Origin of the sequence: Micromonospora sp. NPDC048170 (assembly GCF_040652795.1) — a bacterium.
In the GTDB taxonomy this organism is placed as follows: Bacteria; Actinomycetota; Actinomycetes; order Mycobacteriales; family Micromonosporaceae; genus Micromonospora.
Genome location: NZ_JBEZMR010000005.1, coordinates 1 through 57,671, shown reverse-complemented (window position 1 = coordinate 57,671; position 57,671 = coordinate 1). Strand labels below are relative to the sequence as shown.

Here is a 57,671-nt window from a genome sequence, read left to right as displayed (position 1 = left end):
CCCGAACACGCTCTCCAGGTAGTCGGCCACCTCCACCGTGCCGGCGATCGACCGGTCCGCCGCGCCCTCCGGCAGGTCGGTGGTGACCGCGTGGAACACCGGCCGCCCCTTGTGCGCGCCCTCGGTGATCCGGAACCTCCCGATGACCACGGTGCTCAGGTAGCTCGCCATCGGGCTGCGCTCGGCCCACTTCCAGGTGGTCCAGCCGCCGGCCGTGCTCTTCCCCTCGGGCACGCCGTTGCTGACCGCCGTCAGCCCCTCCGGCACGGTGATCTCGAAGTCGTAGGTGGCCTTGTCCGAGGGGTGGTCGTTGACCGGGAACCAGGTGCTCGCCGACTCGGGCTGGCCGAGCGCGATCGCCCCGTCGTCGGTGTGCAGGAAGCCCCCGGAACCGAGGCTCTCGTTGCGCAGCGCCTCGGGCTTCCCCTCGTACGTGATCTCGGCGGCGAAGCCGTTGCCCGCGATCAGGCCGCTGGCCGGCGTGATCGTCAGCTCGTCGCCCTTGCGGCGGTGCTTCGCCGGGGTGCCGTCGACCGTCACCGACCGCACGGTCAGCCCGGCCAGGTCCAGGTTGAACGCGGACAGGTCGGTGGTGGCCGCCGCCCGCACGGTCGTGGTGCCGGTGAGCCGGTCCTTCGCCGGGTCGTACCGCACCTTGACGGCGTAGCCGATGACGTCGTACCCGCCGTTGCCGTAGGTCGGGAAGTACGCGTCGCCGGCACCGGCCGCCCCGAGGAGGAACTGGCGCGGCGCGTCCGGCGAGGCGGTGGCCGGAGTCGTGGCCGGGGTTGCTTCCTCGGCGGACCCGCATCCGGCCAGCCCGAGCGTCCCGGCCAGCAGCAGGCCGGTGCCCGCGCACAGCGTCCGCCGCGACAGCGTCATCGCCTCGTCCCTCCCCTGCGCCCCAGGTCGCCGCACCGTCGGCCCGTAGCGGATCCGCACCCGGTCGGTGCCCTCGCTCCCGACCGGCCGGGTGTGGCGCGGCCGGACCGGGCCGGTGGTGCGGCGCCGGGGTCCGGCGGCAGCCTACCGAGCGCCGCGGGAAGCCCGCGTCAGGGCAGGGCGGGGGCCGTCCCGCCGACGAGCCAGGCGTCGAAGAGCGGGCGCAGGGGCTTCCCGGCGACCCGTTCGGCCAGCACGACCAGGTCCTCCGTGGTGGCGTTGCCGTCGCGCCGCTCGGCGGTCCAGGTCCGCAGGATACGGAAGAACGTGTCGTCGCCGACCGTGCGGCGCAGCGCGTGCACGGCGAGCGCGCCGCGCTTGTAGACGGCCGTACCGAACAACCCGGACCGTCCGGGGTCGACGGACGGCCGGGACCAGTCGACGGCGGCGTACCCGATCTCGAAGTTGCGCTGCGCGGTGCGACCGCCGTCGTGCTCCTCCCACAGCCACTCCGCGTAGCTGGCGAAGCCCTCGTTGAGCCAGATGTCGCTCCACCGGCTCAGCGTCACGCTGTTGCCGAACCACTGGTGGGCCAGCTCGTGCGCGACCACGCCCGGGTTGGGTCGCCCGCCCCGGAAGAAGTCCGGCCCGTACACCGGCCGGGACTGGGTCTCCAGCGCGTAGCCGATCCGCGCGTCGGTCACCACGACGCCCCCGTAGGAGTCGAACGGGTACGGCCCGAACCGGCTGGCCAGGAAGTCGGCGATCTCGCCGGTACGGGCCAGCGAGGCGGCCTCCGGCCCGGTCGCCGGCAGGCTCGCCGGCACCGCCGTGACCATCGGCCTGCCGGCGTGCGTGCCGCTCTCCACCCGGTAGTCGCCGATCACGAGGGTGGTCAGGTAACTGGCCATCGGCGCCCGCTCGGCCCACCGCCAGGTGGTCCAGCCGTCGGCGCTGGTCCTCTCCCCCGGCACCCCGTTGCTCAGCGCGGCCAGCCCGTCCGGGACGGTCACCTCGACGTCGTACGTGGCCTTGTCGGACGGGTGGTCGTTCACCGGGAACCAGGTGGCCGCCGACCAGGGCTGCCCGAGCGCGATCGCGCCGTCGTCGGTGTGCAGGAAGCCGCCGCTGCCGAGTTGCCCGTCGGTCTTCGCCGCCGGCACGCCGGAGTAGTCCACCTCGACGGTGAACCGGGCGCCCCGGGGCAGGCCGTCGCGTGGGGTGACCACCAGTTCGTCGCCGTCGCGGGCGGCCCCGGCCGGCCGGCCGTCGACGGTCACCCGCGACACGTCCAGCCCGGCGAGGTCCAGGTTGAACCGGGACAGGCCGATGGTCGCGGTGGCCGTGAGCGCGGCCCGCCCGGAGAGCCGGTCGGTCGCCGGGTCGTAGCGGACGGCGAGCCGGTAGCCCGCGACGTCGTACCCGCCGTTGCCGGCCCCCGGGACGTACGGGTCGGCGAGGTCGGCCGCTCCCGGCCGGAGGCCGGGCCGCTCGTCCCCGTCGGTGCAGGCCGTGAACCCCAGGGCCGCCACGACGGCGACGGCGAGCGCGGGGCGGAACCGGCGGTGGGTACGACGCACCGGCCGAGCCTATCGGCGCGGCCGGTGCGGGTGGCGCTGCTTGCGCAGGTCAGCGGTCGAGGACCAGGCCGACCTTCTGGAACTCCTTGAGGTCGCGGTAGCCGCACTTGGCCATCGCGCGGCGCAGCCCGCCGAAGAGGTTCAGCTGGCCGTCCGGCTCGTCAGCCGGGCCGAAGAGCAACTGGTCCATCGAGCCGAGCGGCTCGCCGGCGGCCTCGAACGCGCCCCGGGGCAGCGACGGGTGGCTGGCGGCCGAGTGCCACCAGGCGCCACCGGCCGGTGCCTCCGCGCAGAGCGACAGCGGCTCGCCGAGCATCACCGCGTCCGCGCCGCAGCCGAGGGCCTTGGCGATGTCGCCCGAGGTCTGGATGTCGCCGTCGGCGATCAGGTGCACGTACCGGCCACCGGTCTCGTCGAGGTAGTCCCGGCGGGCCGCCGCCGCGTCGGCGATCGCGGTCGCCATCGGCACCCGGATGCCCAGCACCGACTCGGTGGTGGACCACTCGTCGCCGCCGATGCCGACGATCACGCCGGCCGCGCCGGTACGCATCAGGTGCAGCGCCGTCTTGTAGTCGGTGCAGCCGCCGACCACGACCGGGAGATCCAGGTCGGCGATGAACTCCTTGAGGTTGAGCGGCTCGTCGGTGGTCGACACGTGCTCGGCGGAGACGATGGTGCCCTGGATGACCAGGATGTCCACGCCGGCGTCGAGGATCACCGGGGCCAGCGCCAGGGTGTGCTGCGGGGAGACCCGCACCGCCACCGTGCCGCCGCCGGCACGCAGCTCGCGGACCCGCTCGGCGATCAGGTCGGGGCGGATCGGCTCCGCGTACACCTCCTGGAGGCGCTTGGTGGTGCGGGCGTCCTCGTCGAGCCCGGACAGCTCCTCCAGGACCTTGGCCGGGTTCTCGTAGCGGGTCCACAGGCCCTCGACGTTGAGCACGCCGAGACCGCCGAGCTGGCCGAGCCGGACGGCGGAGGCCGGGCTCATCGTCGCGTCGGAGGGGTGCCCGACGCAGGGGATGCCGAACGGGTACGCGTCGAGCTGCCAGGCGGTGGAGACGTCGTCGACGTCCCTGGTCCGGCGGCTCGGCACGATCGCGATGTCGTCCAGGTGGTAGCCGCGCTGCGCGGTCTTGCCCAGCCCGATCTCGACCACGTCACGCATGGGGGACTCCAGTTGTCGCAGGGGATGATCAGCGGGAGTGGTAGTTGGGTGCCTCGACCGTCATCTGAATGTCGTGCGGGTGGCTCTCCTTGAGCCCGGCCGCCGTGATCCGGATGAGCTGACCGCGGCGGTGCAGCTCGGGGATGCTCTCCGCGCCGACGTACCCCATCGCCGCGCGCAGCCCGCCGGTGAGCTGGTGGGCGACCGCGGACAGCGGGCCCCGGTAGGGCACCTGTCCCTCCACGCCCTCGGGGACCAGCTTGTCCTCGGCGAGCACGTCCTGCTGGAAGTAGCGGTCCTTGGAGTAGGACCTGCCCTGGCCCCGGGACTGCATCGCGCCGAGCGAGCCCATGCCCCGGTAGGCCTTGTACTGCTTGCCGTTGATGAAGATCAGCTCGCCGGGGCTCTCCTCGCAGCCGGCCAGCAGGCTGCCGAGCATCACCGTGTCGGCGCCCGCGACCAGCGCCTTGGCGATGTCGCCCGAGTACTGGATGCCGCCGTCGCCGATCACCGGGACACCGGCCGGCCGCGCGGCGCGCGAGGCCTCCATGATCGCGGTGATCTGCGGTACGCCGACCCCGGCGACGATCCGGGTGGTGCAGATCGCGCCCGGGCCGACGCCGACCTTCACGCCGTCGGCGCCCGCCTCGACGAGCGCCCTGGCGCCGGCGTAGGTGGCGACGTTGCCGCCGACGATGTCGATCGTCACGTCCTTCTTGAGCTGGCGGACCATGTCCAGCACCGCCCGCTGGTGGCCGTGCGCGGTGTCCACGATCAGCACGTCGACGCCCGCGTCGACCAGTGCCCGGGCCCGCTTGTACGCGTCGTCGCCCACCCCGACGGCGGCGGCGACCCGCAGCCGGCCGGCGTCGTCCTTGGTGGCGTTCGGGTACTGCTCGCTCTTGGTGAAGTCCTTGACCGTGATCAGCCCGCGCAGCCGGCCCGAGTCGTCGACGATCGGCAGCTTCTCGACCTTGTGCTGGCGCAGCAGGTCGAGCGCGTCGTCCTTGCTCACCCCGACCGGGGCGGTGATCAGCGGGGTGCGGGTCATGATCTCGTGGACCGGGGTGGCCGGGTCGGAGACGAAGCGCATGTCGCGGTTGGTGACGATGCCGACCAACTGGCCGTCGCCGTCCACGACCGGCACGCCGGAGATGCGGTAACGCCCGCAGAGGGCGTCGACGTCGCGCAGGGTGTCTCTGGGGCTGGCGGTCACCGGGTTGGTGATCATGCCGGACTCGGAACGCTTCACCAGGTCGACCTGGAGGGCCTGGTCCTCCAGGGAGAGGTTGCGGTGCAGCACGCCGATGCCGCCCTGGCGGGCCATGGCGATCGCCATCCGGGCCTCGGTCACCGTGTCCATCGCGCTGGAGAGCAGCGGGATGGACAGGCTGACGTTGCGGGTCAGCTTCGTCACCGTGTTGACCCGGCTGGGCACCACGTCCGACTCGCCCGGCTGGAGCAGGACGTCGTCGAAGGTCAACCCGAGCGGGACCACCCGGGCGGAGCCGGCGGGCAGCTCGGGCAGGTGGCCGCCCAGTTCGCCGCTGTCAGCGCCAGCCGGTAGATCGGTGCTGGGCGAAAATTCCACGATTGCTCCCCTGAGCTGCTCGGACGGGCTTCAGCGAGGTGGCGCGGGCGGGCACCGGCACACGCCGGGTGACGGGCGCGTCGTCCCATCGTACCCACCGACCTGGGCCGACTCCGGCCGGTGGCGGCGCAGGTCACCGGTGGCCGGGGGCGGACGCGGCCCTGGCGTTGGGTCTACGGTGAGGGGGTGCACGACGAGCCCATCGACCCCTTCAACGGCGACCCGGCTGATCCGGCCGCCGGCCTGCACGATCCGGGCGACGACGCCCCGCTCGACCCGCTGACGGACGTCGAGCGACAGGACGTGCTGGAGGATCTCGCCGACCTGGAGATCTACCAGGCGCTGCTGGCGCCGATCGGGGTGCGCGGGCTGGTCATCGAGTGTGAGGACTGCCGGGAGCCGCACTACTTCGACTGGGACCTGCTGCGGGGCAACCTGCGCCATCTGCTCAGCTCGGGGCGCCCCCGGGTGCACGAGCCGGCCTACGACCCCGACCCGGACCACTACGTCACCTGGGACTACGCCCGTGGCTACGCCGACGGGGTGCACGACACCCTGACCGAGGGCGGCGACGAGGAGCCCGGCTCCGAGGGCTGAGGCCTGTCGCCGCCCGGGTCGGGGGCCACCGGCCGCTGCGGCCACCGAGGCGGGCACGGAGTGCCTCACGTCGGTTGCGCGCTCAGGCCACCAGGCCGGCGCGGAAACCGGCCGCCACGGCGTGCGCGCGGTCCCGGGCACCGAGCTTGCGGAACAGCCGCCGGGCGTGGGTCTTCACCGTGTCCTCCGAGACGAACAACTCCCGGCCGATCTCGGCGTTGCTCTTGCCCTCCGCCATGCCCAGCAGCACCTGGAGTTCGCGTTCGGTCAGCCCGATCTGGGACCGGCCGCCGCGCCCGCCGGATCCGCCCCGCCGTCCCGTGGGGGCGGCCTCCACCGGCTCGTCGCCGGCCTCGGCCGGGTCGTCGCCGCGCTGCGACGGTACGACCGTCGGGGCGCCGCCCGGGCCGTCGGGAGCCGTCGCCGACCAGGTGGCACCCGGCTCGGCCGGCGGCCTGCCGGCCGGCGTGGTGCGGACGGGGCCGCCGACCGCCGCCGTGTCCCGGGCGGGGTCGGTGATCCGGCGCCGCGTCGCCCGGCCGGGTGCGGAGAGCAGCAGCAGCGCCTTGGCCACCGCGCTGGTCAGGTCGTGGTCGACGCCCTGGATGAGGCCCCGGGCACCCGCGCTGATGGTGGCGGCGGCGGCCTCCGACTCCTCCGTGCCGAGCAGCAGCACCGAGGCCTGCGGCGCGCGGGCGAGCACCCGACGGACGAAGCCCGCGCTGTCCGGCCGGGTGAGGGCGGTGTCCGCGAGCACCACGTCCGCCGGGCGCTCGGCCAGCCGCAACATCACCTCGGGATCGGAGACGGCCGTCCGCACCACGGCGGACAATCCGAGCCGTGCCGCCGCGGACGCCAGATGCTGCGCCGCGAGCGGTGTCCGAACGCACACGAGAACCGTACGCACAGTGGTCTCCTCTCCGCACAAGAGCAGACCATGAGCGGGTCGGGTCGCGAGGGGGTTCGGGCAATCCTCCGAACTTTTCCGACAACTAGGACATATGCCGCCACTTGCCGGAAGTTTTCGATCAACAGGTGTGTGAGCCGACGACAGCCCGGGTACGGAGGTCCCAGGCCGGAAACGGCGCGCCTGCGCGGACCGTCGCCCGGACGCCGATTCACCAGGATCTGCGCGGTGCCGCGCGGGAGGAGGGGTGCTGATGTCGAACGTACGCAGACTGCCCGGACCCATCGTCGACCTCTGGGACTGGCAGCGGCTCGGTGCCTGCCGGGGCCGGGACAGTGCGCAGTTCTTCCACCCGGACGGCGAGCGCGGCTCGTCCCGCCTACGCCGGGAGTCCGGCGCCAAGGCTGTCTGCCGCGCCTGCCCGGTCCGGGCCGAGTGCGCCGCGCACGCCCTCGCCGTCCGCGAGCCGTACGGCGTGTGGGGCGGGTTCAGCGAGTCGGAGCGGCTGCGGCTGCTCGCCGTCGGCTGGGAGGATCTGGCCGACCGCCGCCAGAGCCGGGTCGACGTCTCCCGGCTGGAGGCCCGCCTGGGCCAGTCGCACCGGTCGACCGTCCCCGCCCAACGCAAGATCGCCTGACTCGGCGGTCCACGAGACCACACCGACGCCGCGTCCCCGCCCGGGGACGCGGCGTCGCGGCGTTTCTACCGCCGGCTGGTCCGGTGCGGCGGGTTCCCCACCGGGTGCCTCCGACGGCCCGACCGGCCGGTGGTCCAGCTTAAAGGCGTCGGGGCGCACCGTCACGCGGACGGTGCACCCCGACGAGGCGTACGGCGAGGGTCAGAAGCCCGGGCCGTGCTGGTGGCCGTGACCGTGGCCGTGGCCGTGCCCACCGGCGGCCGGCTCGGCCTTCTCCGGCTTCTCCACCACGAGGCTCTCCGTGGTGAGCAGCAGCCCGGCGATCGACGCGGCGTTGGTGACCGCGTTGCGGGTCACCTTCACCGGGTCGACGATGCCGGACTTCGCCAGGTCGACGTACTGGCCGGCGGCGGCGTCGAGGCCGTGGCCCCACTCCTTGCCGGCGACCTTCTGCACCACGACGTAGCCGTCGTGGCCGGCGTTCTGCGCGATCCAGCGCAGCGGCTCGACCAGCGCCTTGCGCACGATCGAGACGCCCACCTTCTCGTCACCGGTGAAGCCGAGGTCGTCGTCGAGCACCGGGAGGATCTGCGCCAGGGCGGCGCCACCGCCGGGAACGGTGCCCTCCTCGACCGCGGCCTTGGTCGCCGCGATGGCGTCCTCGATGCGGTGCTTGCGCTCCTTCATCTCGACCTCGGTCGCGGCACCGACCTTGATGACCGCGATGCCGCCGGACAGCTTGGCCAGCCGCTCGGCGAGCTTCTCCCGGTCCCAGTCGGAGTCCGAGGCCTCGATCTCCTTGCGGATCTGCGCGACCCGGTCGGCGACCTCGCTCGCCTGGCCGCCGCCGTCGACGACCGTGGTGTTCTCCTTGTCGACCACCACGCGCCGGGCGGTGCCGAGCACCTCCAGGCCCACCTGGTCGAGCTTGTAGCCCAGCTCAGGGGCGACCAGCTCGGCGCCGGTGAGGATCGCCATGTCCTGGAGCATCGCCTTGCGGCGGTCGCCGAAGCCGGGGGCCTTGACCGCGCAGACCTTGAGGGTCTTGCGGATCGAGTTGACCACCAGCGTCGACAGCGCCTGGCCCTCGACGTCCTCGGCGATGATCAGCAGCGGCTTGCTGTTCTGGAGGACCTTCTCCAGCAGCGGCAGCAGCTCCTCGATCGCCGAGATCTTCTGCGTCGTGATCAGGATGTACGGGTCCTCCAGGACCGACTCCTGCGACTCCGCGTCGGTGACGAAGTTCGGCGAGATGAAGCCCTTGTCGAACTGGAGACCCTCGGTCACGTCCAGCTCGGTGTGCAGGGCGGAGCCCTCCTCGACGGTGATGACACCGTCGCGGCCGACCCGCTCCATCGCCTCGGCGATCAGCTCGCCGATCGTGGCGTCCTGCGCGGAGATCGTCGCGACGTGCGCGATCGACTCCTTGTCGGCGACCTCGACCGCGCGGCCGAGCAGCGCCTCGGAGACCTTGGTGGCCGCCGCGTCGATGCCCCGCTTGAGGCCGGCCGGGTTGGCGCCGGCCGTGACGTTGCGCAGGCCCTCGCGGACCATCGCCTGGGCCAGCACGGTGGCGGTGGTGGTCCCGTCGCCGGCGACGTCGTTGGTCTTGGTCGCCACCTCCTTGACCAGCTGCGCACCGAGGTTCTCGTAGGGGTTGGTGAGCTCGATCTCCTTGGCGATGGTCACGCCGTCGTTGGTGATCGTGGGCGCACCGAATTTCTTGTCCAGGACGACGTTGCGCCCGCGCGGGCCGAGGGTGACCTTGACCGCGTCCGCGAGGGCGTTGACACCGTGCTCGAGCAGGTGCCGGGCGTCATCCGAGAAGCTCAGGATCTTCGCCATGAATGTCCCTTCGAAGCGTCGTCGCCCCGGCCCGGCGAGCCGGACCGGGGCGACGACACTGATCGGTTGCTTACTTCTCGATGACCGCGAGGACGTCGCGGGCGGAGAGCACCAGGTACTCCTCGCCGGCGTACTTGACCTCGGTGCCGCCGTACTTCGAGTAGATGACGGTGTCGCCGACGGAGACGTCAACCGGGATCCGGTTGCCCTTGTCGTCGATCCGGCCCGGGCCGACAGCGAGGACGGTGCCCTCCTGCGGCTTCTCCTTGGCGGTGTCGGGGATCACGATGCCCGACGCCGTGGTGGTCTCAGCCTCGTTCGCCTGGACCAGGATCCGGTCCTCGAGCGGCTTGATCGCAACCTTGGTCGCGGTAGTCACGGGCATACCCTCCTGGGGTACTGGTTTCGTTACTGGCCGGCAAGCCGACCAGCGTCAATCTGCCACATGCCACCGGGCGGGGCCGTCGTCGCGGGTGCCGGTCCGCCTGGCGTTCAGCAACCGGACCACGGGGCCCGGAAGCTGGCACCCTCGGGGTGAGAGTGCTAATCGCAGGTTATTCCTCGGCTAGCACTCCGTCAAGGAGAGTGCCAACCCGCCGGCCGGCGCGTCGGGCCCGCCGACCACAATGACCGGGTGGATCCCGACCAGTTCGCCGCCCTGCGTACGCCCGAGGGGTCGGCCGCGCTCGACGCGGCCACGCGGGTGGCCGGCGGCGATCCGCTGACCGCGGCGGCCGCGCTCCGCTCGGCCGGGCTGCCGGCCGGCCTGGCGGCGGCGGCGCTCACCCAGGCCGAACTGCGGCGCCGGGCGGTCGGCAAGTTCGGGCCGGCGGCGGCGGGGATGTTCCTCACCCGCGCCGGGCTGGAGCAGGCGACCCGGGGCGTCGTCGCGGCACGCCGGGCCGAGCGGTTGCGGGCCGCCGGGGTGCGCACCCTCGCCGACCTCGGCTGCGGCCTCGGCGCGGACGCGCTCGCCGCCGCCCGCGCCGGCATCCGGGTGTACGGCGTGGAGGCCGACCCGGTGACCGCCGCGATGGCCGCCGCGAACGCCGAGGCGGCCGGGCTGGCCGAGGAGTTCACGGTGGAGTGCGGCGACGCCACGGCGTTCGACGTGAGCCGGGTCGACGGGGTGTTCTGCGACCCGGCACGCCGGAAGGCGGGCACCGGGCGGCGGATCTTCGACCCGAACGCCTACTCCCCGCCCTGGGACTTCGTCGTCGGGCTGGCCGGGCGGGTGCCGTACACCGTGGTGAAGGTGGCGCCCGGCATCGACCACGCGCTGATCCCGGCGGGCGCCGAGGCGGAGTGGGTGAGCGTCGACGGCGACCTGGTCGAGGCGGCCCTGTGGTGTGGCCGACTCGCCGAGACCCCCCGCCGAGCCACCCTGCTGCGCGGTAAGGAAGGGCACCTTCCTGACGCCTCTGGTAGAGGAGGGGGCGCTTCCTATGAGTTGACGGGCTCCGGGGACGCCGAGGCGGCCGTCGGACCGACGCGCCGCTTCCTGTACGACCCGGACCCGGCGGTGGTCCGCGCGCACCTGGTCGCGGAGCTGGCCGACACGCTGGGCGCCACGCTGGCCGACCCGAGCATCGCCTACCTCTACGCGGACGCCCCGGCGCCGACCCCGTTCGCCCGCTGCCTGGAGGTCACCGACGTGCTTCCGTTCTCGCTCAAGCGGCTGCGGGCGCTGCTGCGGGAGCGCCGGGTCGGACGGGTGGAGATCCTCAAGCGCGGGTCCGCGCTGGAGCCGGAGAAGCTCCGGCGGGATTTGAGGCTGGCCGGCGACGAGGGGGCCAGCCTGGTGCTGACCCGGGTCGCCGGGGCACCGACGGTGCTGGTCTGCCGGCCGGTCGGGTAGCAGCCCTTTTCGGCTCGCGGGCCGCACCGCCCCGGGTTAGCTTGACGGTCATGGCGGGACAGGGCACTCCGGCGACCGCGTTGCTGACGAAGCGGAAGATCGCCCACAGCACCCATCCGTACGACGTGTCCCCGGACGCGCCGAACTACGGCGCGCTGGTCGCGGCGGCGCTGGGGGTGCCGCCGGAGCGGGTGTTCAAGTCGCTGGTCGCCGAGGTCGACGGCGCGCTGACCGTGGCGGTCGTGCCGGTCACCGGCGAGTTGGACCTCAAGGCGCTCGCCTCGGCCGTCGGCGGCAAGCGGGCCGCCATGGCCGACCGGGCGGTGGCCGAACGGGCCACCGGCTACGTACGCGGCGGGATCAGCCCACTCGGTCAGCGCCGCCGGCTGCCCACGGTGCTCGACTCGTCGGCGCTCCACCATCCGACCGTCTACGTCTCGGCGGGCCGGCGCGGGCTTCAGTTGCAGCTCGCCCCGCAGGACCTGCTCGCTCTCACCGGGGCGACCACCGCCCCGCTGTCCGCCCGCTGAGCTGCGCCGCCCGCACCGTCGACGGGAGAGCGCTCCCGCGCGGGCGGCCGGGCAGGTGACCAGACAGGCGACAGGGACGTTGCTGAATTGTTACTGCCGACAACAAACTCGCCACCTCGGCACTCTTGTGCCCGCAGTGTGACGCGGAATACGTTGCCGGACACAACAAACCAAACGTCTCCCCCCACCCCCGAAAGGACCCTGCACATGCGCAAGGGCTTCCTCACCTTCGCCGCCGTGGGCCTGCTGGCCGCCGGCAGCATGGCCGCCTGTGGCGACGAGTCCGGCAGTGGTGACCAGGCCGGCGGCAGCGACAAGGCCCCGAAGATCGGCGTGATCCTGCCGGACAGCAAGTCCTCCGCCCGCTGGGAGGGCGCGGACCGCAAGTTCCTGGAGGAGGCGTTCAAGGCCGCCGGCGTCGACTACGACATCCAGAACGCCCAGGGCGACAAGACGGCGTTCCAGACCATCGCCGACCAGATGATCACCAACGGCGTGACCGCCCTGATGATCGTCAACCTCGACTCCGGCACCGGCAAGGCCGTGCTCGACAAGGCCAAGTCCCAGGGCGTGGCGACCATCGACTACGACCGGCTCACGCTGGGCGGCTCGGCCACCTACTACGTCAGCTTCGACAACGAGGCCGTCGGCAAGCTCCAGGGCGAGGGCCTGAGCAAGTGCCTGACCGACAAGGGCGCCAAGAACCCGGTCGTGGCCTACCTCAACGGCTCGCCGACCGACAACAACGCCACCCTCTTCAAGAACGGGTACGACTCGGTGCTCAAGCCGAAGTTCGACTCGAAGGAGTACACGAAGGGCCCGGACCAGAACGTGCCGGAGTGGGACAACGCCCAGGCCGCCACCATCTTCGAGCAGATGCTGACCCAGACCGGCGGCAAGATCGACGGCGTGCTCTCCGCCAACGACGGTCTCGGCAACGCGGCCATCTCGGTGCTGAAGAAGAACAAGCTCAACGGCAAGGTCCCGGTGACCGGCCAGGACGCCACTCCGCAGGGGCTGCAGAACATCCTCGCCGGCGACCAGTGCATGACCGTCTACAAGGCGATCAGGGAGGAGGCGAAGGCCGCCTCCGAGCTGGCCATCGCGGTGGCCAAGGGCGACAGGAAGGAGACCGGCCAGACCGTCAAGGACCCGGAGGGTGGCCGGGACGTCCCGGCGGTGCTGCTGACCCCGAAGCCGATCTACAAGGAGAACGTCAAGGACGTCATCGCCGACGGCTTCGTCACCAGGGACGAGGTGTGCGGCGGGGCGTACGCCAAGCTCTGCGCCGACGCCGGCATCAGCTGACCCGTACCCGATCCACGCGCACGCCGCCCGGCACGGACCCTGTGCCGGGCGGCGGCTCGCGCCGGACGGGACCCGAGACCTCCCCTCCACCTGAAGGAGACCCCCGTGTCCGCAACCCCCCTGCTGGAACTACGCGGGATCGACAAGAGCTTCGGTCCCGTCCAGGTCCTGCGCGACGTCGCCTTCTCCGCCCACTCCGGTGAGGTGACCGCGCTGGTCGGCGACAACGGCGCCGGCAAGTCCACCCTCGTCAAGTGCATCAGCGGCATCCACCCCACCGACGCCGGCGAGTTCCACTTCGACGGCCGCCCGGTGAACATCAACAGCCCCCGCGACGCCGCCACGCTCGGCATCGAGGTCGTCTACCAGGACCTCGCGCTCTGCGACAACCTCGACATCGTGCAGAACATGTTCCTCGGCCGGGAGAAGCGCAGCGGCATCGTGCTCGACGAGCCGACCATGGAGCAGATGGCCGCCGACACCCTCGCCGGGCTGAGCGTACGGACCGTGAAGTCGCTGCGGCAGCACGTCTCCAGCCTCTCCGGCGGCCAGCGCCAGACCGTGGCGATCGCCAAGGCGGTGCTCTGGAACAGCAGACTCGTCATCCTCGACGAGCCGACCGCCGCGCTCGGCGTCGCGCAGACCGCCCAGGTGCTCGAACTGGTCCGCCGGCTCGCCGACAACGGCCTGGCCGTCGTGCTCATCTCGCACAACATGAACGACGTCTTCGCCGTCTCCGACCGGATCGCCGCGCTCTACCTCGGCCAGATGGTCGCCCAGGTGAAGACCACCGAAATCACCCACTCGCAGGTGGTCGAGCTGATCACCGCCGGCCGTTCCGGCGGGCTCGGGCTCGCCGCCGAGCCGGCCAACGGCGGCAACGGGCACGGCGCGGAGCCGGCCGACCGCAACCCAGGAGGCGCCCGATGAGCACCACCGTCGTGCACAAGGACGGCCCGGTGGCCGGCACACCGCCGCCCACCCTCGGTGGCCACGTCCGCAACTACGTCAGCCGGGTACGCGGCGGCGACATCGGCGCGCTGCCCGCCGTGCTCGGCCTGGTCGTGCTCTGCACGGTCTTCTCGATCATGCGGCCGTCGTTCCTCACCGCCGGCAACTTCGCCAACCTGTTCACCCAGGGCGCCGCGGTCACCCTGATCGCGATGGGGCTGGTCTTCGTCCTGCTGCTCGGCGAGATCGACCTCTCCGCCGGCTTCGCCAGCGGGGTCTGCGCCGCCATCCTCGCCAACGTCGTCACCGTGCTCGGCCACCCGTGGTACGTGGCCGTGCTCGCCGCGATCGTCACCGGCGTGGCGATCGGCACCACCCTCGGCTTCCTGGTCGCGAAGATCGGCATCCCCTCCTTCGTGGTGACCCTCGCCGGGTTCCTCGCCTTCCAGGGCATCGTGCTGATGCTGATGGAGGAGGGCACCAACATCTCGGTCCGCGACGAGGTGCTGGTGGCCATCGCCAACCGCAACCTCTCCCCCGTCCTCGGCTGGCTGCTGGCCGCCGTGGCGGTCGCCGGCTACGCGGCCGTGCAGTTGCTGCGGCACCGTACGCGGGCCGCCCGGGGGCTGGTCACCGACCCGGTCGCGGTGGTGTTCGCCCGGATCGGCGGGCTGGCACTCATCCTCGGTGCGGCGGTCTTCATCCTCAACCTGGAGCGCAGCCGCAACGTGGTGATCAGCTCGCTCAAGGGCGTGCCGATCGTGGTGCCGATCATCGCGGTGCTGCTGGTCTTCTGGACCTTCGTGCTCCAGCGCACCAGCTACGGCCGGCACGTCTACGCGGTGGGCGGCAACAAGGAGGCGGCCCGCCGGGCGGGCATCAACGTGGACCGGATCCGCATCTCGGTCTTCGTGATCTGCTCCTCGATGGCGGCCGTCGGCGGCATCGTCGCCGCCAGCAGGGCCAACTCGGTGGACCCGAACACGGGTGGCAGTAACGTACTGCTCTACGCGGTCGGCGCGGCGGTCATCGGAGGCACCAGCCTCTTCGGCGGCAAGGGCCGGGTGCTCGACGCCGTCCTCGGTGGCGCGGTGGTCGCGGTGATCGACAACGGGATGGGCCTGATGGGATACAGCTCGGGGGTGAAGTACGTGGTCACCGGCGTGGTGCTGCTGCTCGCCGCGAGCGTCGACGCGTTCTCCCGCCGGCGTTCCACCGCCACCGGCAACCGCTGAGCACCGGCACTGGAAGTGACGACAGCGATGCGCGCGGGACCGAGCCAGGACGACATCCGTCGGCAGAACCTGGGCGCGTTGCTGCGGTACGTGCACGTGCACGGGGCCACGACCCGTGCCGAACTCACCACCGCGCTGGGGCTCAACCGCAGCACCATCGGCGCGCTCACCGCCGACCTGGCCGGCGCAGGGCTGGTCAGCGAGGGGGCACCGAAGGAGACCGGCAGGGCCGGGCGACCGTCGCTGGTCGTCCGGCCCGAGTCGGACCGGGTGCACGCGTACGCGTACAGCATCGAGGTGGACCGGCTGCGGGCCGCGCGGATCGGTCTCGGCGGCGCGGTGCTCGACCGCCGGGAGCTGGACCGGCCCCGGGGCCTGACGGCTGCGGAGGCCGCCCCGATGCTGGCCGGGGCGGTCAAGGAGATGCAGCAGAGCGTGCCGGCGGACGCCGTCTGCGTCGGCGCGGGCGTCGCGGTCTGCGGCATGGTGCGCCGCGACGACGGGCTGGTCCGGCTGGGCCCGACCACCGGGTGGGTGGACGAGCCGATCGGCGCGGCGCTCGGCGCCGAACTGGGCTGCGAGGTGCCCGTCACGGTCGGCAACGTGGCCGACGTGGCGGCCTTCGCCGAACACGCCCGGGGCGCGGCGGCCGGCTGCGACAACGTCATCTACCTGTACGGGGACGTGGGCGTCGGCGCCGGCATCATCGCCGGCGGGCGGCGACTGACCGGGCACGGCGGCTACGGCGGCGAGGTCGGGCACATGGTGGTCGTCCGGGACGGCGCCCCCTGCGAGTGCGGCTCCCGGGGCTGCTGGGAGACCGAGATCGGCGAGCACGCGCTGCTACGCGCGGCCGGCCGCTCCGACGCGCGGGGCCGCGACGCGCTGCTGGCCGTCTTCGACGCCGCCGACCGGGGCGACCTGCGGGCCCAGACGGCGGTACGCCAGGCCGGCGACTGGCTCGGCTTCGGGGTGGCCAACCTGGTGAACATCTTCAACCCTGAGATGGTCATCTTCGGCGGCAACATGCGGGACCTCTACCTCGCGGCGGCGGCCCAGGTGCGCAGCCGGCTCAACTCGGTCGCCCTGCCGGCCTGCCTGGAGCACGTCCGGCTGCGTACCCCGAAACTCGGCGACGACGCGGCCCTCATCGGCGCCGCCGAGCTGGCCTTCGAACGCCTGCTCGCCGACCCCCTAGATGCCGGATGACCCGGCGGCCCCGGGCGCCGTCGCGCTGGCTCCTGACCGCCGAACACGTGCGTGACCCTCGGTAGTCGGCATGGGAGTTTCCCGGCCGCCACCGGCCACCCACCTCGCCCCCTTTGCTCTGCACCCATTGCCGCACCAGCTACCGAGGGTGGCTGGTGCGTCGGTGCATGCAGAGCAAAGGGGCGCAGGGATGAACGGCTGGCCCGGCCGGCGCGACGAAGTAACCCTGGTCAGAAGCATCCGCAGCGGAACAGGCGCCTCTCACGCTCAGAAGCCGGACAGAAGTGACTACCGTCCGTGATGTCGAGGCGCTCGTGCCAGAACCGTCACGGTGGGTATCGGCGGCGGGCATCCGCCGGGTGGCCGGTCCGGGCCCCGGCCCCCCGGGCAGGACGGCCCGCCGCGCTACTCGTTGGTCTCCGGGCCCAGCAGCCGGATCTCCTCGATGTCGAGGACGGCCTGCAACTCCCGCAGGACGATGTCGTCGATCTCGTTCGTGTCCCGCAACCTGGTGATCTCGCGGCGCTTGTGTTCGAGCACGGCGAGCCGCAGCCGACGGTCGAGTTCCCGCTCCTGCTCCGCCGACCGGCCCTCGTCGTCGGAGCGGACGTCGTCGAGGTGCTGCTCGTAGTCCGCCCGGATCCGGTTCACCGCGTCCGGCGCGGCGCCGAGCCGGTCGGCGACATCCGGCAACGCCGCCAGCGCCGCCTCGGCGGCACGCCTCCGGGCCAGCCGCAGCTCGCCGAGTCGCCGGGTGTCGCCGACCAGGCCCGCCCACCCGACGACGGCGGGAAGCGTGGTGCCCTGGATCAGCATCGTCAGCAGGATGACCACGGCGGTGGCGAAGATGATCAGGTCACGCTCGCGCACGGGCGTGCCGGTGGGCGTGGTCACCGGCACCGCGAGGGCGGCCGCGAGGGAGACGGCACCCCGGAACCCCGCCCATCCGGCCGCCGTACGCACCCGCCAGTTGACCCGCTCGTCCTGCTGTGCCGTCCGGCGGTCGACGACCAGGAAGGCGAACGCCGCCAGGTGGATCCACAGCATCCGGACCAGCACGACCACGCCGGTCACCACCACCGCGATGAGCAGCGCCCGCGTCCCCGACAGGCTGGTCACGCTGCGCAGGGCGCGCGGGATCTGCAACCCGAGGAGCACGAACAGGCTCCCGTTGATCAGGAAGGTGGCGAGGTCCCAGAAGCCGAACGCCAGCACGCGGGAGCGGGCCCGGATGACCCGGGGCGCGGCGTACGACAGCAGGAGGCCCACGACCACCACCGCCAGGACGCCGCTGGCGTGCACGAGCTCGGCGAGGAGGAAGGCGACGAAGGGCGTGACGACACTCAGCGCGCCCTCGCGCAGCGGGTCGTCGAGACGTCGCCGGACCAGGATCACCACGCCGCCGACCAGCAGCCCGGCGACGACGCCACCGACCGACGCGACGACGAACCGCTCGGTCAGCCCGAGCAGCCCCGGCTCGGTGCCGCCCACGATCAGGCCCACCCCGACGGAGAAGAGCACCAGCGCGGTGCCGTCGTTGATCAGGCTCTCCGCGTGCAGGGTGGTCAGGATCCGGCGCGGCATCCGCTTGGCCAGGCCGGCGACCGCCGCGGCGTCGGTCGGCGCGAGCACCGCGCCGAGCACCCAGGCAGCGGCCGGATCGACGCCGAACCGCTGCGCGACGAGCGACACCGCGGCCATCGTCGCCACCACCAGACCCACCGCGAGCAGCACGATCGCGAGGAGGTTGGTGCGGATCTCGCGGAGGCTGGTGGTGATGCTCTCCTTGTAGAGGATCGCCGGCAGGAACAGCAGCAGCACCACGTCGGGCTCCAGCACCACGTGGGACAGCGGGGGCAGAAGCGCGAGCAGCGCGCCCATCGTGATGAGCAGGACCGGGGGCGCCACGCTGTACCGCCCGCCGAGGGTGGTGCCGACCAGCACCGTGACGACCAGCACCACGATCAGTTCGAGACCGCCCACGTCGCACCCCCGTCACCGGCCTGCACTCCGCCGGGTGCGCGCCGGTCGCCTGCCGCCCCACCATGGTGGTACGACGCACGAACGCGGTACCGGTGAAACCCGGAAACAGGTGTCGGGCCGGGCCGCGATGCGAGGCGCAGCAAGACGCCCCCGGGCCCTGCCATCTGTGGCGAGGAGCGGGCTCCGGAGATGACCAGGTGCAGATACGACGTCGCCACCACCGACACCAGCGCCTGCTCAGCCCGCGTCAGGGCCTGTGGATAAATGGGCGTGGGCCCTTCTTGCGGATCGCACCCACAATCCGTATCGGCGCAATAACACGATCACAGGGCGCACCGTTTGTGATTCTTCTGTAACCGTCACTCGGGCTTGACCTGCGACCAGTCGGCGCTGTAGCGGGTTCACCTGGACGGGGTTCCGCAAACTCGCCGCGTGTGCTTTGATGGTCCACGCTGCCTCGATGAATCTTCGACTCACACCGGTTTTCCGACCTCACCGCTGGCGGCTCACCTGCCGTTGCGTAACGTGACTCCGATTTATGCGTTGCGTGATCTCGAATTAGATTAGGGGTTTACCACATGGTGGCAAACGGAAAGACGCCTGCCGGTGGAAGCTTTGAAGTCGAGTACCGCATCAATGATCGGAACAATGGTTACCCCGTTCGTCCTGTGCGTGTCGAAGCCACTCCGGACGAGCTGGCCGGATTCCAGAAGGACGGCTATCTGCTGCGCCGGGGCCTGATCCCGCAGGAGTGGATCACGGAGTTCGGGGCAGCCCTGGACCGGATCGCGGCCGAGGAGATCGACCACCCGTCCGCGGAACGGCTCCCGAACAACGGGCTCTACATCCGTTCCCTGCTGGACAAGGACGAGGTCTTCCACCGCCTGATCCGCTACCAGCCGACCCTCTCCGTGGCGCGTTACATGCTCGGCCCCCAGGTCGCCTTCGGCGTGGAGGCCCGGATGGCCCTGGAGGGCGTCGCCAACGCCGGGGTCAACTGGCACATCCACCTGCGGGTGGTCCCCGATCCGATGCCGCCGTACTTCGTCTACCCCCACCAGGTGCACGGCCTCATCTACCTCGACCGGGTCGGCGTCGACGAGGGCGCGCTCTGCGTGGTCCCCGGCAGCCACCAGGAGTCGACCCTGGCACTGCCCAACGATTCCTCGGAGCAGCCCGGTCAGCAGTCGCTCCACTTCGAGCCGGGCGACTGCATCCTGATGCACGGCAATCTGTGGCACCGCACCGAGCCGACCGCCGAGACCGCCGGGCGACGCCGACTCATCCTGTTCGGCTACTCGCCGTCCTGGCTCAAGACCGAGGTCGCCCGTGGCGTGCCGGCATCCTCGGCGCTCACCGACGGGCTCCGCGCGAGCGGTGACCCGGAGATCGTGGAGCTTCTCGACGGGTTCCACTGGTGACCTCGGTCACCACCACGGCGCCGTACGGATCCTGGAAGTCCCCCATCAGTGAGGGGCTGCTCGCCGAGGGCCGGGTGGTGCCGAGCTCTCCAGTGATCGTCGGGCCGGCTGTCTTCTGGGTCGAACTGCGACCGGCGGAGGGTGGCCGTTACGTACTGGTTCAGCAGGTGGGGGACGGGCCACCCACGGACGTGACCACCGACGGGTTCAGTGTCCGCAGCCTGGTCTACGAGTACGGCGGGCTCGCCTACGCCGTGTCGTCGCGGTACGTCTTCTTCGTCAACGGCGACGACCAGCGGATCTACCGGATGGACCGGGACGGCGGGTCCGTCCGGCCGCTGACTCCCGCGGTCGCCGGCCGCCGGGTGCGCTTCGGTGACCTCGCCCTCAGCCCGGACGGCAGCCGGGTGGTCTGCATCCGGGAACGGCACACCGACGAGGGCGTACGACACGACATCGTCGCGGTGTCGGCCTCGGGCCCGAGCGACCCGGTGCCCCTCTGCGGTGGGCACGACTTCGTGGCGGGACCCCGCTTCTCGCCCGACGGATCCCGGCTGACCTGGCTCACCTGGGACCATCCGAACATGCCGTGGAACGGCACCGAACTGTGGGAGAGCACCCTCGGCCCGACCGGCGAGCTGACCGGGACACGACTCGTGGCCGGCGGCCGGACGGAGTCGGTCGTCCATCCCGGTTACGCCCCCGACGGCACGCTGCACTACGTATCCGACCGGTCGGGTTTCTGGAACGTCTACCGCGACGACGGTCAGCGGGGTTGCCGGATCGGCGGTATGGACGCGGAGTTCGCGGAACCGGCGTGGTACGTCGGGGAGCGACCCTACGGCTTTCTCGCCGACGGCACCCTGGTCGCGTTCTGGACCAGGGACAACAGCGGTCAATTGGGCTACTTGAAGCCGGACGGGGAGCAGTTCGTTCCGACAGACACCGGTTTCACCTCCTTCACCGATCTCTGTATCGCCGGGAGGCGTGTGGTCGCGGTGTGCGGTGCGGCGGACCGGGTCCATGCGGTCGTGGAGCTCGACCTCAGCGGCGACCGGCGGCACCGTGTCCTGCGCAGCAGCCGCCGTGAGCTGGTCGGGCCGGAATACCTGACGACGCCGCGCTACCTCGAATTCGAGTCGACGGACGGCGCCACGGCACGGATGTTGTACTACCCGCCGCACAACGCCGACTTCAGCCCACCACCCGGGGAACTACCGCCGCTGATCGTCCTCTGCCACGGCGGACCGACGTTCTCGGCGAGCCCGGCGCTGAACTACGCCGTACAGTTCTGGACCAGCCGCGGCTTCGCCGTGGCGGACGTCGACTACCGGGGCAGTTCCGGCCACGGGCGTCGGTACCGGGAGGCGCTGCGGGGTCGCTGGGGAGTTGTCGACGTCGCCGACTGCGAGTACGCGGCCCGCCGACTGGTGCAGCTGGGCCTGGCCGACCCGCACCGGCTGATCGTCAAGGGAGCGAGTTCGGGTGGCTTCACCGCCCTCTGCGCGGCCACGTTCGGCAGCCTCTTCGCCGTCGGGGTCTCCTACTACGGCGTGGCCGACGCCACGTCGATCGCCACGGACACCCACAAGTTCGAGTCGTCGTACCTGGAGTTCCTCATCGGCCGCATGCCCCAGGACATCGATCTGTTCCGAAAGCGCTCGCCGTTGTTCAACCTGGACCGGCTCAGGGTGCCGTTGCTGCTCTTCCAAGGCGCCGAGGACCGGGTGGTGCCGCCGGACCAGACGGCCCGACTGGCCGAGGCGCTGCGCGACCGGGGCGTCCCGTACCAGTACGTCGAGTTTCCCGGTGAGCAGCACGGGTTTCGGCTGGCCGAGACCATCCGTACGGTCGCCCGCACCGAGCTCGCCTTCTACGACGCGGTCCTCGGGATCGCGCCGGCCGGGTCGCCCGAGCCTGCGGCGACGGAGGTGATGTCGTGACCGAAGAGAACGGCCGGCCGGAACGGAAACCGATGACGGAGCGGACACGGGACATCCGGCGACCGGCCTCCCTGGCCCCCGGCTCGCTGGTGCGGATCGTCAGTCCGGCGTTGCCTTCCATGGCCTTCGCCACCACCCGGGCCGAGCGGGCCAAGGCCACTCTCGAGAGCTTGGGCCTGCGGGTCGACTTCTCCCCGAACTGCTTCGAGATCTCGGACGACGGCTGGTCAGCCGGCAGCGCGCAGATGCGCGCGGACGACCTGCACGGCGCGTTCGCCGATCCGGAGGTCGCCGCCGTGCTCTGTGCCGCCGGCGGTTCCACCTCGGCTGAGCTGTTGCCCCACCTCTCGCCGTCGGTGTTCGCCGACAACCCCAAGCCGCTGATCGGGCGCTCGGACAACGTCGTGCTCAGCGCCTTCCTGGAGAACCGGGCCGGAGTCTCCTCGTTCGTCGGCGTGACCTACGTCTTCCAGTTCGGGGAGCTGGTCGTCCCGGAGGAGACCCTCGCCTCGTTCCGGCAGGTCCTGATGGCCGACGACCCGGTCACCTACCAGGTGTCGGCCTCCCGCACGATGGGCGGCCGGGACTGGCGGCGGCTGGCCCAGGACGAGACCCCGCAGGAACGCCCCCGCCCCGGCCATCACGGCTGGTTCCGTCCGGGGGTGGGCAGCGGTCCCCTGCTCGGCGCGGAGTTGAACGTCATTCCGCGGCTGGTCGAGGCGGAGCTACTGGACCCCACCGGTTGTGTGCTGTGGTGGGACCCTCTCAAGCCGGAACTGTCCTACACCTACGAGCGGCTCGAACTGATGGCGAAGTTGATCGACTTCCGCACGCTGAACGGGATGCTGATCGGGGACAACCCCTGGGTCGACTACGCGCAGTGGCTGGACCTGATCGGGGAGTTCGCCGACCGGCACCTCGGCGGTACGGACTTCCCGATCTTCGTCGGCGGAGACTGCGGGCACTACGACCCCGCGTGGGTACTTCCCTACGGTGACCGGCTGGTCCTCGACTCGGAGCGGGGCGTCATCTACCGGGACAGGGAAGAGACCGGCAACGGCGACCACGACCGCGGGAGGAAAGATGTCCGCTGACGACAGCAGACTGGCGGCCGTGACCGACGTCTTCGAAGTGGTCCTCGGGAAGAGGGTCGGCCCGGATGACGACTTCTTCAAACTGGGCGGGCACTCGCTGCTCGTCGTCCAGGCGATCGCGCTGCTGCGCCACACCCACGGCCTCAGGGTGCCCGCCCGGCAGTTCGTCGACCAGGGCACACCCGCCGCCATCGCCGGAGCCTGCACCATGGTCGAACGCCGCCCGCAGACGGAGCAGAACCGGGACGAGATGACCGCCAGCCGCTAGGCATCTGCCGGAACGGAGAACCTGGGCGACAGCAGACCCGGTGGGCGCCGGAGGCGTGCACAGGGTGCATGAGGGCGAGAAGATATGAACGTTGTCACGGAACCGACGAATTCGACCAGTTGCAGCGACGAAGCAGCCTTTTCCCAGCGGGCCCTTGACCGCGACCTGACCATCGCGGTGGTCGGCCTCGGCTACACCGGTCTACCGCTTGCGCACGCCTTCGCTGCGACCGGCTTCACGGTGCACGGCGTGGACATCGACGACGGCAAGATGCAGCAGCTCCGTCGAGGCAGGTCGTACCTGCCGGACATCAGCGACGAGCAGCTCCATGCCGTCGCCGACCGCCTCCACCTGGCCCTCGACGCCCGGGACGTGGGCTCGGCGGACGTGGTGATGGTCTCCGTCCCCACTCCGGTCACCACCGACGAGCGACCCGACCTCACCTTCGTGGACAGCGCCTTCGCCTCACTGGCGCCGATGATCGGACCGGGCACGGTGGTCGTGCTCCAGTCGACGGTGCCGCCGGGAACCACCCGGCGCTGGGCGCAGCGGCTGGCCGCCGAGACCGGGCTCACGCTGGGCCGGGACCTCTTCGTGGCGTGCGCGCCGGAGCGGGTGAACCCGGCCAACCAGGACGGCTGGACGATCACCAACACCCCCCGGGTGGTCGGCGGCGTCAGCGCGGCCTGCACCCGTCGGGCCGCGACCGTCCTGGCGTCGATCTCCATGGAGGTCACCCAGTTGTCCGACGCGACGGTCGCGGAGATGAGCAAGCTCCTGGAGAACAGCGCCAGGCTGGTCAACATCAGCTTCTCGAACGAGATCTCCGACCTCTGTCACAAGCTCGGTGTCCCGATGGACGAGGTGATCCGCGCCGCCGCCACCAAGCCCTTCGGGTACCTGCCGCACTGGCCGGGACCCGGCATCGGGGGCGAGTGCATCCCGGTCGACCCCCTGTTCCTCATCACCGAGGCGGGACTGCAGGACGTGCCGATGCCGATCATCGAGGCCGCGCACCGCCAGGCCGGTGCCCGTCCGCTCAAGGTCGCCGCCCGCGTGGCGGAGATGCTGGCGCGGGCAGGTACCCCGATCGGGACCAGCAGGGTGCTGGTTCTCGGCGTGACATACAAGCCGAATGTGCCCGACCTGCGTAACGCGCCGGCCCTGACCGTCATCTCCCGGCTGCTCGCCAGCGGCGCCACGGTCGACTACTGCGACCCGTGGGTCGCCGAGATCAACGTCGACGGCACCGTCCTGAACTCGCTCGACGTGCGGAAACTCCTGCTCGACGAGTACGACTGTGTGGTGCTGGTGACGCCCCACGAGGCGATCGACGGCACCGTCGACTGGCAGCAGTGCCGGCTCGTGCTCGACACGGTGCACCGGGTGCCGGCGGCACCCAACGTCGAACGACTGTGACCGTACGGGCCCGCTCCTGCGCGTGGAGGGGGCGGGCCGTCGGGCGGCCCGCCCCCTCCACACAGCCGGTCAGGCCGGGGCCGATGCCTCCACGAACGCCTCACGCAGCGCCTTGAGCGCCTCGTCGATGCGGCTCGTGTCGCGCCCCCCGGCGACGGCGATCCGGCGGTCCCGCCCGCCACCGCCCCCGCCGACCAGCTTCGCCGCCTGCCGCACGAACGAGGGCGCGTCGCCGACCCGGTCGTCGACCGCGACCGCGAGCGCGACCGAACTGCCGTCCGCTGATCCGATGAGACCCACCGCCGAGATGCCCGGCTCGCTCAGTACCGCCAGCGCGAGGCTCTTGAGCTGGCCCTGGTCGCGGCCGTCGCAGCGGGCGACGACCAGTCCGCCGTCCGCCTCGCTGGCAAGGTCCCTGGCCAGATACCGGTCGACCTGCGCGGTCAACTGACGGCGCTCCCGCTCACCGGCCTTCTGGGCCTCCTGCAACCGTCCGATGGCCGCGGGCAGTTGGTCGGGCGTGGTGTGGACCGCGCCAGCCACCGCCTTCAGCAGTTGCCGCTGGCGGCGGTTCTCCTCGAACGCCCGGGCCCCGGTGAACGCCTCGATGCGGCGCAGGTTGGCGCCGACGGACGACTCCGACGTCACCAGCAGTTCGCTGATCTCGCCCAAAGCGGACACGTGGGTGCCGCCGCAGAGTTCCATCGAGTGTTCCCCGGCGCGGATCACCCGCACCACCTCGCCGTACTTCTCACCGAAGAACGAGATCGCCCCGGCCGCCTTCGCCTCCGCCTGGGTGGAGTGCCTGATCTCGACCGCGCCGTTGCTGCGGATCTGCTCCGCGACCAGGTCCTCCACCGCGTGGATCTCCTCGTCGGTGAGGGGCGAATGGTGGTTGAAGTCGAACCGGAGGTAGTCGGGAGCCACCAGCGAGCCCTGCTGGCGGACCTGCGCACCGAGCACCTCGCGCAGCGCCCAGTGCAGGAGGTGGGTGCCCGTGTGGCTACGCCGCAGCGAGGCACGTCGAGCGGCGTCGACCGCGAGGGCGACGGCCTCGCCGACACCGAAGGTGCCCTCATCCACCTCCACGTGGTGTCGGATGACGTTCGGCATCGGCGCGTCGGTGTCGAGCACCCGGCCACGCCCGTGCGGGCCGGTGATCGTACCGGTGTCGCCGATCTGGCCACCGCCCTGCGGGTAGAAAGGGGACGCCTCGACGTACACCTCCACCCGGCCCTGCTCTTGGTGGGGGAAGACCCCGGTCACCTTCGCCTCGGTGGTGAGCGTCTCGTAACCGAGGAAGTCGGTCACGCCGTACTCGTCCCGGACCGCCCTGGCGTTGGCCGTACCGTTGTCGACCGCACCGCTCTTCGCGTCGGCGGCCCGGGCCTGTGCGCGCTGCTGCGCCATCGCGGCCTCGAACCCGGCGTCGTCGACGCCCAGGCCCCGCTCCTTGGCGATCTCCCGGGTCAGGTCGATCGGGAAGCCGTAGGTGTCGTGCAGCTTGAAGGCGATCTCGCCGGGGATGGCCGACGAGCCGTCCGTGACCGCCCTGTCCAGCATGCCGAGGCCCAGCGAGAGGGTCTCCCGGAACCGGTGCTCCTCCCGCTCCAGCGTGCTCTGCACCTGGTCGATCACCTCGGTCAGCTCCGGATATCCCGAGTGCATGACCGCGGCGACGTTGCCGGCCATCTCCGCCAGCACGCCCCGACGGGCACCGGCCCGCTGAGCGTGCAGAGCGGCACGCCGGATGATCCTGCGCAGCACGTACCCGCGTTCCTCGTTCGACGGCACGACGCCGTCGGCGACCAGGAACGAGATGGCACGGGAGTGGTCCGCCACGATGCGGAGGCTGACGTCACGCTCCGGGTCCGACCCGTACGTCGCACCGCAGAGCCGCTCGGCGTCGCCGATCAGCCGCCGCAGCACATCGGTGTCGAAGACCGAACTCGTGCCCTGGACGATCGGCAGGATGCGCTCCATACCGGCCCCGGTGTCGATGTTCCGCTTGGGCAGCGGCTCGAGCTTGCCGCTCGACAACCGGTTGAACTGCATGAAGACGAGGTTCCAGATCTCGACGTAGCGTTCCTCGCCGCCGTGCTCCGGGCCGCCCTCGTGGCCCCACTCCGGGCCCTTGTCGTAGAAGATCTCGGAGGACGGCCCGCACGGACCCGTGCCACCCATCTCCCAGAAGTTGTCGTCCCCCAGCCGTTGGATCCGGCCGGCCGGCAGGCCCACGACATCCTGCCAGAGCTGCGCCGCGTCGTCGTCGCTGTGATGCACCGTGGCCCACAGCCGGTCGGCGGGCAGGCCCAGCACCTCGGTCAGGAAGTGCCAGGCGTGGGAGATCGCGCCTTCCTTGAAGTAGTCGCCGAAGCTGAAGTTGCCGAGCATCTCGAAGAAGGTCAGGTGACGGGTGGTCCGGCCGATGGCCTCGATGTCGTCGTGCTTCCCGCGCACCCGGACGCACTTCTGCGACGACGTGGCCCGCCGGTACGGAGCGGTCTCCTCGCCGAAGAAGTACGGAAGGAACTGCACCATGCCGGCGTTCGTGAACAGCGGCGCAGCCGGGTGGGCCGGGATCAGCCCCGAGGATGCCACCCGGGTGTGGTCACGTTCGACGAAGTACTGCAGGAACGCTGATCGTAGTTGATCCGCGGTCATCGGACCGGACACGGAGTTACTCCTCATCTATCTCTAATGCTCGGGCAACGCCCCCACGGGGGTGCCGAAGAATTCTGCGTCAGTCGCGAACCGGCCGAGCAGCTCCTGGAAGGACTTGGCACACCCCTCGGCCCACGACGCGGAGAACCTGCTGGTCCGGTACCACAACTCACCGGTCAGACCATCCTCTCCCTCCGCAAGGACGATCTCCCAGTCACGCATCAACTTGTGATGATAAGGCGAGTCGAGCTGCATCGGCCGGTACCGTACTACGCCCCCCTGGGGCCGCCAGTAGTTCTGGTACAGAAGGTAGCACTGGAACGTGTCGTTCAATCCGAGCCCGATGAAGGGTGGAACCGCCGCGACCAGATCCTCCAGGGGATAGTTGCCGTGGTCGTGGAACCCGACCAGGCTGCGGTGCACCCGGCTCACCAGGTCACCCACCGCGCCCCGGGGGTCGACCCGTACCCGCAGCGGTAGCGGGTTGACGAACACCCCGACGATCTCTTCGGCCTCGGCGCTCGGGCGGCCCGCCGCGGTGGTGCCGAGCACCAGGTCGTGGTCGCCGGACAACCGGTGCACCAGCAGCGCGTACGCGGTCATCATGAGACCGAAGGGTGTGGTGCCCAGGGCCGCGGCCCGGTCCCGCAGTGCCGTCGCCGTGGCCCTGTCGACGGTGAAGGTGAGCAGGTCGCCCCGGTCGTCGGTCGTGCCGTCACCGACGTCGCCCGGGACCCGGGTCGGTGCTGGCGCGCCGGCGAAGTGCTCCCGCCAGTACTCCCGGGCGGCCAGCAGCGCGGGACTGCGCAGGTAGTCCCACTGCGCGGCGGCGTAGTCGACGTACTGAAGGGGTGGCTTGCCCGGCTCCGTCTCCAGAGCCTCCGCCACCTCCTGGAGGAAGATGCTCGACGACCAGCCGTCGAAGAGGACGTGGTGGGCGTGGATCAGCAGCGCGTGGCGTCGGCCCTCGGCGAGGCGGGCGACGGTGATCTCGAACGGTGGCGTCCTGCCGAGATCGAACCAGCTCTCCCCGGCGGCCTGGACGAGCCGGCCGATCTCGGCCCGCTGCTCGGCCTCGGAAAGGGCCGACAGGTCCACGACCTTCACCGGCTGACCCCGGGTCACCGACTGGCGCCAGGTGTCGCCCCGGCGGTGGAAGACGGTACGGACGCCGCTGTGCCGGTCGATCGTCCGCTCCACCGCCCTGACGAGCTGCTCGGCCGGGTACCCGGTCTCGACCTCGACGGCGAGGTCGAGGCCGCCGTACCCCTGGGGTAACAGTTCCAGCCAGCGTCGCTGGGTGCTCGACGTGGGGTGGTCGGCAGCCGCCGGCGTGGGCGTGATCAGGAAGCCGGGCGCCCGGTTCGGAGCGGATACGACGCGGCTGACGAGCGCCTCCAGCCCGGTCACGCTCAGCGAGCGGAGCGCGTCGGCGAGGGTGAGCCGGACGCCGGTACGGTCGCGGAGCCGTGTGACGATCTGCAGGATGGCCAACGACTCCAACCCGTCCAGCCGCAGGTCGCGGTCGGGGTCGGGCGGTACCGCGCCGAGCAGTTCGGTCAGGACCGTCCGGACCAGGTCGCCCGGGTCGGCCGGCGGGTGGGCGGCAGCGCCCGGCAGCACGGCCTCCGAACCCGTGCCGATCTGGTCGGCGACCTCGACCAACCGGGCGTCCAGGTCACCGGTGGACACCCAGACCACGGGACCGCGTACGGACAGCAGCCGCCGGAACACCTCGTGGCCGTCCCCGGCGGTGAGCGCGTACCGGGCCGGACCGACCGGGTCCGGCACGGCGTGATCGCCGTCGGTCCACGCGTCCCAGCCGACGCTGACCCAGCGTTCGTCACCTGCCGCGTGCCGCCGCGCCGCGAACTCGTCCAGCGCGTCGTTGGCCGCGACGTACGGACCGAACCGCACGCCGCCGAGCACCACGGAGAGGCTGGAGCAGAGCAGGACGAAATCCGCGTCGTCCGGCGCGAGCGATTCGGCGATGGCCCGGGCGCCGTCGACCTTGGCGGCTGCGACGGCCTCGACCAGTTGCGGTGCCGCCTCCGCCGCCAGCGGGAACGACGCCCGGTCGGTGAACCCGGCGGCATGCACCACGCCGTCGATCCGCCCGAACCGGGACCGCAGGTCGGCGAAGCAGGCGGCCACCCCGGCGGCGTCCGACACGTCGACCGACCGGTACTCCAGGCGCGAACCCGCCTCCCGTAGCCGCGCCGCAAGGTCGGTCACCTCGTCATCGACCGTCTCCACCGCCCGGCGGCCCAGCACCACGACCGTGGCCGGCACCTCCTTGGCCAGGGCCTGGGCCAGGGCGCGGCCCACCGGTCCCAGCCCGCCGGTGATCACATAGCAGCCCTGCTCGCGCAGTGGGCGGGCCCGCCAGTGCGGCCAGGACCGGCGGAAGCCGAGCCGTCGCACGCCCGTGGTGTCCACGGTGAGCACGGTGCCCTCGGTGCCGGCGACCAGGGTGTCGATCAGGTGCCCGGCCGCCAGGTCGAGACCGGCCCCCTCCGCGGGGGCGCCCAGCGTCACCACGGTCCAGGCACACCCGACGTTCTCCTGTGGCAGCACCCGCGCCACCGCGTGGGCGACATTCCGCGCGGAGAGGCCGGGACCGCTCCCGTCGTCGCCGGCCACCAGCCACACCCGGGTACCGGTCGCCTGCCGGCCGAGCAGGTCGGCCAGGGCCGCGGCCCGGCGGAGCAGGTCGTACGGGTCGTTCCCGAGCCACCACAGCACGTTCCGTGGGCCCTGGCCCTGCGGGGCGGACGTGACGTGGTCGAGCGGTACCAGCGTGTGCCCACGGGACACGGCGGCCCGCAGGAACGCGTCGTGCTGCGCGCCCGGCGCCCCGTGCCAGGCCACGATCGACGGCGTCGCCGGCACCGCGGGCCGGCTCAGCCGGGTGTGGTCCGGCTCGTACAACCAGGCTCCCGGGTCCGGCAGCCGGCCAGCCGGGGCACTGCGCTCACGGCGGGCCGGCTGCCCCACCGGCCACCGTCGGCCGTGGTCGAAGCGGGTCGGCGGGAGCGCGGTCGCGTACCGGGTCGGTGGGGCCAGCCGGGCGAGGTCCACCGCGACACCGTGCGACCACAGCTCGCCCGCGGCGGCGAGGATCGCCCGGCGGTCCCCACCCTGGTCGTCGGCACTCCGGCCCGAGGCGACGACGGCACGGACCCGGCCCGTCAGCTCGTGCGAGATCATCCGACTGAGGCTGGTGCCGGGGCCGATCACGAGCACGACGACGTCGTCCTGCTCGGCGATCCGGGAGAGCTGGTCGGTGAACCGGACCGGTGAACAGAGCTGGGTGGCCCAGTAGTCGGCCGTGGCGATCCGGTCGCCGATCCAGTCGCCGGTCACGTTGCTCACGATCCGGACGGCGGGCGGGGCCAGCGCGAACGAGGAGAGGAAGGTGCGCAGCAGCCGGGCCGGCTCCCGCATCGCCGGGCCGTGCGGCGACCGGCGGATGTTCAGCGGCCGGAAGAACACCTCCGACCTGTTGAGCTCGGCCTTGAACGCGGCCATGTCGGCGACCGGTCCGGTCACCGCGGTCAGCTCGTGGCCGTTGACCGCCGCCACGGTCAGTTCTCCGGTGAGGCGTTTCTCGATCTCCCGTACCGGCAGCGCCACGCTGATCGTCTCGCCGAGCGGCGCCTCCTCCATCCGGCGGCTGCGTTCCACCACGAAGGCCAGACCGTCTGCGAGGCTCAGCACGCCGGCATGGACGGCAGCCACGATCTCGCCGAGGCTGTGACCGATCACGACGTCGGCGGACACTCCCCACGAACGCCACAACTCGGCCGTCGCCCACTCCACGGCGAACTGGGTCGGCTGGAACCGGGCCATGTCCTCGTACCGTCGGGCCAGCTCGGCGTGGTCGTGCTGCCCGTACAGGTCGGCCCGGACGTCGACGCCGGTCAGGTCCCGGATCACCTCGGCGCACTCGTCGAGGGCGGCGCGGAAGACCGGTTCGGTGCGGTACAGCTCCGGCATGCCGTCCACGACGGGCTCGCCCTGGCCGGGAAAGGCGAACACGACCGTGGGGCTGGCGGCGGCGAACACCGGCCCGGGTGGCGCGGTGAGGGCCGTGGCGGCCTGCGCAGCCGAATCGGCCACCATCCAGGACCGGTGTTCCCGGGGCCGCCGGTCCAGGCTGAGCGCCCGTCCCACCTGCCCCAGGTCGGTCCCGGGCCGCGCGGCCAGCCAGTTGGCCAGCTCGGCTGCCTGGGAGGCGACGACCGGAGACACGTGGCCGCTGAGCGGCAGGAGCACGTCGCCCGCGGGCGTCGACGGGGCCGGCTGCCGTCGCGGCGCCTCCTCCAGTACGACGTGCACGTTCGTCCCGCCCACCCCGAAGCTGCTCACCCCGGCCCGGCGGGGGGCCCCGTCCGTCTCCCAAGCGACCGGCGCGGACGGCACCTCGAAGCCGGAACCGTCGAGGTCGAGAGCCGGGTTGGCCCGTTCGAAGCCGGCCATCGGCGGGATGGTGCGGTACGTGAGGGCCAGCACGGCGCGGACCAGCCCCGCCACGCCCGCCGCCCGGTCGAGGTGCCCGCAGTTCGCCTTCAGCGAGCCGAGGCGGCACGGTCCGGTCCGGTACGGATCGAGCTTGAAGGCCCGTCGTAGCCCTTCGATCTCCACCTCGTCGCCGAGTTGGGTACCTGTCCCGTGCGTCTCCACGTAGCCGATGGAACCGGCGTCCACGCCGGCGACCGCGTGGGCGGTGGCGATCGCCTCGGCCTGGCCGGTGGGGGACGGGGCCATGAACCCGACCTTGGTGGAGCCGTCGTTGTTGGTCCCCGAACCCAGGATCACGCCGTGCACCCGGTCGCCGTCGCGCTCCGCGTCGGTGAGTCGCTTGAGAACGACCAGCGCGGCGCCGCCACCCGGTACGGTGCCGTCCGCGTCCGCGTCGAACGGGCGGCACCGCCCCGACGGGGAGGCGATCATGCCCTCCTCGGTCGGGTATCCGGACTCCTGGTCGGGCGGGAAGGAGACCCCGCCGGCGAGCACGACGTCCGCCTGCCCGGACAGCAGCGCCTGTACCCCCAGGTGCACGGCCACCAGCGACGACGAGCAGCCGGTCTGGACCGTCATGCTCTCGCCGCGCAGGCCCAGCCGGTAGGAGAGCCGGGTGGCGGCGAAGTCCGCCGAGGTGGCCAGCGTCCACTCGTAGGCGGCCGACACCGATCCGACCGGGGCGGCGGTGGCAGTGGGCGCGCAGGCGGCGTACACCGCCACCACGCCGGGGGCCCTGGACGGGTCGATCGACGCGTCGTCGAGGGCGTGCTGGGCGACCTCCAGCAGTACCCGTTGCTGCGGATCGGTCATCTGCGCCTCGTGCGCGGGGACGCCGAAGAAGGCGGCGTCGAACAGATCGGTGCCGTCGACCACACCCCGGTACGGCACGAGCCCGTCCCTGGCGGACACCTCCCGTACGCCAGATCCGCCACGCACGCTGAGGTCCCACAGTGCGTCCACGTCGTCGGCGCCCGGGAAGCGGCCCGCCATCCCGACGATGGCGATCCGGTCGTCGTCTGCGACCGCCTCTCGGGAGCTCATGCGTTCCGCCTCCGCTCTCGCCGTTTGGCGCGTTGTTCCGCGACCGCACGCAGGCGGTCGTCGTCCGGTTGATCGCCACTCAACCGGCGGCTGAGCGATGCGATGGTCGGGTGCGTCATCAGGTCGAGGACCCGCAGGTCCGCGTCGAACTCGGTTCTGATCCGAGCGGCCAGGACGGAGAGGACCCGGGAGTCGCCGCCGAGGTCGAAGAAGTTGTCGTGGATGTCGATGTGGTCGAGTTCGAGGGTGTCGCGCCAGAGGTCGGTGAGGCGGCGTTGCAGAGGCGTGGCGGGGGTGACGGCGGCGGGAGCCGTGGTGGGTGTGTGGTCGAGGTGGTGCAGGGCGGCGCGGTCGATCTTGCCATTGGCAGTGGTGGGAAGACTGGGGACGGCAATGATCCGGGTGGGGATCATGTAGTCCGGTAGCAGGGTGCCCAGCCAGTGACGGATGGTCGTGGGCTCGGTGTGGACAGTGGCTTCGATGTAGGCGACGAGCCGTTGACCCGTGGAGGTCGTGGGGGCGGTCACGGCCGCGGCGCGGACGTGCGGATGGCGGGTGAGAGTGGCCTCGACCTCGCCGAGTTCGATGCGGAACCCACGAATCTTGACCTGCTGGTCCTGACGGCCGAGATACTCCAGGTGCCCGGTGGCCCGCCAACGCCCGAGGTCCCCCGTGCGATACCAACGGACGCCCGCCGCATCGTGGTAGAAGCGTTGGGCAGTGAGCTCGTCATCGTCAAGATAGCCACGCGCCAGCCCGGCACCACTGACCACGACCTCACCAACCACACCGACCGGCACCGGCGCGAGATCCCCGTCCACCACCAGCGCGGCGGAGTTGGCCAGCGGCCGGCCGATCGGGACCGGCCGGTCCGGCGCCGGCGGCTCCAACAGACGGTGGCAGCAGGAGAAGGTGGTGTTCTCCGTCGGCCCGTAGCCGTTGAGCAGGGTCCGGTGGTCGAGGAACCGTGCGGCCTCGGCCATCAGCGTCCCCGGCACCGCCTCGCCGCCCACCAGGATGGTGTGCATGCCGCGCAGCGCGTACGGGTCGGCCTCCAGCATCATCCGGAACACCGCGACGTTGAAGAAGCCTGCGGTGACACCGTTACGGGAGATGAAGCCGGCCAGTTCCCGCTGGTCGGCGACGGTCACGTCGGTGGGCACCGCGATGCTGCCACCGTTGAGCAGAGCACCCCAGACCTCCAGGGTGGCTGCGTCGAATGCCAGGTTGGAGCAGAGCACGAAGACGTCCGAGGGCCCGAAGGTGGCGAAGTTCTGCCCCCGGACCAGCCGTACCACCGACCTGTCGACGATTTCCACGCCCTTGGGGCGACCGGTGGAGCCGGACGTGTACATGACGTACGCCGAGGACTGCGGACCGCGAGCCGGGAAGGCCGGCGGCGTCGCCACCGCAGTCGTGCGCGAGGGATCGACCCGGACGGTGTCCCCGGGTGCCAGGTGTGCCATCCCGGCGGAGACGACCGCGTGGCTCGCCCCGGTCGAATCCCGGATCACCGACACCCGTTCCGCCGGGCTCCGGGAGTCGAGGGGCACGTAGGCGCCTCCGGCACGCAGCACGCCGAGCAGCGCGGCCAGGAACTCCGCAGACCGGTCGACCAGGACGAGTACCGGCTGGCCGGGTTGGACACCGACGGCGACCAGCAGCGCGGCGATCTCCACGGACCAGTCGTGCAACTCCCGGTAGGTGAGCGCCGGTGTGCCCCGCACGGCCGGTGCGTCCGGGCACAGCGCCACCTGCTCGTCGAAGAGTTCGATCAGTCCGGCGTCCGCCGGGTAGTCCGACGCGGTCCGGTTGACCTCCTCCAGGAAGGCACGGTCGGCTCCGGTCAGCAGATCGGTCCGGCCGATCGGCGTCGGCCGCGCCGGGAGTGCGGACGTCAGCAGCAGCCCCAGCGACGCGTTGAGCCGGTGTACGGTCGCGGCGTCCAGGACGTCGGTCGCGAATTCCCAGCGCAACCGGATCGTCCCGGACCCCTCGGTCACGAAGACGCCCAGCTCGTACTTGGCCACCCCCGGGTCGAACCAGAGCTCGTCGATCACGCACCCGTCGACGGAGACGGGCAGGCCGGTCGACATGTCCTGGGCCACCACCATGCGGGTGAGCCGGTCGGCGTTGTCCGACCGGCCTCCCGCCACGATGGCGAGGATCTCCTCGAACGGCAGGGCCGAGTTCGCCACGGCCGCCGACAGTCGACTCGTGGTGGCCTCGACCAACTCCGCCAGGGTGGTCGTGGACGAGACGTCGAACCGGATCGGCAGCAGGTTCACGAGGTAGCCGACGGTGTCGGCGAACTCCGCACCGGAGCGGTCCACCGCCGTGGGCACGGAGACGGCGAAGTCGTTCTGCCCGCTGTACCGGTGGGCGACCGCAGCCAGAGCGGCGAGGAGTACGACGAACGGGGAGGTGCGGTGCCGGGTGGCGAGGGCCACGACCGCCGCCGTGACGGTGGGTTCGAGTGTGACGACGACACTGCGCCCCGACTCGCTGCGCCGCGCCGGACGGGGTCTGTCCAGCGGCAGGTCCAGGGCCTCCGGTGGGGGTGCGAACTCCCGCTGCCAGTAGGCGCGTTCGGCGTCCAGGGTCGCAGGCGCGATCTGGCGCTGTGCGGTGGCGAAGGCCAGCATGCCGGGCCGGACGGTGGTGGGGGTGCCGGCCAGTTCGTTCCGCAGGCTGTCCACGATGATCCTGACCGACGCGCCGTCGACCAGCAGGTGATGCACCGCGATCAGGATGAGGTGGTTGCCGTCGTCGGTGCGGGCCACCACCGCGCGCCAGAGCCGGCCCCCCTCGCTGACGACCCGACCGGCCAGGAGCTGGAAGGTCTGGTGCAGGTACGCCTCGACCCGGTCCGTGGTGAGCACTGGTTCGTGGACGTCGACCCGGCAGGGCTGGTCGGTACGGCGTAGTTCGGTCCGCCCGGCGCCGTCACCGATCTCCACCGTGAACGCCTCGTGCGCACCGAGGGCCCGGGACAGGTGCGCGGCCAGCCTCGCCGGTTCGGGGCCGTCCTTGATCCGCAGCGTCACCGGGAGGACGAAGGCGCGGTTGCCCGGGTGCAGCAACTGCCAGGTCCACAGTCCCTCCTGGCCGTACGAGAGCGGAGCGACGAGCGGCCCGCCCGACCCGGCGTCCAAGCCGCCCGGGGCCGCCGACCCCGGCTGCGCCGCCTCCTCGGCCGGCACCGCCTGTTCGGCCGGCAGCGTTCGCTCGATCAGCGTCGCCTGTTCGACGATGGTGCGCAGGGCCAGCAGGGCGCCCCCGGACACCGCCCGTCCGTACGCCTGCCGGATCCGGCCCACCAGAACCATCGCCAGGCGGGAGTCGCCGCCGAGGTCGAAGAAGTTGTCGTGGATGTCGATGTGGTCGAGTTCGAGGGTGTCGCGCCAGAGGTCGGTGAGGCGGCGTTGCAGAGGCGTGGCGGGGGTGACGGCGGCGGGAGCCGTGGTGGGTGTGTGGTCGAGGTGGTGCAGGGCGGCGCGGTCGATCTTGCCATTGGCAGTGGTGGGAAGACCGGGGACGGCAATGATCCGGGTGGGGATCATGTAGTCCGGTAGCAGGGTGCCCAACCAGTGACGGATGGTCGTGGGCTCGGTGTGGACGGTCGCTTCGACGTAGGCGACGAGCCGTTGACCCGTGGAGGTCGTGGGGGCGGTCACGGCCGCGGCGCGGACGTGCGGATGGCGGGTGAGAGTGGCCTCGACCTCGCCGAGTTCGATGCGGAACCCACGAATCTTGACCTGCTGGTCCTGACGGCCGAGATACTCCAGGTGCCCGGTGGCCCGCCAACGCCCGAGGTCCCCCGTGCGATACCAACGGACGCCCGCCGCATCGTGGTAGAAGCGTTGGGCAGTGAGCTCGTCATCGTCGAGATAGCCACGCGCCAGCCCGGCACCACTAACGACGACCTCACCAACCACACCGACCGGCACCGGCGCGAGATCCCCGTCCACCACCTTCACTTCCCACCCCGGCACCGGCAGCCCGATCGGGGTACGCCGGTCCGGGTCGTCCGCGCCCTCGAAGACGTGGAACGTGGCGCAGACGGTCGTCTCGGTCGGGCCGTAGCCGTTGACGATCGTCGCTGCGGGAAGCAGGTCGGCGAGCCGTTGCAGGGTGCGCTGCGGTATGGGCTCGACCCCGGTCAGGATCCGTTCCACCGGTGGTGGTGCGCCGTGGGCGGCCAGCTCGTCGGCGAACGGCTCCAGAGTGAACGGGGGCAGGTAGACGGTGGTGACACCGTGCTCGCGGATCAGCCGGACCAGGGCCTCCGGGTCCGCCCCGGCGGCCGGCTCGGCGATGACGACCGTGCCGCCACGGGTCAGGGGAAGGAACAGCTCCCAGACGGAGACGTCGAAGGAGAACGGGCAGACGGAGAGCGAGACGGTCCGGGCGACCGGCGGGGCCACCGTGTCGAACCCGTCGAGCAGGGCGCTCACCGAACGCTGCTCGATCGGCACGATCTTCGGCTCCCCGGAGGATCCTGAGGTGAAGAGCTGGTACGCCAGTGCGTCGGGCGCCACGAGACCGGGCGGGTCGGTACGCCGGGGACGGTCCGGCGTCGAGGGCGGCAGCACGACGTCGAGGAAGGGCAGCGCCGACGTGGCACCGACCCCGACCCGGACATCGGCCCGCCGGGCCAGTGCGGCCAGCCGGTCGGCCGGGTGCGTGGGGTCCAGCGGGACGTAACACCCGCCCGCGGCCATCGCGGCCAGCGCGCCGACCACGAAGCCGCTGTCCCGGGACGCCGAAACGCCGACCGGCGTCTCCGTCCCGACGCCGTGCTCGCGCAGGCGGCCGGCGAGGTCGAGCACGTCGGCGAGCAGCTCCCGGTAACGGGTACGCCGGTCGCCGACCACCACCGCGACGGCGTCCGGGTGCGCGGTGGCGGACGCGACGAACGCCTCCACGAGCAGGCGCGGCCGACGAAGCTCGTGCATGCTCAGGTCACGCCTTTCCGTACCGGGCCGGCACCAGACCGCCCTCGGCGGAGTCGCCGATCCGGGTGAGGATGCCCTGCAACCGTTCCGCAGCGGCCAGGTCGACCAGGTCGACGCTGTCGGACTTGCCCCACCAGCTGTACAGCGATGCCCGCACGAACTCGACCACCTTGCCCACCCCCTGGATCTCGGTCGGCAGGGACGCCACGTCGGTCGAGTCCCGCAGCACCGTGGTCCACCGCCCGTCCGGGGCGATCGACTTGATTTCCAGACGGTCGCAGTCCCAGTGCGGGTCGTCGAATTCGAGTTCGACCCGGTGGGTCCCGTGCTGCTCCGACCACAACAGGGCCGTGACCAGCCGCATCCGGGTGGGCCAGGCGTACGAGGTGTGCAGCAGCATCGGGGCGTCGCCGTGGCGGGCGATCACGTCGAGGCTGTCCAGGACGTCCGTCGCGTGCGGGCTGACGTCGCTGAGCACCCCGTTCGACCGGATGATCTCGGGGTTGTCTGCTCCGAACAGGTGACCGGTGAGATCCAGCGCGTGGATCAGTTCGGAGAGGACACCCATCGTGGGGCGCGGGTCACCGATGCGGTGCTTGCCCCAGAACGCCTCGACCCGGGTGACCGTCCAGGGGCCCTCGGCCCGCATCCACTCCCGGCAACGGGTGACCATCGGGCTGAACCGTTCCACCAGGTTCATCGAGAACTGGTGGTGACCCAGCGCGGCGATGACCGACTGCTCGTCACGCGCGTCGGCGACCAGGGGTTTCTCGGCGAGCACCAGGATCCGGTCGAGGTGACCGAGGGCCCGGAACACGGTGGCGTGATCGGCCTCGTTCACCGTCACGCAGACCACGGTCGGGCGCAGTTCCCGCAGCGCCGTGGCGAGGTCCTGGTAGGCCGGCAGGTCGTCGGGGAACTGGTCGGGACGAGGGTCGACGACGCCCACGACCTCCACCGGCAGGCCCTCGCGCCGGAGGTGGCGCAGCGCGGCCCGGAACCGGCGTCCGGCGTACCCGTGACCGACGATCAGGACTTGTTCCACGTGAGGTCACCCCGGCTGGTCGGGCGAGCAGAAGACGAGATCCAGGAACTCGAGGTGCGGCGGCGACCCGAGGACGTACGCCACGACGTCCGCGACGTCCGCCGGGGAGAGGTTCCGGTGACTGCCGTAGATGTCGGGCTGCGGCGCGGCGTCGGCGGTACGCGAGAAGTAGTTACGGCCGAAGTCGGTCGCCTCGACGAACCCCGGCGAGACCATCGACACCCTGGTGCGCCGTCCGGCGGCCCGCAACCCCCGGCGGTACTCCTCGACGATGGTCTTCGCACCCGCCTTGGCGACGGAGTAGGCGAGGTTGCCCGGCGTACGGGACACGCGGTGCGCGGCCATCGAGCTGACGTGTACGAGCCGGGGCAGCTCCGGGCAGGTCCGGTCGACGACCGACAGCAGGTTGAGCAGACCAGTGACGTTGACCGTCAGGATGTCGTTCCAGACCGCCGAGTTGTCCACGCCCAACGGGGCGTAGAAGCCCACCCCGACGCAGTTGACGACGTAGTCGAGCGGCCCTCGTCCGCACGCGTCGACGAAGATCTGCTCGAGGCGGGCGAAGTCACGGATGTCGGCCGGCGCCGACACGGCCGCCGACCCGGGTGGCGAGGTGACGGCCCGTCGGGAGACCAGGGTGATCTCGTCACCGCGTTCGAGCAGCCGACGTGCCAGCTCGGCGCCGATCCCGGACGAGGCGCCGAGCACGATGCCCCGGCTCACCGGGCTGGCTCCCGGTCGTCGGTGAGGAACGCGACCAGGGCCGCCACGCCCTGCGACCACTCGGCGATGCTCAGCCGTTCGGCACTGGAGTGGGCGTGGGCGAGCTGGCCGGCCCCGAAGACCACCGTCGGAACGGCGAGGTGGTCGTGGTAGAGCCGGGCATCGCAGCTCACGCTCCAGGCCCGGGGGGCCCGCTGCCGACCGGTCACCACCTGGGCCGCCCGGCGCAGATCGGTCGCGACCGCCGAGTGCGGATCGCCGACGTACGCGCCGTTGCGGATGCCCTCGTACCGGATGTCGGTGTGCTCCCTGAGCCAGGGGTCACCGAGACCCGCCACCAGCTCGGTGAGCATGCCCTGGACGTCGTCCAGCGAGTACTTCGGCAGGAAGCCGAAGGCACCGCCGACAGAGCACAGCGCCGCGATCGAACCGTGCCACTCGCCACCGGCGATCCGGCCCACGTTGATCTGCATCGGCCGGGAGTATCCGGCAAAGTCGGGTTCTGCCATGGCCTCGGCCATGAGCCGGGCCTCCAACTCCCGCAGGGCGGCGATGTACTCCATCGCGCCGTCGATCGCGCTCACCCCGTCGCCGCCCATGTGGCTCGCCCGGCCGCCGACCCGCACGGTGAACTCGAGACAGCCCCGGTGCCCGTGCAGGACCTCCAGGTCGGTGGGTTCCAGCACCACCACCTCGTCGACCTCCCGGCCGTGCAGGATGGTGGAGAGCGCCCCGTTGCCGCCGATCTCCTCCTCGACCACCAGGTCCAGCATGACCGCGCGGGTCAGCGGCAGGCCCAGGTCGGCGACGCAGCGCAGCGCAGCCGCGAGCATGACGATGTTGCCCTTGGTGTCCGCGGTGCCCCGGCCCACCACCGCGTCACCGCTGACCCGTGGCCGGAAACCATCGGGAAAGTCGGCGGCCGGGGGGACGACGTCGACGTGCGCGCTGAACAGGACGCGGGGAAGACCGGCGTCGGCCGGGAACCGGACGTGCAGGTTGGCCCGCTCGGCCGCGGACAACGCGCTGTGCTCGTTCTGGTTGGCTGCCTGGTGCCTTTCGAGGGCGGGATGGCGCGGTTCGGCCGTCACCTCGGCGCCCAGCGCGGTGAAGTAAGACCCCAGCCAGTCGTACGCGTCGCTTTCCCGGGGTGATCGGGTGTCGATCGAGACCAGCTGCATCAGGTCCGCCACGTAACCGGGGCGGTGCCGCGCGAGCCAGGCGTCGACCTGAGCGGTGTGCCGGGGGGCGTCCGGTGTCGCGGTGCTCATGGCAGCTCCGCATGCCTCTCGAAGGCGTGCCACGGCAACACGTCGGTGAAGTCCGTGTCGGCCCGGGAACCGATCCACCACTCGTCGCCGAAGCGCCGGCCACTGGTCCACTCCGACCAGGCGCACTGGTAGTGGACCCGCCAGGCGTCGTGGAGCAGGACGAAGCCTCCCGGGCCGAGCAGTTCCAGGGCCTCCAGCACGCACCGACGACGCTTGCGGCCGTCGATGACCACCACGTCCCACTCGAGGCCGACCCGCCGGGGCAGGGAGACGTAGGCGTCGAGATCGGCGTGCCGGTCGGCCTCCCGGCCGGGGAGGAACGGCCGCAGGTCGCGCGCCCCGAAGCCGACGGCGACCGTGTTGTTCGTGGCGAGTAGCGCCCGGAGTGCGTCAGGGTCGTCGTCCTCCACCGCGACCGCGTCCGGCCGCTGGTTGAGCTGCGGGGCGAGGCTCTCCCGGAAGTACTGACCGTGATGTTCGAGGGCCAGCCACCGGTACGGCACGCGCAGCGTCTCGAGGAACGACGTGTACCAGAGGGTGCTCCGGCCGGCCCCCCACTCCACCACCCGGAGCGGCTCGCCGGCCCGCAACTCGGCGAGCCGGTGCAGCAGAGCCTCGTAGAGGTCGGCGTCGCGAATACTCATCCACGCCTTGGGGCTCTCCGTCTCGCTCCACCACTTCTCTTTGGGGAACGGTGCCTTCTGCCCGACGGGTGTCGTCACGACGCTTCCTCACATGCTGGCAGGTGGGGTGGATGGGTGCGGGTCGTCCCGAAACCGACCGATGACGGGTGCGGATGGCCCGTGGCACCGGGGGCGGCGGTCACTTGATGGCGAGGACGCCCTCGAAGCACAGGTGCCGGAAAACCGGCGTGATGTCGACGAAACCGGCCCGCTTGAGCAGGTCCAGGTTGCCGGTGCTGGAGAACGGTTCGAGGGTGCTCTTGAGGCTGCGGCTCTTGGCCAGCACCTCGTCGGCGGTGAAGCCCTGGTCGAGCTTGAAGTCCGTGTACAGCAGGCTGAAGAGGTCCTGGAACCGCGCGTCGCTGCCGCGTACCTTCTCGAACCAGATGAACGCGCCGCCCCAGTTGAGCGCGTCGTAGATCCGGTCGACGACGCGCTGCCGGTGCTTGGGGGCGATGAACTGGAGGCAGTAGTAGGACACCACGAGATCGGTCTTGACCAGCTCGTACTCGACGATGTCCGCGTTCTCGACGACGACGTTGTCCAGGCCCGCGGCCACGGTACGGGCCTTCGCCACCATGTCCGGCTCGTTGTCGATGCCGATCCACCGGGTCTCCGGGCGCTGGCGGTGCCGCTCGGCGAGCGCGCAGAGGAGTTCCCCGTGCGAGGTGCCCAGTTCGTACACGACCGAGTCCGGTCGGACGAAGAAGTCGCTGATCTCGGCGACCAGCCGGTGCCCCGCCTCGTACGAGGGGATCGACCTGCGGACGTGCTCCGGGAATGACTGAGCGACCTGACCGCTGAAGTTCCAGCCGGCGTTCACCGTGACGATGCCCTGTCCGACACCGTTCGTCGTCGTGTCCACTAGCAGCTCCTTCACTCGGATACCGCCTTCGGGGGCCTCGGCCCGGTCGGGACCGCCGGCCCCCGAAGGCGTTCAGACACTGCCGGCCTGTCGGGCCGTAGCGGATGATCAGTTGGGACGCAGACGCTGGGCGATGGTGGCCGACTCGAAGGCGCGGGCCCGCATCACCACGCCCTCGACCTCCTGCCGGCTCGGCAGCTCGGCGGGCTTGTCGGTCTTGCGGGCGACGATCTCCATGTGCCGCTCGCGGACGTCCGACTCGATCGCGAACTCGACGATCTCGAAGCCGGCGGCCCGGACCATGTACTTGAACGACGTCTCGTGGAAGTAGTGCAGGTGCTCCCAGGAGAGGATCTCTCCGAGCAGCCGCCGACGCTGGTCTTTGTAGGCGGCCATGTAGTGCTCGAAGATGCTCCAGTTGCAGATGTAGAGCAGACCGTCGTCGGTGAGGATGTCCCGGGCCGCGCGCAGGCACTTCATCGGGTCCAGCATGTGCTGGAGCGACCCGGACACGATGGCGACCTTGACGTTGTCGCGGTGCTTCTCGACGATCTGGTCCGCGACCTCCTCCACGGCCCCGGCGAAGATCGACGTACCGAGCCGCTTGGCCGCGATCTGCGTGTAGATGTCGGAGATCTCCTCACCGTCGACGGCGCAGCCGGTGAGCTGCTGGAGCGCCCAGAGCCACGCGCCGTCGCCACAGCCGAAGTCGAAGACCGTGTCGTCCGCAGTGAGCTTCCCGGTGAGGTACGTGTCGTAGAGCCGCTTGCCGTGGCCGAACCGCTCGTCCCAGAACTCCGGGTCGTCGAACTGCGCCAGCTTCTCCTCCAGCGTCACCTTGCTGAAGTCGGCGCAGAGGTGGAAGTAGGCGTCGTCCTGGTAGAACTCGTTGAACGCCGCCATCGAGGGACGCGGGTTGATGTAGAGGTGCGAACAACTGAGGCAGATGTCCAGGATCAGGGTGTTGCCCCGCAGCGCGACACCTTCGTACAGCGGAGCCCGCTCCGTCGACCCACAGATGGGGCAGGGGATGCGCTCGTGGGTTTCCGGGGCACCCTCGAGCGGCAGGATGTACTCAGGTACGTGGTCGTGCATGTACGGCTCCATTGGTGAGAGGCGAGCGGGGCGGACGGTCCGGACCACTCCGAACACCGGAACGGGTGCCCGGGCTGCCGGGGAGGAGTGTCGTGGCCCGGTTCGCGGGGCACGGGCGGTCGGCCTGGCCTCGGTCGTTCCCGAAGGTGGGGCCGACGTCGACGTGGCGCAGGGTCGGCCGGTCGGCGGGACGGTTCCGGATGGTCGGCACGAGGGTGACGACGAGGCGCTGTCCGTGGGCCGGCGTCACCGCGATCGGGTGGCACATGTCAGCTCCTGGAACTGCGGCGGGTCACGTCACGTTTCCCGACCGGGCTCGCCGGCCGTCCGGGGCCTGAATGCCGAGGGTCTCTTTTCTGTGACGTTGACGGCCGGGCGAAGCCCGACCGGACTGCACGTGACAATTCTCAAACCCCTAACCAGCCAGCAATAGCTTCGCGGCTGACCGTGAGCTGCGCCCTCGTTCGATGGAGACTAGATTCTGCCCCGAAGGCTGTCAACGATCGAACTGAGGGTCATCAACGCCATTCAGACTGCAATCCTGGCCTGTCGGCGATGTCCAGATTTGATGCAAACCTGCGCGGTGGCATGGCTGACGCCCCCGCTGGCCGGACGACGATGGAGCGTTCGGTGCGAGAGAGCAGCGGGACGGCCGTTCTTGCGGGCGGCAATTTCGTCGCACGATTGCCGCGCCCATCCCGAGCAGGTGCCGCTCGCTCCAGGTAACCGTGCCGCCACCGCATGGTCGCGGAATGCACCCCGGGCGGCCGTTGCGACACTTCTCGAATGCCAAATGAACAAGGTGGGGCGGCGGATTGGCGGCCGCGCTACGACTGCCAGATCGGATCCGCAGGGAAGTTCGAGTTCCCGGCCGCCGCAAGCAGTCACCCTTTGGCGTAGATCGGTGACGGCCATCGCATGATCCTTCAGGACAGCCGATCCCGAAAGAAGAGCGACGCGCAGCAGCCGCACCTGAGAGTGCGGAGCACCGGCAGACGCCACACCCCGTCCTGCCGTCAGATGACCGAGGAGGCAAGCGCTTCCTCCGCCCCTGGGTCGTCGTCGCCGAACGCCCCGGGCAGGTCGGCTGGCCACCCGACGAACCTGCGATGCCCGCGAGGTGGCCCGCGCACTGTTCGACCGGGCCGGCGGCGTGACATTTCTGCTCCACGTTCCGCAGCAACGGCGCAATATCCGGGTTACGCACCGACAGGTCGGCCTCGACGATCCGCAGGCCCACCGCCCGGAAGCGCCGCCGCTTCTCGCGGATCATTTCCCGCCTGCGCCGCGACTGCGCGGACAGATTATCCGGCGAAGGAGCACAAGGGCAGCGGAACAAATGGTTCCGAGCGCCTTCGCCATCCCGGTAAGCGGGCAGGAGAATGGTGGAGAGAATCTTGACCAGTGCGTTCTTTCCCGCTCCATTCGGGCCAAGGATGCCAAGGATTTCGCAGTCGTCGACGGTTAGGCTGACACCGTCGGGCGCGACGGTCTCATCGGCCTCGCGTCGGGCCCGGCAGGCGCGCACCAGTTCGTGAATTTCGACAACCGCTGGCCTCATATCCCTTCGCCGCAGCGCTCGACACATGGAGAACCCGCAGCACTGGCGCCACGCCAATATAGACGTATCCTCGGATGCGGGGAAGGCTCTCCTACTATCGGCACGATCTGTCGCGTGCGGCGCTACTCACTGCTTATCTGTGATGCGGCAGCACCGCGTTCAGATCGGAAGGGCGGAACTGGTGGACACTTCGGGATGGCACACGCTCAGGGTCGGCACCGGTGACGAGGTCGTACTCGTGGTCGACTTCAGCGCCGAGGCGTCCCGTGCGGTGGCCGGCTTCGACGATCTCGTTCCACTCCTACCGGACCGGTACACCGTCCGGGCGCCGAGCCGTGCCGCCTGGCTCGGTGACCCGGAAAGCGTGGCCGGGTCCGACGCCCGGCTCGCCGCCTGGCTCGCGACGGCCGACAGTCTTGGGCCCGAGGTCGTGGCCGTACTCGGGTACTGCGCCGGATGCCGGCTCGCCGCCGCATTCGTCGACCGGATCGTGGTCCCGACCCCACCGGCGACGATCTTCTTCGACCCGCTGCCGGTTGTGCCGTGGACGCTCTGCCACGAATTCGTGAAGGCCGTCACGCCGCTCACACCCGGCCTCGGGCAGGACGTCGTCGAACGGGCCGTCGAACAGGCCAGGGCAGAGACTGACCGCACCGTCGACCTCGACGAACTCGCCCGCTGGCTCAGCACCTCGTACGCGGGGCTGGCGAGCCGGGGCTGCGAGGAAATCGGCATCGAGCCGGAGTTCACGGAGCAGTTGATCAGCCGACTGACGGAGTACCTCCGCTACCTGACCATCTCGGCGGCCACCCCGGCGGCACCCGGTCCCGCGCCGACCCTCGTGCTCCGCTCCCGCGAGCCGGTCCCGGCTGAGCTGCGGGAGTATCCCGTCGCCCGGCAACTCGACGTGCCCAGGGCCGAGTTGCTCGCCAGCCAGGAGGCAGCCGACCTGGTGACGCAGGTCCTGACCGGTCGGAAGCTGCCCGCCCCGGAGACCGTGAAACGCTGACCCCGGGCCAGCGCTGGTCCGGGTCGACTGCCCGCCGACCCGGGCCAGCAGCACGACCGCCTCAGCGGTCGACCTGGGTGAAGTCCCAGGAGTGCGGCGGGCGGGCCAGCAACATCGCCGGCGGCTCCGGCAGCGGGCGCGGGTTGCTGCGCCACCTGGAGATGACCACGACCCGGTGGTCGGTGGAGGAGAACACCTCACTGGACACGTGCATCGGGTCGTGCTCGAACTCGGGCAGCGCGGTGTCGCAGACCCAGGTGATCAGGTCCGCGATGCCGTACGGCTCCGCCCGCGCCTCCCACATCCGCACGATCACGTCAGCCATCCTCGGGGTTCACACGCTGACCGTGGTCAGCGGCATGGCGGAATCGGCGGGCAGGTCCAGCCGGCTCGGCGCGACACCCGAGGCGACCAGGTGCGAGCCGAGGGCGGCGACCATCGCGCCGTTGTCCGTGCAGAGTCCGGGCCGGGGCACCCGCACCCGGATGCCGTGTGCGGCGGCGCGGTCCTCGGCCATCGCCCGCAGCCGGGAGTTGGCCGCCACACCACCGCCGATCACCAGCGTCTCGACGCCGTTGGCCCGGCAGGCGTCCAGCGCCTTGCGCACCAGCACGTCGCAGACCGCCTCCTGGAAGGACGCGGCCACGTCGGCCACCGGCACCGCCTCGCCGGCCCGCTGCCGCGCCTCGACCCAACGGGCCACCGCCGTCTTCAGCCCCGAAAAGGAGAAGTCGTAGCGGTGGGCGGCGAGATCCTTGGGGGCGGTCAGGCCGCGCGGGAAACCGATGGCGGCCGGATCGCCGGCCCGGGCCTCCCGGTCGATGTACGGGCCACCGGGGAACGGCAGTCCGAGCAGCCGGGCCACCTTGTCGAACGCCTCGCCGGCCGCGTCGTCGATGGTGGCGCCGAGCGGCGTGACGCCCCGGGCCAGGTCGTCGACGAGCAACAGGGAGGAGTGCCCGCCGGAGACCAGCAGGGCGATCGCCGGCTCGGGCAGCGGGCCGTGTTCCAGGGTGTCCACGGCGACGTGCGCGGCCAGGTGGTTGACGCCGTAGACCGGCTTCTCGGCGGCCAGCGCGTAGCCCTTCGCGGCGGCCACCCCGACCAGCAGCGCGCCGGCCAGCCCCGGGCCGGAGGTGACCGCGATCGCGTCGATGTCGGCGAGCGTCACCCCCGCCTCCTTCAACGCCCGGTCCATGGTCGGCACGATGGCTTCCAGGTGGGCCCGGCTGGCCACCTCAGGCACCACGCCACCGAAGCGGGCGTGCTGCTCGACGCTGGAGGCGAGCGCGTCGGCCAGCAGCGTGTGCCCGCGCACGATGCCGATGCCGGTCTCGTCGCAGGAGGTCTCGATGCCGAGGACCAGGGGTTCGTCAGTCATCGCTCACATCCCGGGTGCGCTGCATGACCAGCGCGTCGGTGTTGCTCGGTTGGTAGTAGCCGCGCCGCACGCCGATCGGCTCGAAGCCGTACGCCGCGTAGAGCTTCTGGGCGGGGGCGTTGTCCGCCGCGACCTCCAGCAGGGTGCTACGGACGCCGAGCCGGGCGGCCTCGGCGAGCAGCGCCTCCAGCAGGAGCCGGCCGACGCCGCGCCGCTGGGCGTCCCGACGCACCGCGACGTTCTGCACCCACGCCTCGTCGGGCGGGGCCACGGCGAGCCCGGCGTAGCCGAGCACGGCGCCGCCGTCGTCGGTGGCGGCCAGGTAGAAGTGCCCGTTGGCCAGCTCGTTCCAGAACATCGCCGCCGACCACTGCTCGGCGCCGAACAGGTCCACCTCGATCGGCAGCACCTCGTCGACGTGCCACCACCGGAACCGCTCCAGGCGCACACTCACGGCACCACCTCGGTTCGCGACTGCGAGGCTCGCAAAACCGGCTCACTCCTCGCGCTCACAGCGTCCCCTCGGTTCGCGACTGCGAGGCTCGCAAAACCGGCTCACTCCTCGCGCTCACGGGAGAACCGGCTTGCGGGCGGTCGCCGCCACGGCGTCCGGGCGACGCAGGTAGAGCGGGGTGAGCACCTCTGCGGGGGCCCCGGCCCGGATGCGCTCGGCGGCCAGGGTCGCCAGCACGCCGGCGTCCGGGTAGCGGGGCTCGTCCCGCACGGGCAGGCCGAGCGCGTCCGCGTACCGGTGTGCGCCGTCGCCGACCGCAGTCGTGACGGCCAGGTCGCGGGCGCGCTCGGCGGCGACGGCCGGCACGGAGACCTCCGGCCCGACGATCCGCTGGCCCGCGCCGTCGTAGACCGCCCAGTAGATCTCCCGGCGGCGCGCGTCGCTCGCCGCCAGCACCGGCTCGCCGGCGGCCGCCGGGTGGCCGATGGCGTCCAGCGAGCAGACGCCGTACGTCGGGACGCCCAGCACCTGGCCGATGGTGGCGGCGGTGACCAGCCCCACCCGCAGCCCGGTGAACGGGCCGGGGCCGAGCCCGGCGACGATCGCGCCCAGGTCGGCCGGACGGGCGCCGGCCTCGGCGAGCACCGCGTCGACCTGTGGGGCGAGCAGTTCACCGTGGGCGCGGGCGTCGACCGTGCAGCGGTGCGCGCGGATCGCGACGCCGTCCGCCGCGACCTCCGCCAGCGCCGCGGTCACCGCGGGGGTCGAGCTGTCCACCACCAGTACGAGCACGGTAAGCCAGCCTAGTCGGCCCCGCCGTCACCCCCGGTGACGCCCCGGGTCGGTGCGGCCCGGCCGGCAGGTGACGGAACGGCCGGAGGGCGACACGGGTCAGCTCGGGCGGCGGTCGTGGCGACCGGGGGCGGGCTCGGGCCGGCACGGTCAGCTCGGGGTGCGGAACTTTCGCAGGAACCCCGGCAGCAGCCAGGGACGCCGCCCGCTGATGCGGACCTTGCCGGTGAGCACCGCCCGGGCCCGGCTGACCCGGCCGAACATCATCAGGTTGAGCGTGCCGGGGTCGTGGTCGATCCGGGCGTCGGGCCGGGCGTCGGGGTCGGCGAACGTCATCCGCCCCCGGTGCAGCATCAGCCGGACCGGGGCCGCGTACGCCGAGCGGAACTCGACCACGACCGGGCGCTCGCTCGGCGGCGCGCCGCCGTCGATCAGCCGCCCGTAGCCGTGCCGGACCACCCCGGCCAGGAACAGCTCCATGAACAGCGCGGCGTCCCGGCCGGGGAGCGACCACGGCCGCCCGGTGACGTGGGCGACGTCGTGACCGTGGATGAGCAGCTCGTTGACCAGGTGCGCGCAGAGCCCGGCGAGGGGCACCCGGGCCCCGCCGAGCCAGGGCACCGTCTCGTCGGGGCGCCGGGCACCGCAGGCGAGGAGAAGCTGCCCCACGTCGGCCCGCAACCGGTCGGCGAGGGCCTGCGGGTCGCGCTCGGTAAGGTGCCGGAGCAGCACGTCGTTGAAGTCCGCCACCGTTTCGACGGTGACGTCGGGAAGCTGCCGGTGCAGGCCCGGCACCGGCAGGGGTGGATGCTCCGGGTCCACCAGGCAGACGTAGTACCACGCGAGCGAGCCCACGTGGGCCAGCGTGTCGACCACCGACCAGTGGGCCGTCGCCATCGCCTGCGGTGGGGTGGCGCGGACCAGGTCGAGGAAGCGATCCGTCTGGTCCGCCAGCGCCGTCCGCGCCACCTGCCACCGCTGTTCGCTGACCGTCGCCGCCATCGCCGCCTCCCGGGTCGCCGACCGATCGAGGCACAGGCTACAACGGGCAGCGACCACACGGTCACCGCGAGAATGCGGAACTGTCAGCCGGCGGAACGCTCCCAGTCGACGGTGGGCAGACCGGCGTCGGCGAGCGCCTTGTTGGTCGCGCTGAACGGGCGGCTGCCCAGGAAACCACGCGGGTTCATCGGGCTGGGGTGCCCGGCCTCCAGCACCACGTGCTGCGGGTTGGTGACCAGGGCCGCCTTCTTGCGCGCGTAGCCGCCCCAGAGCAGGAAGACCACCCGGGAGCCCATCGCGTCGAGCGCCCGGATGGTGGCGTCGGTGAACTCCTCCCAGCCACGGTTGGCATGCGAGCCGGGCGTCGCCTCACGGACGGTGAGGACGGAGTTGAGCAGCAGCACGCCCTGTGCCGCCCAGCCGCTCAGGTTGCCGCCGCGCGGCTTCGGCACGCCGACGTCCTCGCCCAGCTCCTTGAAGACGTTGCGCAGCGACGGCGGCACGCTCACGCCCTCCCGCACGCTGAAGCTGAGCCCGTGCGCCTGGCCCGCCTTGTGGTAGGGGTCCTGCCCGAGGATCAGCACCCGGCAGTCGGCCGGTGCGCAGAGCCGGTAGGCCGAGAAGAGGTCCTCGACCGGCGGGTAGACGGTGCGGGTCGCGTATTCCCCCGCGACGAACGCGGCCAACTCGGCGGTGCGGGCCGGGTCGAGGTGCGGGGTGAGCACGGCACGCCAGTCCTCCGGCAGCAGCGCCAGCAGGTCCAGGGTGGGGGCGTCGTCGGGCATCGGCAACCTTTCGTAGTCGATCGCCACCTTCATACCAGTCGCAACCGACACTCCCCGACACCGACGGGGCCAGGGCCGGCGTCCGCCATGGAGCCCCTCCAATAGTTACCGTAGCGTAACTTACCGGCGAGTCACTTACGGCGCGCGGCGCTGCTAGCTTGCATTCACCTCCATCCATGCTCCTGAGGAGTGGCCTGTGAGCAGCAAGAATCCCCGTCCCCGTACCAGCACGCACTCGGTGCTGTCCCCCAGCCGCCGGCAGGCACCGGCCGGCGTGCGCGTGCTGGCCGTCGTGGTAGGGGCGGCAGCCTGTCTGGGCGTGTCCGGCGTACCCGCCGCCGCCTCCGGCGGGTCGGAGCCCGTGGTCTCCCGTGGAGTGACCATCCCCGTCTTCTACAACCCGCCCGCCGAGCTGCCCTCCGCCAACGGCACGCTGATCCGCAGCGAGCCCCTGCCTCTCGGCCTGAGCATTCCCGGGCTGGACGGTCGTCCGATGCCGGGCACGGCGACCCGGCTGATGTACAGGTCCACCGACTCCAACGGCCGGGCCGTCGGAGTGACCGGCGCCTACCTCGAACCGTCGACGGCATGGCGGGGCGGCGGCCCGCGCCCGCTGGTGGCCGTCGCCTCCGGCACCATGGGGCAGGGCGACCAGTGCGCGCCCTCGATGGCGTTGCAGTACCCGCTGACCCTGCGCGGCGAGACCGTGTCGGTCGGCTACGAGGCGCTGGCCATCTACCGCCTTCTCTCCACCGGCACGGCGGTCGTCGTCACCGACTACGTCGGTCTGGGTACGACCGACCGGCTCCACACCTACGTCAACCGCCTCGACCAGGGCCACGCCCTGCTGGACGCGGCCCGCGCCGCGCCTGCCGTGCCGGGAGCATCGGTCACCCGCGACTCACGCGTCGGCCTGTACGGCTACAGCCAGGGAGGCGGCGCCAGCGCCGCGGCCGCGGAACTCCAGCCCACCTACGCACCCGAGGTGCCACTGGCCGGCACCTACGTCGGTGCGCCGCCCGCCGACCTGACCTCGGTCCTCAAGGGCATCGACGGCAGCGCCCTGGCGGGTGCGCTGGGCTGGTCGATGAACGGCTTCGCCCAGTCCGACCCGGCCCTACGGGACGTCGTCGAAGCGAACATCAACACCACCGGCAGGGCGGCACTGAAGGACATGTCGACCATGTGCGTCGGCGACGTGCTCTTCGGTTACGGCTTCACGAAGAGCACCAGCTGGACCACCAGCGGCAGATCCCTCGGCGACGTCATCGCGGCCTCGCCCCAGGCACAGGCGGCACTCGACAGGCAGCGCATCGGCACGGTCAAACCTGCCGGCCCGGTGCGCCTGGCAACCGGCATCCACGACGACATCGTTCCCCACCGGCAGGCCCGCCAACTGGCCGTGGACTGGTGCCGCAAGGGCGGCAACATCACTTACGAGGCCATCAGCCTGCCGAACCTCGGGGACAAGATCCTCACCAACCACCTGGTTCCACTCATCACCGACCAGGGCGACGCGGTGTCCTGGATCACCGACCGACTCGCCGGCAGGACGGCCCACTCCAACTGCTGGACGATGCCCCTTCAGCCCTAGGCGCGTTCCCGCCGACCGGCTCGGCGGCACTCGTCGATCATGACGACGTGCGGGAAGGACAGGGCCTGAAGGTCGACAGCGGCCTTCGAGCCCTGCTTCCGGCGGCCGGTCGACGTGGCTCCGCCCGCAGGATGCGGCACCGAGGCCAGCACCAGTCAGCGCAGAGCCGCCAGGCGTTGCTCCCAGTCGCCGCCGACCGGCTCCAGCTCGACCACCCGGGTGTCGTCGTCGCGCCGGTCGACGCGTACCCGCAGGTGGGCGTCGACCAACTGCTCGACCAGGCCCTCGCCCCACTCCACCACGGTCACCGACTCGTCCACCGAGGCGTCCAGGTCCAGGTCGTCGATCTCGGCACGCGGGTCGGCCGCGTCCCCCAGCCGGTACGCGTCGGCGTGCACCAGCGCCACCGTGCCGCCCCGCGTCGGGTCGGGCTGGTGCACGCGAGCGATCACGAAGGTGGGCGAGGTGATGTCGCCGCGCACCCCGAGCCCGGCCCCGATGCCCTGGGTCAGCGCGGTCTTGCCGGCGCCGAGCGGCCCGGTCAGCAGCAGCAGGTCGCCGGCACGCAGCAGCCCGGCCAGCCGCCGCCCGAACCCGTGGGTGTCGTCGACCGTCGACAGCCTCACGACGTGGCGCACGGTGCCTCCAGGAACCGGACCATCGCCTCGTTGACCTCGTCGGCGTGCTCCAGCATCACCACGTGCCCGCTGTCGGAGATCTTGACGAACTCGGCGTGCGGCAGCCGCCGGACGATCTCCTCGGAGTGCGTCACGGGGGTGATCATGTCCTTGTCGCCGACGACCACCAGCACGGGGGTGTCCGCCAGCGCGGCGAGCGCCGGGAACCGGGAGTGCGTCGCGAGGGTCCGCAGGTAGCGCGTCACCGTGTCGGCGGACGTACGGGAGTTCATCGTCTCGACGTACGACACCAGGGCCGGGCTGGGGTGGCGGGTGCCGAAGCCGTACTTGCGGGTGAGCAGCCAGGCCACATTCGTGGTGGACCTGCGCGCCCGGTCGATCACGGGGCCGCCGTAGCGGGTGACGTTGCCGACCATGTGCAGCACCGGCGCGCCGACCCGGCCGAGCAGGGCGGGCGCCACCAGCTTCGTCTCGGCGAGCAGGCCGCCCGAGGTGGCCATCAGCACGGTGCCCACGACCCGGTCGCCGAACAGCTCCGGGAACAGCTCGGCGAAGGCCATGATGGTCATCCCGCCCATCGAGTGGCCGACGAGCACCAGCGGCCCCTCCGGCGCGGCCCGGTCGATCACCTCGCGCAGGGTCCGGCCGAGCGCGGTCAGGTCGTACTCGCCCGTCTCCAGCCGCCCGGACCTGCCGTGCCCGGGCTGGTCGTACGCGACGATCCGGTGCTCGCCCCGCTCGGCGAGCAACTGGCGCTGGAAGTGGAACGTGCCCATGTCGAGGCAGAAGCCGTGCACCAGCACCACGGTCGGGTTGCCGGCCCTGGGCCGGGTCGGCTCCACCACCTCGACGTGGATGTCGGTGCCGTCGGGCATCTCCAGCCGGAACGCCTCGTCGTACCGCTGCTCGCCGAAGACCTCCCCGGCGTACCGGTCGGCGGGGTCGGCCTTGAGCTTGCGGACCAGGGCGCGTTCGGTGGCGACGCCGGCCGCGAGCCCGGCGGCGGCCACCCCGACGGCGGCCAACGCGCCGACGGCGGCCCTCGCGTGCCCGGTGCGCGGCAGCGGGATGCGGGGGCGGTACGTCACGGGCGCTCGCCGTCGTAGACGCGGGGCACCCGCGTGCCGCCGAACCGGGTGACGATCTCGTAGTTGATGGTGCCGACCGCCTCGGCCCAGTCGTCGGCCGTGGGCTCGCCGTCAGCGCCGCTGCCGAAGAGGGTGACCACGTCGCCGGCGGCCACCGGGTCGTCGCCGCAGTCGAGCACGAACTGGTCCATGCAGACCCGGCCCGAGATCTTCCGGCGCTTGCCGCCGAGCTGCACCGGGCCGCTGTTCGAGGCGTGCCGGGGCACCCCGTCGGCGTAGCCGAGCGGCACCACCGCCAGGTTCGCCTCCTGCTCGGTGGTGTAGGTGTGCCCGTACGAGACGCCGGAGCCGGCGGGGACCCGCTTGGTGAGCATCACCCGGGCCCGGGCGGTCATCGCCGGGCGCAGCCCGTAGCGCTCGCCGGCCAGCGGGGAGAGGCCGTAGACGGCCAGCCCGGGCCGGACCAGGTCGAAGTGGGTGTCCGGCCGGCTCAGGGTGGCCGCCGAGTTGGCCAGGTGCCGGTAGCGCGGTCGCAGGCCGGCCTGCTCGGCCATGCCCAGCCCCTCGTGGAAGACGGCGAGCTGGCGGTCGATGGTCGGGTGGCCGGGCGAGTCCGCGTAGACGAAGTGGCTCCACACCCCGACCACCTCGACCAGGCCGTCGGCCTGTGCCTTGGCGGCGGCATCGAGCAGGGCCGGCCAGTCGGCGACGGTCGCGCCGCCCCGGGCCAGCCCAGTGTCGATCTTGAGATGCACCCGGGCCGGCCGGCCGGCGACGCGGCCCGCCTCGACCATCTCGTCGAGCTGGGGCAGGCTGGCCGCGCCGAGGTCGACCCCGGCGGCGACGCCCTCGTGCAGCGGCAGCCCGGGCGCGAGGAGCCAGGCCAGCACCGGCACGGTGATCCCGGCCCGGCGCAGCGCGAGCGCCTCGTCCAGCGTGCAGACCCCCAGCCAGTCCGCCCCGCCGTCGAGGGCCGCGCGGGCGGCCGGGACCATGCCGTGGCCGTAGCCGTCGGCCTTCACCACCGCCATCAACTCGGCGCTGGTGCCGGACCTCATCCGGCTCACGTTCTCGCGGATCGCGTCCAGGTCCACGCGTACCTCGGCCTGCCACATGCCCCCAGCCTACTTTCCGCACCGATCTCCCCGGCCGAGGCCGGCACAGACGCTGTCGCCGGGCCGGCGGACACGGCCGGATCAGCCGAGGCGGGCGAGGACCGGGCGGAGGGCGTCGGCCACGTCGGGCGCGGTCACCGGCCCGCCCCGGGCCGCCTCCCGGCCGGCCAGCCCGTGCAGGTACGCGGCGGCGGCCGCCGCCCGCTCCGGGGGCAGCCCGGCCGCGAGCAGCGAGCCGAGCAGGCCGGCCAGCACGTCGCCGGTGCCCCCGGTGGCCAGCGCGGGGGTGCCGGTCGGGTTGACGTACGCCCGCCCGGCCGGCGTGCCGATCACCGTGCGGTCGCCCTTGAGCAGCACCACCGCGTTCATCCAGGCCGCCAGCCGCAGCGTGGCGCCCACCCGGTCCGCGCCCGGCGCCTCCCCACAGAGCCGGGCGAACTCCCGGTCGTGCGGGGTGACCACGATCGGGGCGTCCCGCTTGCGCAGCCGGTCGGCGAGCGAGCCGTCGACCAGCAGGGTCAGCGCGTCGGCGTCGAGCACCACCGGCACCGGGGCGGCGAGCACCGCCCGCAGTTCCCCGGCCGCCTCCTCGCCGGTGCCCAGGCCGGAGCCGCAGACCCAGGCCTGCACCCGCCCGGCGTCGGCGACCCGGTCGGTGGCGATCACCGACGGGTGCCGGCGCAGCACGTCGGCCCGGGCCGAGCCGGCGTAGCGGACCAGGCCGGTCGGGCCGGCCAGCGCCCCGGCGACGGAGAGCACGGCCGCCCCGGGGTAGGTCGCCGAACCGGTCGCGACGCCCACCACGCCCCGGCTGTACTTCTCCGAGGCCGCGCCGAGCCGGGGCCACCACCCGACGACGTCCGACCACTCGGTGACGCCCAGCGCCGGGCTGCCCCGCAGCCACGGCTCCAGCCCGATGTCGACCAACTCCACCTCACCGGCGAGCACGGCGGCCGGACCCACCACCAGGGCGGGCTTCAGCCCGCCGAACGTCACCGTCACGTCGGCGCGCACGGCGCTGGGGCGGCCGGACGCGGTCAACGGCACTCCCCCGGTGTCGACCGCCACCCCGCTGGGCACGTCCACGGCGACCACGGTGGCCGGAGCGCCGTCGCGCCCGCGGTGCCGCACGAGGCTGGCGGCGAGCTGGTCGGCGGTGTCCCGCAGCCCGCCGCGCCCGCCGATGCCGACGATGCCGTCCAGCACCAGGTCGACGATCCCCGGCGGCCGGTCGACGACCCGCCCGCCGGCCGCCCGCAGCGCGGCCAGGCCCTGCGCGTGTGCCCGGCCGGGGGTCAGCAGCAGCGCCGACACGGCCGCGCCCCGCCGGGCCAGGTGGGCACCGGCAAGGAGCGTGTCACCGCCGTTGTCGCCGGAGCCGACCAGCATCAGCACCCGCGCGGAGTAGACGCCGCCCCGGTCGGCGAGCAGCAGCGCGCAGCGGCGGGCCAGCCCGGCGGCGGCCCGCTGCATCAGCGTCCCGGGCGGGAGGGTGGCCATCAGTCCCGCCTCCGCCGCACGTACGTCCGCGACCCGCCACACCTGTCTCATGCCACCCCGTTCCGTCCGGTTCCCGGCGCCCCGCGACGCGACGCGCCCCCGATCACCGCTCCGCGACCACCATCGCCGAGGCGATCCCGCCGTCGTGGGACAACGAGAGATGCCAGCGGTTCACCCCGCGCTCGACGGCCGCCGCCGCGACCGTGCCGGAGACGGTCAGCCAGGGACGGCCGTCCGGGTCCGGCACGATCTCGCAGTCGTGCCAGCTCAGACCGGCCGGGGCGCCGAGCGCCTTGGCGACCGCCTCCTTGGCCGCGAAGCGGGCGGCCAGCGACTCGGGCGAGCGCGGGTTGCCGGAGCGGGTGTAGCGCTCGGCCTCCGTGAAGAGCCGGTCGGAGAGCAGCGGTGTCCGTGCCAGGGCCTTGGCGAACCGCTCGACGAGAACGACATCGATGCCGACAGCGACGATCACCCGCTCACCCTACCGGCGCGGGCGGCCGCAGGTTAGCCGCCGTTTCCGTGCGGGGCAACGCCTGTGGACGACCGGCCGCACGCCGGGAGGGCCGTTGTCCACAGGACACGCGCGGGGGTGTGGATGCCGCCTAGCGTCGCGGCCGTCGATGTTTCCGCGAGACGGGGGGCCGAGAATGACCGAGGAGCCGTTGACCGTACGACCCGACGTGCTGAGCCGGGCCGCGAGTGGGCTCGACGACGGCGCGTACCGGCTGGGGCACGGGCTGGCCGGGGCGTCCGGGCTGGTGGTGCCGGCCCCGGAGTGGTCGGCCGGAGCGGCGTTGACCGGGCTCGAGTCGGCCGTACACGCCTGGTTCGGCCGTCTCGGGGCCCGCGTGGCCAGCACGGCCGGGGCGGTCCGGGCCGCCGCCGAGGCGTACGAGGCGGTGGACGACCGGGCGGCCGGCCGGCTCACCGCCGTGCCCCGGTGACCAGGCCGGCTCCCCCTGCGGCGGGTGGAGCCGCACCGGCCGGGCGTCCGGCGCATCCGGCCGATCGGGCCACGGAAGTCGGGTACCGACAGCTGTGGGCGGCCGATCCCGGCACGTGGCGGGCCGCCGGGGTGGCCTGGCGCGGGCTGACCGAGCCGGTGTCGCGGCGGGCCGACGAGCTGGTCGCCGGCGCGGCGGTGCTGCGAGGCGGCTGGTCGGGCGGGGCGGCCGACGCCGCCGATGCCCGGCTCGCGGCGCTGCGCGCCGAGCTGACGGCGGCCTCTCCCGCCCTCATCGAGACCGACCAGGTGCTGGCCGAGTTCGCCGGCCGGCTGGCCTCGGCCAAGGCCCGGCTCGCCGCCGCGGTGGCCCGGGCGGACGCGGCGGGGCTGCTGGTCGACCGGCAGGGGCGCGTCTCCGCCGGCCCCGCCCGCGCGCCGGCGGCCACCCGGTCCGGGGCGGCGACCGAGGCGGGCGCGGCGATCCGGGCGGCGCTGGAGCTGGCCGGGG

Annotated in this window: 45 protein-coding genes and 1 pseudogene (1 of these 46 running past the window's edge); 17 read left to right on the top strand and 29 right to left on the bottom strand. The window is 72.0% G+C overall.

What is annotated here, in order from left to right; all coding sequences use genetic code 11:
- From AB0D32_RS10785 to guaB, 4 genes are all read right to left on the bottom strand, one after another.
- A protein-coding gene (locus AB0D32_RS10785; RefSeq protein ID WP_357087585.1) for a M1 family metallopeptidase crosses the window boundary here: on the bottom strand, window positions 1-882 show its 5' portion. It extends 582 nt beyond the left edge of the window; the window shows 882 of its 1,464 coding nt (coding positions 1-882); it begins with the start codon at window positions 880-882; its stop codon lies off the left edge, out of view.
- Window positions 883-1,052: 170 nt separating this feature from the next.
- The gene (locus AB0D32_RS10780; RefSeq protein ID WP_357087582.1) at window positions 1,053-2,462 is read right to left on the bottom strand and encodes a M1 family metallopeptidase; all 1,410 of its coding nucleotides are present in this window, start codon (window positions 2,460-2,462) and stop codon (window positions 1,053-1,055) included.
- A gap of 49 nt (window positions 2,463-2,511) precedes the next feature.
- Window positions 2,512-3,630, bottom strand: coding sequence for a GuaB3 family IMP dehydrogenase-related protein (locus AB0D32_RS10775; RefSeq protein WP_357087578.1), 1,119 nt, complete (start codon window positions 3,628-3,630; stop codon window positions 2,512-2,514).
- A gap of 28 nt (window positions 3,631-3,658) precedes the next feature.
- Window positions 3,659-5,221, bottom strand: coding sequence for an IMP dehydrogenase (gene guaB / locus AB0D32_RS10770; RefSeq protein WP_357087576.1), 1,563 nt, complete (start codon window positions 5,219-5,221; stop codon window positions 3,659-3,661).
- 186 nt (window positions 5,222-5,407) lie between these two features.
- On the opposite strand from guaB, the gene AB0D32_RS10765 reads away from it, so the two are divergent.
- The gene (locus AB0D32_RS10765) at window positions 5,408-5,818 is read left to right on the top strand and encodes a DUF5319 domain-containing protein (protein ID WP_357087574.1); all 411 of its coding nucleotides are present in this window, start codon (window positions 5,408-5,410) and stop codon (window positions 5,816-5,818) included.
- A gap of 82 nt (window positions 5,819-5,900) precedes the next feature.
- Here the strand turns inward: AB0D32_RS10765 and AB0D32_RS10760 are convergent, their stop codons facing one another.
- A complete protein-coding gene (locus AB0D32_RS10760) occupies window positions 5,901-6,725 on the bottom strand; it encodes a helix-turn-helix transcriptional regulator (protein ID WP_357087571.1) in 825 nt (274 codons plus the stop codon).
- A 253-nt stretch (window positions 6,726-6,978) separates the two neighbouring features.
- Here AB0D32_RS10760 and AB0D32_RS10755 point away from each other — a divergent pair, with 253 nt between their 5' ends.
- Window positions 6,979-7,362, top strand: coding sequence for a WhiB family transcriptional regulator (locus AB0D32_RS10755; protein ID WP_357087567.1), 384 nt, complete (start codon window positions 6,979-6,981; stop codon window positions 7,360-7,362).
- A gap of 201 nt (window positions 7,363-7,563) precedes the next feature.
- On the opposite strand, the gene groL is transcribed toward AB0D32_RS10755, so the two are convergent.
- Together groL and groES are read right to left on the bottom strand one after the other, a co-directional pair.
- Entirely contained in the window at window positions 7,564-9,207 is a 1,644-nt protein-coding gene (gene groL / locus AB0D32_RS10750) for a chaperonin GroEL (RefSeq protein ID WP_357087565.1), read from the bottom strand.
- Between the two features lie 70 nt (window positions 9,208-9,277).
- The gene (gene groES / locus AB0D32_RS10745) at window positions 9,278-9,592 is read right to left on the bottom strand and encodes a co-chaperone GroES (protein ID WP_121399825.1); all 315 of its coding nucleotides are present in this window, start codon (window positions 9,590-9,592) and stop codon (window positions 9,278-9,280) included.
- A gap of 249 nt (window positions 9,593-9,841) precedes the next feature.
- Here groES and AB0D32_RS10740 point away from each other — a divergent pair, with 249 nt between their 5' ends.
- From AB0D32_RS10740 to AB0D32_RS10715, 6 genes are all read left to right on the top strand, one after another.
- Entirely contained in the window at window positions 9,842-11,065 is a 1,224-nt protein-coding gene (locus AB0D32_RS10740; protein ID WP_357087560.1) for a methyltransferase domain-containing protein, read from the top strand.
- Window positions 11,066-11,115: 50 nt separating this feature from the next.
- The gene (ybaK, locus tag AB0D32_RS10735) at window positions 11,116-11,595 is read left to right on the top strand and encodes a Cys-tRNA(Pro) deacylase (RefSeq protein WP_357087557.1); all 480 of its coding nucleotides are present in this window, start codon (window positions 11,116-11,118) and stop codon (window positions 11,593-11,595) included.
- 207 nt (window positions 11,596-11,802) lie between these two features.
- Window positions 11,803-12,903 carry a sugar ABC transporter substrate-binding protein gene (locus tag AB0D32_RS10730; protein WP_357087554.1) on the top strand — a complete coding sequence of 367 codons (1,101 nt, stop codon included), beginning with the start codon at window positions 11,803-11,805 and terminating at the stop codon, window positions 12,901-12,903.
- A gap of 105 nt (window positions 12,904-13,008) precedes the next feature.
- Window positions 13,009-13,833 carry an ATP-binding cassette domain-containing protein gene (locus AB0D32_RS10725; protein WP_357087552.1) on the top strand — a complete coding sequence of 275 codons (825 nt, stop codon included), beginning with the start codon at window positions 13,009-13,011 and terminating at the stop codon, window positions 13,831-13,833.
- Window positions 13,830-15,089: an ABC transporter permease gene (locus tag AB0D32_RS10720; protein WP_357087548.1), complete on the top strand. Its 1,260-nt coding sequence runs from the start codon at window positions 13,830-13,832 to the stop codon at window positions 15,087-15,089. Before AB0D32_RS10725 ends, AB0D32_RS10720 begins: the two co-directional genes overlap by 4 nt.
- 27 nt (window positions 15,090-15,116) lie before the next feature.
- The gene (locus tag AB0D32_RS10715; protein WP_357087546.1) at window positions 15,117-16,298 is read left to right on the top strand and encodes an ROK family transcriptional regulator; all 1,182 of its coding nucleotides are present in this window, start codon (window positions 15,117-15,119) and stop codon (window positions 16,296-16,298) included.
- 405 nt (window positions 16,299-16,703) lie between these two features.
- Here the strand turns inward: AB0D32_RS10715 and AB0D32_RS10710 are convergent, their stop codons facing one another.
- A complete protein-coding gene (locus tag AB0D32_RS10710) occupies window positions 16,704-18,281 on the bottom strand; it encodes a Na+/H+ antiporter (protein WP_357087543.1) in 1,578 nt (525 codons plus the stop codon).
- 668 nt (window positions 18,282-18,949) lie between these two features.
- On the opposite strand from AB0D32_RS10710, the gene AB0D32_RS10705 reads away from it, so the two are divergent.
- From AB0D32_RS10705 to AB0D32_RS10685, 5 genes are all read left to right on the top strand, one after another.
- Window positions 18,950-19,702 (top strand): phytanoyl-CoA dioxygenase family protein, encoded by a 753-nt coding sequence (locus AB0D32_RS10705; RefSeq protein WP_357087540.1) that lies wholly within the window; start codon window positions 18,950-18,952, stop codon window positions 19,700-19,702.
- Window positions 19,699-21,645, top strand: a complete 1,947-nt coding sequence (locus AB0D32_RS10700; protein ID WP_357087537.1) for a S9 family peptidase — start codon at window positions 19,699-19,701, stop codon at window positions 21,643-21,645. Before AB0D32_RS10705 ends, AB0D32_RS10700 begins: the two co-directional genes overlap by 4 nt.
- Window positions 21,642-22,739, top strand: coding sequence for an LD-carboxypeptidase (locus AB0D32_RS10695; RefSeq protein WP_357087535.1), 1,098 nt, complete (start codon window positions 21,642-21,644; stop codon window positions 22,737-22,739). The genes AB0D32_RS10700 and AB0D32_RS10695 overlap by 4 nt, the downstream gene beginning before the upstream one ends.
- Complete coding sequence (locus AB0D32_RS10690) at window positions 22,729-23,007, top strand: phosphopantetheine-binding protein (RefSeq protein WP_357087533.1); 279 nt, start codon at window positions 22,729-22,731, stop codon at window positions 23,005-23,007. Before AB0D32_RS10695 ends, AB0D32_RS10690 begins: the two co-directional genes overlap by 11 nt.
- Window positions 23,008-23,091: 84 nt before the next feature.
- Window positions 23,092-24,426 (top strand): nucleotide sugar dehydrogenase, encoded by a 1,335-nt coding sequence (locus tag AB0D32_RS10685; protein WP_357087531.1) that lies wholly within the window; start codon window positions 23,092-23,094, stop codon window positions 24,424-24,426.
- Between the two features lie 69 nt (window positions 24,427-24,495).
- Here AB0D32_RS10685 and alaS read toward each other — a convergent pair whose 3' ends face one another.
- The 10 genes from alaS to AB0D32_RS10635 form a co-directional block, all read right to left on the bottom strand.
- A complete protein-coding gene (gene alaS, locus AB0D32_RS10680; protein ID WP_357087528.1) occupies window positions 24,496-27,102 on the bottom strand; it encodes an alanine--tRNA ligase in 2,607 nt (868 codons plus the stop codon).
- A 21-nt stretch (window positions 27,103-27,123) separates the two neighbouring features.
- Window positions 27,124-32,658, bottom strand: coding sequence for an SDR family NAD(P)-dependent oxidoreductase (locus tag AB0D32_RS10675; protein WP_357087526.1), 5,535 nt, complete (start codon window positions 32,656-32,658; stop codon window positions 27,124-27,126).
- Window positions 32,655-37,616: an amino acid adenylation domain-containing protein gene (locus AB0D32_RS10670; protein WP_357087523.1), complete on the bottom strand. Its 4,962-nt coding sequence runs from the start codon at window positions 37,614-37,616 to the stop codon at window positions 32,655-32,657. Before AB0D32_RS10670 ends, AB0D32_RS10675 begins: the two co-directional genes overlap by 4 nt.
- A 7-nt stretch (window positions 37,617-37,623) precedes the next feature.
- Window positions 37,624-38,661 carry a Gfo/Idh/MocA family oxidoreductase gene (locus tag AB0D32_RS10665; RefSeq protein WP_357087521.1) on the bottom strand — a complete coding sequence of 346 codons (1,038 nt, stop codon included), beginning with the start codon at window positions 38,659-38,661 and terminating at the stop codon, window positions 37,624-37,626.
- Window positions 38,662-38,667: 6 nt separating this feature from the next.
- Entirely contained in the window at window positions 38,668-39,384 is a 717-nt protein-coding gene (locus tag AB0D32_RS10660) for an SDR family oxidoreductase (RefSeq protein WP_357087519.1), read from the bottom strand.
- Entirely contained in the window at window positions 39,381-40,655 is a 1,275-nt protein-coding gene (locus AB0D32_RS10655) for a M20/M25/M40 family metallo-hydrolase (RefSeq protein ID WP_357087516.1), read from the bottom strand. Before AB0D32_RS10655 ends, AB0D32_RS10660 begins: the two co-directional genes overlap by 4 nt.
- The gene (locus AB0D32_RS10650; protein WP_357087513.1) at window positions 40,652-41,377 is read right to left on the bottom strand and encodes a hypothetical protein; all 726 of its coding nucleotides are present in this window, start codon (window positions 41,375-41,377) and stop codon (window positions 40,652-40,654) included. Before AB0D32_RS10650 ends, AB0D32_RS10655 begins: the two co-directional genes overlap by 4 nt.
- Window positions 41,378-41,477: 100 nt before the next feature.
- Window positions 41,478-42,203, bottom strand: a complete 726-nt coding sequence (locus AB0D32_RS10645; protein WP_357087510.1) for a methyltransferase domain-containing protein — start codon at window positions 42,201-42,203, stop codon at window positions 41,478-41,480.
- Between the two features lie 108 nt (window positions 42,204-42,311).
- The gene (locus tag AB0D32_RS10640) at window positions 42,312-43,298 is read right to left on the bottom strand and encodes a class I SAM-dependent methyltransferase (RefSeq protein ID WP_357087507.1); all 987 of its coding nucleotides are present in this window, start codon (window positions 43,296-43,298) and stop codon (window positions 42,312-42,314) included.
- Window positions 43,299-43,794: 496 nt separating this feature from the next.
- Window positions 43,795-44,859 (bottom strand): ATP-binding cassette domain-containing protein, encoded by a 1,065-nt coding sequence (locus tag AB0D32_RS10635; protein ID WP_357087505.1) that lies wholly within the window; start codon window positions 44,857-44,859, stop codon window positions 43,795-43,797.
- A 181-nt stretch (window positions 44,860-45,040) separates the two neighbouring features.
- Here AB0D32_RS10635 and AB0D32_RS10630 point away from each other — a divergent pair, with 181 nt between their 5' ends.
- Window positions 45,041-45,868, top strand: a complete 828-nt coding sequence (locus AB0D32_RS10630) for a hypothetical protein (protein ID WP_357087502.1) — start codon at window positions 45,041-45,043, stop codon at window positions 45,866-45,868.
- A gap of 61 nt (window positions 45,869-45,929) precedes the next feature.
- On the opposite strand, the gene AB0D32_RS10625 is transcribed toward AB0D32_RS10630, so the two are convergent.
- The 6 genes from AB0D32_RS10625 to ung all read right to left on the bottom strand — a co-directional run bounded on the left by AB0D32_RS10625 (window position 45,930) and on the right by ung (window position 50,282).
- Complete coding sequence (locus AB0D32_RS10625) at window positions 45,930-46,184, bottom strand: hypothetical protein (protein ID WP_357087500.1); 255 nt, start codon at window positions 46,182-46,184, stop codon at window positions 45,930-45,932.
- Between the two features lie 18 nt (window positions 46,185-46,202).
- The gene (gene tsaD, locus AB0D32_RS10620; protein WP_357087498.1) at window positions 46,203-47,249 is read right to left on the bottom strand and encodes a tRNA (adenosine(37)-N6)-threonylcarbamoyltransferase complex transferase subunit TsaD; all 1,047 of its coding nucleotides are present in this window, start codon (window positions 47,247-47,249) and stop codon (window positions 46,203-46,205) included.
- Complete coding sequence (rimI, locus tag AB0D32_RS10615; RefSeq protein ID WP_357088070.1) at window positions 47,242-47,697, bottom strand: ribosomal protein S18-alanine N-acetyltransferase; 456 nt, start codon at window positions 47,695-47,697, stop codon at window positions 47,242-47,244. The genes tsaD and rimI overlap by 8 nt, the downstream gene beginning before the upstream one ends.
- A gap of 120 nt (window positions 47,698-47,817) precedes the next feature.
- A complete protein-coding gene (tsaB, locus tag AB0D32_RS10610; RefSeq protein WP_357087495.1) occupies window positions 47,818-48,495 on the bottom strand; it encodes a tRNA (adenosine(37)-N6)-threonylcarbamoyltransferase complex dimerization subunit type 1 TsaB in 678 nt (225 codons plus the stop codon).
- Between the two features lie 150 nt (window positions 48,496-48,645).
- Entirely contained in the window at window positions 48,646-49,497 is an 852-nt protein-coding gene (locus AB0D32_RS10605; protein ID WP_357087493.1) for a maleylpyruvate isomerase N-terminal domain-containing protein, read from the bottom strand.
- Window positions 49,498-49,580: 83 nt separating this feature from the next.
- Window positions 49,581-50,282: a uracil-DNA glycosylase gene (gene ung / locus AB0D32_RS10600; protein WP_357087490.1), complete on the bottom strand. Its 702-nt coding sequence runs from the start codon at window positions 50,280-50,282 to the stop codon at window positions 49,581-49,583.
- A gap of 196 nt (window positions 50,283-50,478) precedes the next feature.
- Between ung and AB0D32_RS10595 the strand changes: the two genes are divergently transcribed.
- Window positions 50,479-51,876, top strand: a complete 1,398-nt coding sequence (locus AB0D32_RS10595; protein WP_357087487.1) for a lipase family protein — start codon at window positions 50,479-50,481, stop codon at window positions 51,874-51,876.
- 155 nt (window positions 51,877-52,031) lie between these two features.
- Here the strand turns inward: AB0D32_RS10595 and tsaE are convergent, their stop codons facing one another.
- From tsaE to AB0D32_RS10570, 5 genes are all read right to left on the bottom strand, one after another.
- The gene (gene tsaE, locus AB0D32_RS10590; protein ID WP_357087484.1) at window positions 52,032-52,514 is read right to left on the bottom strand and encodes a tRNA (adenosine(37)-N6)-threonylcarbamoyltransferase complex ATPase subunit type 1 TsaE; all 483 of its coding nucleotides are present in this window, start codon (window positions 52,512-52,514) and stop codon (window positions 52,032-52,034) included.
- Window positions 52,499-53,602: an alpha/beta hydrolase gene (locus AB0D32_RS10585; protein WP_357087481.1), complete on the bottom strand. Its 1,104-nt coding sequence runs from the start codon at window positions 53,600-53,602 to the stop codon at window positions 52,499-52,501. The genes tsaE and AB0D32_RS10585 overlap by 16 nt, the downstream gene beginning before the upstream one ends.
- Window positions 53,599-54,717 (bottom strand): alanine racemase, encoded by a 1,119-nt coding sequence (gene alr, locus AB0D32_RS10580; RefSeq protein ID WP_357087478.1) that lies wholly within the window; start codon window positions 54,715-54,717, stop codon window positions 53,599-53,601. Before alr ends, AB0D32_RS10585 begins: the two co-directional genes overlap by 4 nt.
- 81 nt (window positions 54,718-54,798) lie before the next feature.
- On the bottom strand, window positions 54,799-56,268 hold the full coding sequence (locus AB0D32_RS10575; RefSeq protein ID WP_357087476.1) for an NAD(P)H-hydrate dehydratase: 1,470 nt from the start codon (window positions 56,266-56,268) through the stop codon (window positions 54,799-54,801).
- A gap of 52 nt (window positions 56,269-56,320) precedes the next feature.
- Entirely contained in the window at window positions 56,321-56,689 is a 369-nt protein-coding gene (locus AB0D32_RS10570; protein ID WP_357087474.1) for a holo-ACP synthase, read from the bottom strand.
- Between the two features lie 175 nt (window positions 56,690-56,864).
- Here AB0D32_RS10570 and AB0D32_RS10565 point away from each other — a divergent pair, with 175 nt between their 5' ends.
- Window positions 56,865-57,161, top strand: a complete 297-nt coding sequence (locus AB0D32_RS10565) for a type VII secretion target (protein WP_357087471.1) — start codon at window positions 56,865-56,867, stop codon at window positions 57,159-57,161.
- Window positions 57,158-57,671: pseudogene (locus AB0D32_RS10560) on the top strand (hypothetical protein); the annotation flags it as partial. The gene AB0D32_RS10565 and the pseudogene AB0D32_RS10560, both read left to right, overlap by 4 nt.

Bases quoted from the DNA above. Each gene is read 5' to 3' on its own strand.
- AB0D32_RS10775 (WP_357087578.1), bottom strand. From the start codon at position 3,630: ATGCGTGACGTGGTCGAGATCGGGCTGGGCAAGACCGCGCAGCGCGGC.
- AB0D32_RS10755 (WP_357087567.1), top strand. From the start codon at position 6,979: ATGTCGAACGTACGCAGACTGCCCGGACCCATCGTCGACCTCTGGGAC.
- groL (WP_357087565.1), bottom strand. From the start codon at position 9,207: ATGGCGAAGATCCTGAGCTTCTCGGATGACGCCCGGCACCTGCTCGAG.
- groES (WP_121399825.1), bottom strand. From the start codon at position 9,592: ATGCCCGTGACTACCGCGACCAAGGTTGCGATCAAGCCGCTCGAGGAC.
- ybaK (WP_357087557.1), top strand. From the start codon at position 11,116: ATGGCGGGACAGGGCACTCCGGCGACCGCGTTGCTGACGAAGCGGAAG.
- AB0D32_RS10730 (WP_357087554.1), top strand. From the start codon at position 11,803: ATGCGCAAGGGCTTCCTCACCTTCGCCGCCGTGGGCCTGCTGGCCGCC.
- AB0D32_RS10720 (WP_357087548.1), top strand. From the start codon at position 13,830: ATGAGCACCACCGTCGTGCACAAGGACGGCCCGGTGGCCGGCACACCG.
- AB0D32_RS10715 (WP_357087546.1), top strand. From the start codon at position 15,117: ATGCGCGCGGGACCGAGCCAGGACGACATCCGTCGGCAGAACCTGGGC.
- AB0D32_RS10690 (WP_357087533.1), top strand. From the start codon at position 22,729: ATGTCCGCTGACGACAGCAGACTGGCGGCCGTGACCGACGTCTTCGAA.
- AB0D32_RS10685 (WP_357087531.1), top strand. From the start codon at position 23,092: ATGAACGTTGTCACGGAACCGACGAATTCGACCAGTTGCAGCGACGAA.
- AB0D32_RS10675 (WP_357087526.1), bottom strand. From the start codon at position 32,658: ATGAGCTCCCGAGAGGCGGTCGCAGACGACGACCGGATCGCCATCGTC.
- AB0D32_RS10670 (WP_357087523.1), bottom strand. From the start codon at position 37,616: ATGCACGAGCTTCGTCGGCCGCGCCTGCTCGTGGAGGCGTTCGTCGCG.
- AB0D32_RS10655 (WP_357087516.1), bottom strand. From the start codon at position 40,655: ATGAGCACCGCGACACCGGACGCCCCCCGGCACACCGCTCAGGTCGAC.
- AB0D32_RS10640 (WP_357087507.1), bottom strand. From the start codon at position 43,298: ATGCACGACCACGTACCTGAGTACATCCTGCCGCTCGAGGGTGCCCCG.
- AB0D32_RS10635 (WP_357087505.1), bottom strand. From the start codon at position 44,859: ATGAGGCCAGCGGTTGTCGAAATTCACGAACTGGTGCGCGCCTGCCGG.
- tsaD (WP_357087498.1), bottom strand. From the start codon at position 47,249: ATGACTGACGAACCCCTGGTCCTCGGCATCGAGACCTCCTGCGACGAG.
- AB0D32_RS10605 (WP_357087493.1), bottom strand. From the start codon at position 49,497: ATGGCGGCGACGGTCAGCGAACAGCGGTGGCAGGTGGCGCGGACGGCG.
- ung (WP_357087490.1), bottom strand. From the start codon at position 50,282: ATGCCCGACGACGCCCCCACCCTGGACCTGCTGGCGCTGCTGCCGGAG.
- alr (WP_357087478.1), bottom strand. From the start codon at position 54,717: ATGTGGCAGGCCGAGGTACGCGTGGACCTGGACGCGATCCGCGAGAAC.
- AB0D32_RS10575 (WP_357087476.1), bottom strand. From the start codon at position 56,268: ATGAGACAGGTGTGGCGGGTCGCGGACGTACGTGCGGCGGAGGCGGGA.
- AB0D32_RS10565 (WP_357087471.1), top strand. From the start codon at position 56,865: ATGACCGAGGAGCCGTTGACCGTACGACCCGACGTGCTGAGCCGGGCC.